46 protein-coding genes and 1 riboswitch (2 of these 47 running past the window's edge) are annotated in these 57,671 nt (G+C 75.9%); of the genes, 22 read left to right on the forward strand and 24 right to left on the reverse strand.

Translation table 11 applies throughout. From position 1 onward, the window contains the following. The 4 genes from IEY94_RS07070 to IEY94_RS07085 form a co-directional block, all read right to left on the reverse strand. A protein-coding gene (locus IEY94_RS07070; RefSeq protein ID WP_189169217.1) for an LON peptidase substrate-binding domain-containing protein crosses the window boundary here: on the reverse strand, positions 1-15 show its beginning. It extends 669 nt beyond the left edge of the window; the window shows 15 of its 684 coding nt (coding positions 1-15); its start codon is at positions 13-15; the stop codon falls past the left edge of the window. Between the two features lie 177 nt (positions 16-192). Then, the gene (locus IEY94_RS07075) at positions 193-1,695 is read right to left on the reverse strand and encodes a glycosyltransferase family 4 protein (RefSeq protein ID WP_229783387.1); all 1,503 of its coding nucleotides are present in this window, start codon (positions 1,693-1,695) and stop codon (positions 193-195) included. A gap of 8 nt (positions 1,696-1,703) precedes the next feature. After that, entirely contained in the window at positions 1,704-3,287 is a 1,584-nt protein-coding gene (locus IEY94_RS07080) for a glycosyltransferase family 4 protein (RefSeq protein WP_229783388.1), read from the reverse strand. Between the two features lie 68 nt (positions 3,288-3,355). Next, complete coding sequence (locus IEY94_RS07085; protein ID WP_189169390.1) at positions 3,356-4,909, reverse strand: glycosyltransferase family 4 protein; 1,554 nt, start codon at positions 4,907-4,909, stop codon at positions 3,356-3,358. A gap of 314 nt (positions 4,910-5,223) precedes the next feature. On the opposite strand from IEY94_RS07085, the gene IEY94_RS07090 reads away from it, so the two are divergent. Beyond that, positions 5,224-7,887, forward strand: coding sequence for a glycosyltransferase family 4 protein (locus tag IEY94_RS07090; protein ID WP_189169218.1), 2,664 nt, complete (start codon positions 5,224-5,226; stop codon positions 7,885-7,887). Here the strand turns inward: IEY94_RS07090 and IEY94_RS07095 are convergent. After that, positions 7,868-9,808, reverse strand: coding sequence for a sensor histidine kinase (locus IEY94_RS07095; protein ID WP_229783420.1), 1,941 nt, complete (start codon positions 9,806-9,808; stop codon positions 7,868-7,870). The two genes, IEY94_RS07090 and IEY94_RS07095, sit on opposite strands and share 20 nt — an antisense overlap. Positions 9,809-10,569: 761 nt before the next feature. Here IEY94_RS07095 and IEY94_RS07100 point away from each other — a divergent pair. Continuing rightward, complete coding sequence (locus tag IEY94_RS07100; protein ID WP_229783389.1) at positions 10,570-11,346, forward strand: DUF4142 domain-containing protein; 777 nt, start codon at positions 10,570-10,572, stop codon at positions 11,344-11,346. Between the two features lie 49 nt (positions 11,347-11,395). Here IEY94_RS07100 and IEY94_RS07105 read toward each other — a convergent pair whose 3' ends face one another. Next, the gene (locus IEY94_RS07105) at positions 11,396-13,897 is read right to left on the reverse strand and encodes a DEAD/DEAH box helicase (protein WP_189169393.1); all 2,502 of its coding nucleotides are present in this window, start codon (positions 13,895-13,897) and stop codon (positions 11,396-11,398) included. A gap of 14 nt (positions 13,898-13,911) precedes the next feature. Then, on the reverse strand, positions 13,912-14,628 hold the full coding sequence (gene trmB / locus IEY94_RS07110; protein ID WP_189169392.1) for a tRNA (guanosine(46)-N7)-methyltransferase TrmB: 717 nt from the start codon (positions 14,626-14,628) through the stop codon (positions 13,912-13,914). A gap of 176 nt (positions 14,629-14,804) precedes the next feature. Between trmB and IEY94_RS07115 the strand changes: the two genes are divergently transcribed. Continuing rightward, positions 14,805-15,932 (forward strand): acyltransferase, encoded by a 1,128-nt coding sequence (locus tag IEY94_RS07115; protein WP_189169220.1) that lies wholly within the window; start codon positions 14,805-14,807, stop codon positions 15,930-15,932. A gap of 468 nt (positions 15,933-16,400) precedes the next feature. On the opposite strand, the gene IEY94_RS07120 is transcribed toward IEY94_RS07115, so the two are convergent. Next, a complete protein-coding gene (locus IEY94_RS07120) occupies positions 16,401-19,469 on the reverse strand; it encodes a S8 family serine peptidase (RefSeq protein WP_189169221.1) in 3,069 nt (1,022 codons plus the stop codon). Between the two features lie 249 nt (positions 19,470-19,718). Then, positions 19,719-19,783: riboswitch (cobalamin riboswitch) on the forward strand. Positions 19,784-19,872: 89 nt separating this feature from the next. Here IEY94_RS07120 and IEY94_RS07125 point away from each other — a divergent pair. The 4 genes from IEY94_RS07125 (at position 19,873) to IEY94_RS07140 (ending at position 25,948) form a co-directional block, all read left to right on the forward strand. After that, positions 19,873-21,936: a VWA domain-containing protein gene (locus tag IEY94_RS07125; protein ID WP_189169222.1), complete on the forward strand. Its 2,064-nt coding sequence runs from the start codon at positions 19,873-19,875 to the stop codon at positions 21,934-21,936. Next, entirely contained in the window at positions 21,936-22,538 is a 603-nt protein-coding gene (gene cobO / locus IEY94_RS07130; RefSeq protein WP_189169223.1) for a cob(I)yrinic acid a,c-diamide adenosyltransferase, read from the forward strand. The genes IEY94_RS07125 and cobO overlap by 1 nt, the downstream gene beginning before the upstream one ends. Next, positions 22,532-23,884 (forward strand): cobyrinic acid a,c-diamide synthase CobB, encoded by a 1,353-nt coding sequence (locus tag IEY94_RS07135; RefSeq protein WP_189169224.1) that lies wholly within the window; start codon positions 22,532-22,534, stop codon positions 23,882-23,884. The genes cobO and IEY94_RS07135 overlap by 7 nt, the downstream gene beginning before the upstream one ends. 147 nt (positions 23,885-24,031) lie before the next feature. Then, positions 24,032-25,948, forward strand: a complete 1,917-nt coding sequence (locus tag IEY94_RS07140; protein WP_189169225.1) for a sensor histidine kinase — start codon at positions 24,032-24,034, stop codon at positions 25,946-25,948. On the opposite strand, the gene IEY94_RS07145 is transcribed toward IEY94_RS07140, so the two are convergent. The 5 genes from IEY94_RS07145 to IEY94_RS07165 all read right to left on the reverse strand — a co-directional run bounded on the left by IEY94_RS07145 (position 25,917) and on the right by IEY94_RS07165 (position 29,499). After that, entirely contained in the window at positions 25,917-26,288 is a 372-nt protein-coding gene (locus IEY94_RS07145) for a response regulator (RefSeq protein WP_189169226.1), read from the reverse strand. The two genes, IEY94_RS07140 and IEY94_RS07145, sit on opposite strands and share 32 nt — an antisense overlap. Before the next feature lie 98 nt (positions 26,289-26,386). Then, positions 26,387-27,127 (reverse strand): LamG-like jellyroll fold domain-containing protein, encoded by a 741-nt coding sequence (locus IEY94_RS07150; protein ID WP_189169227.1) that lies wholly within the window; start codon positions 27,125-27,127, stop codon positions 26,387-26,389. 239 nt (positions 27,128-27,366) lie between these two features. Then, positions 27,367-27,534: a hypothetical protein gene (locus tag IEY94_RS07155; RefSeq protein ID WP_189169228.1), complete on the reverse strand. Its 168-nt coding sequence runs from the start codon at positions 27,532-27,534 to the stop codon at positions 27,367-27,369. Between the two features lie 9 nt (positions 27,535-27,543). Next, the gene (locus IEY94_RS07160; RefSeq protein WP_189169229.1) at positions 27,544-28,092 is read right to left on the reverse strand and encodes a hypothetical protein; all 549 of its coding nucleotides are present in this window, start codon (positions 28,090-28,092) and stop codon (positions 27,544-27,546) included. A 156-nt stretch (positions 28,093-28,248) separates the two neighbouring features. Beyond that, positions 28,249-29,499 (reverse strand): helix-turn-helix domain-containing protein, encoded by a 1,251-nt coding sequence (locus IEY94_RS07165; RefSeq protein ID WP_189169230.1) that lies wholly within the window; start codon positions 29,497-29,499, stop codon positions 28,249-28,251. 236 nt (positions 29,500-29,735) lie between these two features. On the opposite strand from IEY94_RS07165, the gene secA2 reads away from it, so the two are divergent. Both secA2 and IEY94_RS07175 read left to right on the forward strand, forming a co-directional pair. Continuing rightward, positions 29,736-32,021 carry an accessory Sec system translocase SecA2 gene (gene secA2, locus IEY94_RS07170; RefSeq protein ID WP_189169231.1) on the forward strand — a complete coding sequence of 762 codons (2,286 nt, stop codon included), beginning with the start codon at positions 29,736-29,738 and terminating at the stop codon, positions 32,019-32,021. 218 nt (positions 32,022-32,239) lie between these two features. Continuing rightward, the gene (locus IEY94_RS07175) at positions 32,240-32,497 is read left to right on the forward strand and encodes a hypothetical protein (RefSeq protein WP_189169232.1); all 258 of its coding nucleotides are present in this window, start codon (positions 32,240-32,242) and stop codon (positions 32,495-32,497) included. A gap of 70 nt (positions 32,498-32,567) precedes the next feature. Here the strand turns inward: IEY94_RS07175 and IEY94_RS07180 are convergent, their stop codons facing one another. Beyond that, positions 32,568-33,851 (reverse strand): citrate synthase, encoded by a 1,284-nt coding sequence (locus tag IEY94_RS07180; protein ID WP_189169233.1) that lies wholly within the window; start codon positions 33,849-33,851, stop codon positions 32,568-32,570. A gap of 414 nt (positions 33,852-34,265) precedes the next feature. Between IEY94_RS07180 and IEY94_RS07185 the strand changes: the two genes are divergently transcribed. The 3 genes from IEY94_RS07185 to IEY94_RS07195 all read left to right on the forward strand — a co-directional run bounded on the left by IEY94_RS07185 (position 34,266) and on the right by IEY94_RS07195 (position 36,353). Further along, positions 34,266-34,763 (forward strand): protealysin inhibitor emfourin, encoded by a 498-nt coding sequence (locus IEY94_RS07185; protein ID WP_189169234.1) that lies wholly within the window; start codon positions 34,266-34,268, stop codon positions 34,761-34,763. Between the two features lie 152 nt (positions 34,764-34,915). Beyond that, positions 34,916-35,419, forward strand: coding sequence for a CAP domain-containing protein (locus IEY94_RS07190; protein WP_189169235.1), 504 nt, complete (start codon positions 34,916-34,918; stop codon positions 35,417-35,419). Positions 35,420-35,546: 127 nt separating this feature from the next. After that, positions 35,547-36,353, forward strand: a complete 807-nt coding sequence (locus IEY94_RS07195; RefSeq protein ID WP_189169236.1) for a mechanosensitive ion channel family protein — start codon at positions 35,547-35,549, stop codon at positions 36,351-36,353. 55 nt (positions 36,354-36,408) lie between these two features. Here the strand turns inward: IEY94_RS07195 and IEY94_RS24150 are convergent, their stop codons facing one another. The 3 genes from IEY94_RS24150 to IEY94_RS07210 form a co-directional block, all read right to left on the reverse strand. After that, positions 36,409-36,843 (reverse strand): DUF6401 family natural product biosynthesis protein, encoded by a 435-nt coding sequence (locus tag IEY94_RS24150; protein ID WP_306341594.1) that lies wholly within the window; start codon positions 36,841-36,843, stop codon positions 36,409-36,411. Beyond that, positions 36,843-37,082 carry a hypothetical protein gene (locus tag IEY94_RS07205; protein ID WP_189169237.1) on the reverse strand — a complete coding sequence of 80 codons (240 nt, stop codon included), beginning with the start codon at positions 37,080-37,082 and terminating at the stop codon, positions 36,843-36,845. Before IEY94_RS07205 ends, IEY94_RS24150 begins: the two co-directional genes overlap by 1 nt. Before the next feature lie 146 nt (positions 37,083-37,228). Then, positions 37,229-38,470 (reverse strand): hypothetical protein, encoded by a 1,242-nt coding sequence (locus IEY94_RS07210; RefSeq protein WP_189169238.1) that lies wholly within the window; start codon positions 38,468-38,470, stop codon positions 37,229-37,231. A gap of 178 nt (positions 38,471-38,648) precedes the next feature. Here IEY94_RS07210 and IEY94_RS07215 point away from each other — a divergent pair, with 178 nt between their 5' ends. Further along, positions 38,649-39,866, forward strand: coding sequence for a glycosyltransferase (locus IEY94_RS07215; protein ID WP_189169239.1), 1,218 nt, complete (start codon positions 38,649-38,651; stop codon positions 39,864-39,866). Positions 39,867-39,924: 58 nt separating this feature from the next. Here the strand turns inward: IEY94_RS07215 and IEY94_RS07220 are convergent, their stop codons facing one another. Both IEY94_RS07220 and IEY94_RS07225 read right to left on the reverse strand, forming a co-directional pair. After that, on the reverse strand, positions 39,925-40,428 hold the full coding sequence (locus tag IEY94_RS07220; protein WP_189169240.1) for a hypothetical protein: 504 nt from the start codon (positions 40,426-40,428) through the stop codon (positions 39,925-39,927). Between the two features lie 66 nt (positions 40,429-40,494). Further along, positions 40,495-40,809, reverse strand: coding sequence for a GNAT family N-acetyltransferase (locus IEY94_RS07225; RefSeq protein ID WP_189169241.1), 315 nt, complete (start codon positions 40,807-40,809; stop codon positions 40,495-40,497). Positions 40,810-40,833: 24 nt separating this feature from the next. Here IEY94_RS07225 and IEY94_RS07230 point away from each other — a divergent pair, with 24 nt between their 5' ends. Then, a complete protein-coding gene (locus IEY94_RS07230) occupies positions 40,834-41,169 on the forward strand; it encodes an LSm family protein (protein WP_189169242.1) in 336 nt (111 codons plus the stop codon). Positions 41,170-41,175: 6 nt separating this feature from the next. Here IEY94_RS07230 and IEY94_RS07235 read toward each other — a convergent pair whose 3' ends face one another. Continuing rightward, positions 41,176-42,147 carry an aldo/keto reductase gene (locus IEY94_RS07235; protein ID WP_189169243.1) on the reverse strand — a complete coding sequence of 324 codons (972 nt, stop codon included), beginning with the start codon at positions 42,145-42,147 and terminating at the stop codon, positions 41,176-41,178. 100 nt (positions 42,148-42,247) lie between these two features. Between IEY94_RS07235 and IEY94_RS07240 the strand changes: the two genes are divergently transcribed. After that, positions 42,248-43,051: a methyltransferase domain-containing protein gene (locus IEY94_RS07240; protein ID WP_189169244.1), complete on the forward strand. Its 804-nt coding sequence runs from the start codon at positions 42,248-42,250 to the stop codon at positions 43,049-43,051. Beyond that, on the forward strand, positions 43,048-44,067 hold the full coding sequence (locus IEY94_RS07245) for an adenosine deaminase (RefSeq protein ID WP_189169245.1): 1,020 nt from the start codon (positions 43,048-43,050) through the stop codon (positions 44,065-44,067). The genes IEY94_RS07240 and IEY94_RS07245 overlap by 4 nt, the downstream gene beginning before the upstream one ends. 316 nt (positions 44,068-44,383) lie before the next feature. On the opposite strand, the gene IEY94_RS07250 is transcribed toward IEY94_RS07245, so the two are convergent. From IEY94_RS07250 to IEY94_RS07260, 3 genes are all read right to left on the reverse strand, one after another. Beyond that, positions 44,384-46,213: an RICIN domain-containing protein gene (locus IEY94_RS07250; protein ID WP_189169246.1), complete on the reverse strand. Its 1,830-nt coding sequence runs from the start codon at positions 46,211-46,213 to the stop codon at positions 44,384-44,386. A gap of 246 nt (positions 46,214-46,459) precedes the next feature. Then, entirely contained in the window at positions 46,460-47,869 is a 1,410-nt protein-coding gene (locus IEY94_RS07255; protein ID WP_189169247.1) for a sensor histidine kinase, read from the reverse strand. A 20-nt stretch (positions 47,870-47,889) separates the two neighbouring features. Continuing rightward, positions 47,890-48,576, reverse strand: a complete 687-nt coding sequence (locus tag IEY94_RS07260) for a response regulator transcription factor (RefSeq protein WP_189169248.1) — start codon at positions 48,574-48,576, stop codon at positions 47,890-47,892. A 288-nt stretch (positions 48,577-48,864) separates the two neighbouring features. Between IEY94_RS07260 and thrS the strand changes: the two genes are divergently transcribed. The 3 genes from thrS (at position 48,865) to IEY94_RS07275 (ending at position 52,980) form a co-directional block, all read left to right on the forward strand. Next, complete coding sequence (gene thrS, locus IEY94_RS07265; RefSeq protein ID WP_229783390.1) at positions 48,865-50,940, forward strand: threonine--tRNA ligase; 2,076 nt, start codon at positions 48,865-48,867, stop codon at positions 50,938-50,940. Further along, positions 50,937-51,473 carry an HIT family protein gene (locus IEY94_RS07270; protein ID WP_189169250.1) on the forward strand — a complete coding sequence of 179 codons (537 nt, stop codon included), beginning with the start codon at positions 50,937-50,939 and terminating at the stop codon, positions 51,471-51,473. Before thrS ends, IEY94_RS07270 begins: the two co-directional genes overlap by 4 nt. Before the next feature lie 283 nt (positions 51,474-51,756). Then, positions 51,757-52,980, forward strand: coding sequence for an FAD-dependent oxidoreductase (locus IEY94_RS07275; RefSeq protein ID WP_189169251.1), 1,224 nt, complete (start codon positions 51,757-51,759; stop codon positions 52,978-52,980). Positions 52,981-53,091: 111 nt separating this feature from the next. On the opposite strand, the gene IEY94_RS07280 is transcribed toward IEY94_RS07275, so the two are convergent. Beyond that, complete coding sequence (locus tag IEY94_RS07280; RefSeq protein ID WP_189169252.1) at positions 53,092-55,230, reverse strand: elongation factor G-like protein EF-G2; 2,139 nt, start codon at positions 55,228-55,230, stop codon at positions 53,092-53,094. Positions 55,231-55,397: 167 nt separating this feature from the next. Between IEY94_RS07280 and pgsA the strand changes: the two genes are divergently transcribed. The 3 genes in view from pgsA to IEY94_RS07295 are tightly spaced (each overlapping or abutting the next) and all read left to right on the forward strand, a layout consistent with a single transcriptional unit that may run on beyond the window. Beyond that, complete coding sequence (gene pgsA, locus IEY94_RS07285; protein WP_189169253.1) at positions 55,398-56,009, forward strand: phosphatidylinositol phosphate synthase; 612 nt, start codon at positions 55,398-55,400, stop codon at positions 56,007-56,009. Next, entirely contained in the window at positions 56,006-56,887 is an 882-nt protein-coding gene (locus tag IEY94_RS07290) for a phosphatidylinositol mannoside acyltransferase (RefSeq protein WP_189169254.1), read from the forward strand. Before pgsA ends, IEY94_RS07290 begins: the two co-directional genes overlap by 4 nt. Next, positions 56,887-57,671 carry the 5' portion of a glycosyltransferase family 4 protein gene (locus tag IEY94_RS07295; protein WP_189169255.1) on the forward strand. It continues 400 nt past the right edge of the window, so only the first 785 of its 1,185 coding nucleotides appear in the window; the start codon lies at positions 56,887-56,889; its stop codon lies beyond the right edge, outside the window. The genes IEY94_RS07290 and IEY94_RS07295 overlap by 1 nt, the downstream gene beginning before the upstream one ends.

Consider the following 57,671-nt stretch of genomic DNA (forward strand, 5'->3'; position numbering starts at 1 on the left):
CAGGCGCGCACTCATCGGACCACCCTATCCCGCGCCGGCCCCGCCGGGCAGTCCCGCCGTCCGCCCCCGCCGGCCGGCGCCACCCCCACCGTGGGCGCGCCGCGAACCGCCGGAACCGATGTGGACGGGCGGTGCGGAAACGGCAGCGGCGCGCCCCGTACCCGGGACGCGCCGCCATGACCGACCCCGACGCTACGCCGGGCGCTCCAGTAGCCGCGAGTACAGCGCGTCCAGCAGCTTGGCCTGCGCCTCCCAGGTCCAGTGGGACAACAGGTCCGAGTCGTACGCCGCCCGGTACCGCGCCGGGTCGTCGAGCACCGCCCGGACCGCCCGCGCGTAGTCGGCGGTGTCCCGGGCCCGGAACACCTCGCCCTGCCCGGACGAGCGGACCTGCTCGGCCATCGTCCGAACGTCGCTGACCACGATCGGCAGCCGGGCCTGCGAGTACTCGAAGAACTTCGTGATCAGCGCGATCTCGTGGTTCGGGTAGTGATGCAGCGGGATCACGCCGACGTCGGCGCTGCCCAGGAACCGCACCACCTCGTCGTGCCGGACGAACGGGTGCACGTGCAGCCGGTCGGCCACCCCGAGCCGGTCGGCCAGCTCGCGCAACTCGGTGACGTACGCGCTCGTGGGCACGTTCACCACGAACGCGGTGTGCACGTCCGGCAGGTGCGGCATCGCCTCGACCATGGTGCGCAGGCCGCGCTGCTCGGCGGCGCCGCCGCTGTACACGACGAGCGGGGTTGCCGGGTCGAGGCCGCACAGCGTGCGCAGGCCGGGGGTGTCCGCCGCGTCGGCCGTCGCCGGGGCGTTGAGGATCACCGTGGGCCGTTGGGGGAGGTCATGCTCGCGCTGGAGCATCTCGGCGAGCGTGTCCGAGACCGTGACGACGGCGTCGGCGTAGCCGCCGTACTCGCGTTCGTGGTCCATGTTGGCCCGCTTCCAGCGGACGTTGTCCACCCAGGGGCGGATGCCGGGCAGGAACTCGTGCGCGTCCCAGACGAGCTTGACGTCGCGACCCTTGAGCCGGGCGCGCAGCGCCGCCCGGGCGCCGACGCCGAGCATCCGGAAGTCGTGGGCGTGGATGAGGTCGGGCTGCAACCGGTCGATGACCGGGCCGTACGACAGCTCGTAGTTCCACAGCGTGGGGTCGAGCTGCCGCCAGCTCCGCCGTCCCTGCACAGCGCGGGTGACCACGGCGTACCCGCGGTCCAGCGGGCCGGCGTGCCGGCGCGGCGCGCGGGCCTTGGCCAGCAGTTCGCTGCGCAGCCGGACCCAGCGCCGGCTGACCCGGTGGGCGAACTGCTCGCCGCGCAGCCGGGTCGACGGCTCGCGGCCGGCGAGGCCGGCGTCGACCCGGCGCTCGGCCAGGCTGGCCGCCCAGCCGGCAATCCACTCCTTGCGGTACTCCTCGACCCCGTTCGGCGGGTAGGCCAGCGGGTAGCGCAGCCAGGAACGGTGGTACGCCTGCCGGGGCGCGCCGTACGCGCCGGTGTTGCGCAGGATCTGCACCCGGGCCCCGCCGAGCTGCTCGGTGCGCGACCGGGACGCCCGGCCGATCAGGTGCACCTCCCAGCCGGCGTCGGCGGCGGACATCGCGATCTTCTGGACCCGGGAGTCGTTGGTGATGTCCTTGTGGACGAGCATGACGATCCGCCCGCGGGCAGCGGCGGGTTCGGGCGTGGCGGTCACGGGCTTCCTCAGCGGGTCGGGGACGGGTCGGTGCCGGCGAGCGCGGCCGGCGCGGCGGGTGCGCCCGGCTGGGCGGGAGCGCGGACCGCGGACCCCGCCGCGGGTGCGGCGGGTCCGCCGAGGCGGGTGTACAGCGCGTGCAGGCCGCGGACCTCCTCGGCCCACGTCCACCGGTCGAGCAGGCCGGGCGCGGCGAGGGCGCGTCGGTACCGGTCCGGGTCGGCGAGCACGGTGCGGACGGCGCGGGCGAAGTCCTCGGTGTCCTCGGCGGCGAACACCTCGCCCTGCCCGGTGCGCGCGACCATCGTGGCGATCGTGCGCACGTCGCTGGTAACCAGCGGGAGGTGGGCGTGCGAGTACTCGAAGAACTTGGTGTTGAGCGATAGCTCGTGGTTCGGCCAGTGGACGTTGCCGATGAGCCCGACCGAGGCGGTGCGGACGTACTCGACGAGGTACCAGTGCGGCACGTACGGCGTGAGGTGCAGCCGGTCGCCGACGCCCAGCGCGGCCGCCCGGGCGACCAGCTCCCGCGGGTACGGCGCGGCCGGCTTGCCGATCACCAGCGCGAGGTGCACCCCGGGCAGCAGCGGCAGCGCCTCGACGAACGTGTCCAGCCCGCGCTGCGGGGCGGGGCTACCGCTGTACACGAGTAGCGGGGTGTCGGCGGGCAGGCCGCAGGTGCGGCGCAGGTCGCCGTACCGTTCCCGGTCGGCGTCGGTGACGGGGTGATCGAGAGCCGGCACGTTCTGCAGTACGAGGGGGCGCTCGGGCAGCGCGAGGTCGCGTTCGAGCAGGTCGGCGATCGGTTCGGCGACGGTGACGACGGCGTCGGCGTGCCGGACGTACTCGCGCTGGTAGGCCAGGTGCGCGGGCAGCCAGCGGTCGGCGAGCCCGGCGCCGGCCATGCCGGGCAGGTACTCGTGGGCGTCCCAGACCACCCGGACCTCGCGCCCGGCGAGCCGGGCCCGCCGCGCGGCGCGGACGGCGACGCCGAGCATGCGGGTGTCGTTGGCGTGGATGATGTCCGGTGCGAGCGTGTCGATGGTCCGGCCGAGGGCGGTCTCGTACCGCCACAGGTACGGCTCCAGCGTCCGCCACGCGCGGTCGCCGCGGCAGCGCCGGGCCAGCCGGTAGCGGAGCCGGTCGAGCAGGGTGATCCGCTGGTCCGCCGCGTTCTTCGCCGCGGTCTGGCGGCGGCGCAGGCCGGCCCACCGAGCGCGCAGCCAGCCGGCCGGCGGCGGCGGGTGGCCGGCGACGGCGGCGGTGAACTCCCGGTCCGCGGCCCGCAGCGCGGCGCCGTCGGTGGCCCGCCGCGCCGCCATCGGGCTCGGGTGTGCCAGCGGGGTGCGCCAGCCCCGCCGGTACGCGCGCTCGCGCAGCAGCCGGGCGCGGGGGATCCGCAGCAGGCTCACCCGGGCGTCCCCGCAGGACCATCGCTTCGGGCCGTCGGGCGAGACGCCCAGCAGCGTGACCCGCCAGCCGGCCGCGGCGGTCGTGCGGGCGGTCTTCTGGACCCGGGAGTCGCCCTCCACGGCGTTGTCGACGAGCATGACGATGTGGCCCGGTGGCGGGGCCGGTGCGTCCTCGATCATCCTGTGTGGATATGCCTTTCCCGTGTGCTGTGTGGTGGTATGCCCAGTATTGCCCAGAGTGGCGCGGGCTAGTTGGCGACCCCGGGAGCGTGCGCGCCGTCGGCCGGGGTCAGCGGCGCGCGGCGGGCCGGCAGCAGCGGCGCCGGGCCGCGGCCGAGGAGCTGCCGGTACCGCTGGAGCAGCACCTGCACCTCCTCCTCCCACGTCCACCGCACCAGCACGTCGGACTTGTCGTACACCGCCCGGTACCGCGCCGGGTCGGCCAGCACCGCCCGGACCGCCCGGGCCAGGTCCTCGACGTCCTCGGCGGCGAACACCTCGCCCTGCCCGGTGCGCTGGACCATCGCCGCGATGGTGGCGACGTCGCTGGTGACCAGCGGCAGGCGGGCGTGCGAGTACTCGAAGAACTTCGTGTTCAGCGACAGCTCGTGGTTGGGCCAGTGCACGTTGCCGATCAGGCCGACGTCGGCGGTGGCCAGCGACGCGACCACGTACCAGTGCGGGACGTGCGGCAGCAGGTGCACCCGCTTGCGCACGCCCTGCCGGACGGCCTGCTCCATCAGCCGGGCGACGTACCGGTGGCCGGACTGCCCGACGGCGAGCGCCAGGTGCACCCCGGGCAGCAGGCGCAGCGCGCTGACCATCGTGCCGAGGCCGCGCTGGGCGGCCGCCGCGCCGCTGTACACCAGCAGCGGGGTGTCCGGGCCGAGGCCGGCGAGGCCGCGCACGTCGCCGTACCGCTGCCGGTCGGCGGCGGTGACCGGCCGCTCGAACGCCGGGACGTTCTGCAGCACCGCCGGCCGCTCGGTCAGCGCGTGGTCGCGCTGGAGCAGGTCGGCGATCGGCTCCGAGACGGTGACGACGGCGTGGACCTCGGGCAGGTACTCGTCCAGGTAGCGCAGGTGGGCGGGCAGCCAGCGCTTCTCGGCGCCGGCCTGGCGCATGCCGGGCAGGTACTCGTGGGCGTCCCAGAGCAGCTTCACCCCGCGGCCGGCGAGCCGGGCGCGGCGGACCGCGCGGGCGCCGACGCCGAGCATCCGGACGTCGTTGGCGTGGATCAGGTCGGGCGCCAGCTCGTCGATGATCGGGCCGACGGCGACCTCGTACCGCCACAGGTACGGCTCCAGGCGGCGCCACGAGCGGGTGCCGAACCGGCGGTGGGCCAGCCGGTAGCGCAGCTCGTCGAGGCGGCTGATCCGCATGTCCGCGACGGCCTTGGCGGCGGTCTGGGCGCGGCGCAGGTCGACCCAGCGGCGCTGGGCGAGGCGCAGCAGGCCGGTGCCGCGGCGGGCCAGCCAGCGCGGGCCGCGGCCGGCGACGGGCGCGGCGCCGGCGAGGAAGACGCGGTCGGCGTGCCGGAGCGCGGTGCGGCCGGCGTGCCGCTCGGCGTGGGCGTCGCTGGCGTACGCCAGGGGGTGCCGCAGCGAGCGGCGGAAGCTGCGTGGGCGGGGCCGGGGGAGCGGCTCGACCCGGGCGGTGCGGGCGGTGGCGGCGCCGATCGACCAGGTGCGCGGGTCGTCGGTGGTGACGCCGAGCAGGGTCACGTCCCAGCCGGCCGCGGCGGCGCTGCGGGCCGCCTTCTGTACCCGCGAGTCGCGGACCACGTCGTTGTCGACCAGCATGACGATCCGGCCGGGCGGCCGTTCGTCGGCGGGGTGGCCCGGCTGCCGGGGAGTGGTGGGCTCTTGGTCGGTCATCCAGCGCAGCCTAGGGTTTTATGCCTAAATGTCGGAATTGCCGAGCCAACTCCGACGGGTGAATGGCCGGGCGAACCAGTTGATCAAGACCCGCTATTGCCGCGGGACGTATAGGATTCGCCCGGTAATTCGGCTCAAGGCTCTCCTTCGGTGCTTTACAGACATCCCCGAGGCCGCGCCGCCCCGGACGGCCGCGGGTCGTTATGTGTCCGGTGGCTACCCCGATGGAGGTTCCTTTCATGTCCCAGCCCCGCCGTCCACGCCTCGCCGTCGTGGTGGCCAACGGCATCACCGGCGACTCCCGCGTCCAGAAGTCGGCCATCGCCGCCGCCCGGGCCGGCTGGGACGTGGCGCTGCTCGGCGTCGCCACCGACGGCGCCGTGCACCGGTCGATGATGGGCCCGATCCGGGTCTCCCGGGTGGTCGTCCCCGCGTACGTGCGGACCAGCGCCAACGCCCACCCGTGGCGCAGCGCCGTCACCCAGTTCGGCATCGGGCACCGCACCGTCCTGCCGTACTTCGACGCCAACCACCGCGCCGCCGAGCGCCGCGCCACCGCCCGCATCGGCGACCTGCGCAGCACCGCCCGCAACGGCGGGCCGGTCGGCGCGATGGCGGTGCCGGCGCGGATCGCGCTCACCGGCTCGCTGAAGATCCGGCGGGCCGTGCACCAGCTCCGCCGGCGGGCGTTCCTGTGGGAGCAGCGGCAGAAGCGGCGGCCGTCCGGCACCTGGTACCGGGACTGGCCGCAGCTCGTCGACCTGGACAACTCGCTCGGCCCGGCGATCGAGCGGATCCGCCCGGACGTCATCCACGCCAACGACATCACCACCATCGGGGTGGTCGGGCAGGCGGTGTCCCGGATGCGCGCCCGCGGCGAGCAGGTGCGCTGGCTGTACGACGCGCACGAGTTCGTCCCCGGCGTGGACTGGCCGACGCCGCACCAGCGGGCCGCGTACCTGGACCTGGAGGACTCGTTCATCCGCCGGGCCGACACCGTCGTCACCGTCTCGCCGGAGATCGCCGCCCGGATCCGCCAGGTGTACGGCCTGGCCGAGCTGCCCCGGGTCGTCCGCAACACCCCGATCCGCGCGTGCGTCGGGCAGGCCCCCGAGCAGGCCACCGTCCGGGAGATCTGCGGGCTGAACGAGGACGTGCCGCTGCTGGTGTACTCCGGCTGGATCTCCGCCGAGCGCGGGCTCGGCTCGGCCATCGGCGCGCTGACCCACCTGCCCGATTTCCACCTGGCGATCGTGGCCGGGCGCTCGCACCCCGAGCTGGACGGGCTGCTCGTCCAGGCCGAGGACCTGGGGATCGCCGACCGGGTGCACGTGGTGCCGTACGTGGCCCAGCACACCGTCGCCGACTACCTCTCCAGCGCCGACATCGGGCTGATCTGCTCCAAGCGGACGCTGAACTACGAGCTGTCCCTGCCCACCAAGATGGCCGAGTACCTGCACGCCGGCCTGCCGGTGGCGGTCAGCGACGTCAAGGCCAACAGCGCCTTCGTCCGCGAGCGCGGCGTCGGCGAGGTGTTCTCCGCCGGCGACCCGACCAGCCTCGCGACCGCGGTCAAGACGATCATCGGCAACCGGGACGCCTACCGCGCCCGGATCAGCGACGACCTGCTCGACGAGCTGTCCTGGGAGCAGCAGAGCGAGGAGCTGCTGCGGGTGTACCGGGAGCTGTGCCCGGTGCCCGACCCCGAGGCCCGCCCGGAGCTGCCGTGGGGGCTGGAGGAGGGCGCCCGGGTCAGCCGGGTGCGCACCGGCGACGGCAGCGAGGAGGAGTCGGCCGACGAGGACGACGACGAGGCCGAGCTGAGCGCCCCGCCGCCGGTGATCGCGCACTGGCGCAAGATCACCCCGGAGTCGCGGATCCGGCTGGGCCTCGGCCCGGCCAACTACGCCGGGCAGGGCGCGGCGTTCGCCTCCGCGATCTGCCGGCGGCGGCCCGACGTCGGCGCCGAGGTGGTGATGTGGCGGCAGCCGGACTCGTTCGACTACCCGGCCGACGAGTACCTCGACGTCGACACGCTGCCCGACGCCGACCTGCAGGCGCAGCGGATGAAGAGCATCCTCGAGCGGTACACCCACGTGCTCGCAGACGCGTTCCTGCCGGTCTTCGGCCACCTGTACGGCGGGGCGATCGACAAGGAGCTGCCGATCCTGCGCCGGGCCGGGATCAAGACCGCGATCCTCGCCCACGGCAGCGAGATCCGGCACCCGCTGCGGCACATGGAGCGGCACCGCTGGTCGATGTTCCGCGACGCCCCCGCGTGGATGGTGGAGAACCTGACCGGCCGGGTCGAGCAGAACCTCAAGATCGTGGCCAACGGCAAGCTGCCGGTGTACGTGACCACCCCGGACCTGCTCGCCGACGTGCCGACCGCGACCTGGGTGCCGCTGGTCGTCGACGTCGCCGCGTGGGACTCCGACGAGCCGGTCATGCAGCGCACCCGGCCGCTGGTCCTGCACGCGCCGTCGAAGCGGTGGACCAAGGGCACCGACCACATCCTGCCGGTCGTCGAGGACCTGCACCGCAAGGGCCGGATCGAGCTGCGGCTGGCCGAGAACGTCCCGTGGGCGCAGGTCCGCGAGCTGGTCAAGACGTGCGACATCGTGCTGGACCAGTTCACCACCGGCAGCTTCGGCACGTTCGCGGTCGAGGCGATGGCCGCCGGCCGGCCCGTCGTCGGGTACATCACCGACGAGGTGGCCAAGGTCGTCGGCGGGGACCTGCCGATCGTCAGCGCCGGCACCGGCGAGCTGCGCGGGGCGCTGGAGTCGCTGCTGGCCGACCGGGAGGGCACCGCGCGGATCGGGGCGGCGTCGCGGACGTACGCGCACAAGTTCCACGACGGGGCGATGACGGCCCGGATCCTCAGCGACTTCCTGAGCTGAGCGCGCCGCCGGGGCGCGGCAGGAACACCCGGAACGTACTGCCGCGCCCCGGCGCCGAGTCCACCGCCACGTCCCCGCCGTGCGCTCGGACCACCCGGCGCACCAGGGCCAGCCCGAGGCCGGGCCCGCCGGCCCGCCCGGCCGGCTCGCCGACCCGGCCGAACACCTCGAACACCCGCTCCCGGTCCGCCGCGTCGATCCCGACGCCGGTGTCGGTGACGCTCCAGTACGCCCCGGCCGCGTCCGCCCGGGCGGCCACCGTGATCCGGCCGTCGGCCGGGGTGAACCGGATCGCGTTGGCCAGCAGGTTCTCCAGCGCCCGGCGCAGGTGCCGGGCGTCCGCGGTCACCGTGATCGGCGGCAGGTGCACGTCGGTGCGCAGCCGCTTGCGGTCCAGCACCGGGCGCAGCAGGGCCAGCAGCTCGCCGGTGATCCGGTCCAGCCGCAGCGGCGCGACGTCCAGGTCCAGCCGGCCCGCCTCGGCCCGGGACAGGTCCAGCAGCGCGTTGATCAGCCCGAGGAGCTGCCGGCCGCTGTGCAGGATGTGCCGGCTCCACTGCCCGTGCGTGGCCGCCTCGTCCAGGTCGGACACCAGCAGGTCGGCGAAGCCGATGATCGCGTTCAGCGGGGTGCGCAGCTCGTGGCTCATCGCGGCCAGGAACTCGCCCTTGGCCCGGTTCGCCGCCCGCAGCGCCCGCACCGACCCGGCCAGCTCGCTGGCCAGCCGGCGCTGCCCGGCCAGCGCGGCGTCCCGCTCGGCCAGCACCGCGCCGCGCTCGGCGAGCACGCTGGCCTGCGCGGCCAGCCCGGCGAGCAGGTGCAGGTCGTCGTCCCGGAACAGCCCGGCCCAGGTGTGCAGGACGAGCAGCGCGCCGCCGCGCAGCCGCGGCGCGGGCAACGCCATCGCGGTGACGTGCAGTGGCCGGCCCGCCGCCGCGGCCCGCGCGGCCGGGTCCCGCAGCAGCCCGTCCGCCGTACCGGCCGGCAGCCGCCGCGGCTGCGGCCCGGCCAGCAGCGCCGCCACCCGGTCCCGGGGCACCCGCGGCGCCGGACCGGCCACCGGGTCGCCGGCCCGGGCCGCCTCGTGCATCCAGCCGGCGCCGTCCGGGATCAGCACGACCACCACGTCCGCGCGGGCGATGTCGCGGACCAGTTCGGCGTACCGGTGCCAGACCTCGCCCGGCCGCTCGGTGGCCGGCGCGTCCAGCAGCTTGTGCCCGGCGGCCGCCGCGGTCGCCGCCGCCCAGGTGCGCCGGGCCCACGGCGGCGGCAGGAACGCCACCAGGTACGCCACCGACGAGGTCAGCATCAGCGCCAGGAAGGCCAGGGCGATCACCGTGCCGACGCCGTCGGCCGGGGCGAGCCGGTTGAACCCGTCGTCCGGCGCCCGCCCGCTGATCGTCCCGCCGGCCGCCGCGATCGGCAGCAGGGCCAGGCAGCAGGTGCCCAGCGTCGCCGCGCGCAGCCGGGCCCGGGCCGAGCCGCGGCGGTGCCGGGCCGCCCCGGCCAGCAGCCCGGCCGCGGCCAGCTCGCCGCCGAGGAAGACCGCCAGGTACCCCAGCGCGAGCCAGCACGGCAGCGGCCGGGGCGTGAGCAGCAGCGGCCCGGTCAGCGCCAGCGCCCCGGCGGCCGCGGCCCGGGGCAGCCAGCGCGGCACCGGGCGGAGCTGCCCGACCAGCCGCAGCATCAGGTACGGGTCGGCCAGGTACCCGACCAGCAGCAGCGCCCCGAGCAGCGGCGGCGGCTGCCGCCCGGCGAGCAGCAGCAGCTCGGTGACCACGCCGAGCAGGGACGCGGCGAAGGCGAGCGCCACCCAGCCCTGCAGCGGCTCGCGCCGGCGCAGCCAGGTGGCGGCGGCGTGTACGAAGATCACCACTGGGATCAGCACCGCGACCGTGCCCAGCGGCCCGGCCCACCCCATCACTCGCCCACCGCCCGATCAGGACCCCGGACCTCCGCCGGGGCGGCCACCACGGTAGCGGTTCACCCGCGCAGCAGCGAGACCGCGTGCGCGACGGCGCCGGCCAGCCTCGGCTCGGCCGGGTGGCCAGCGGGCGGCCCAGTGGGCCAGCCCGCGGCCGAACTCGGCGACCCGGCCGGGGGCGGGGTGGCGCGCAGCGCCCGGACGGCGTGCCCGACCGGATGAGCCGGTCCCGGTACCCGTCGAGCCCGCCGGGGTACGGTGCCGGCGGCGAGCGCCTCGGCCACCATCGGGGCGTGTGGGACAACCAGCCGGCGCGCTCGGGCCCGCTGCCGGCGAGCCGGTCGAGGGCGGCGTCGAGGGCGTTGTCGGGGGATGCGGTCGTGCGCCGATCGTCCGACCTGAACCGGACTTCACCGCAGCCCGCGGTGTCCGCGGGTTGCCCCGTCGATATCCGCATTCGTCGGACCAGTCATAACCGGCATTCCCGATATCAGCCATGGCGCGCGCGGCGCTACCCGGTGCCCGGGCCGGGTGCCGGCCGCGGCCGTCCGCACCGCCGCCGGCACCCGCCGGACGCCCCACAGCGGCCCACCCGCCGCTGTCGTCCGATCGGCCCCGTTGATCCGAAGCCTGCGCCGGCGCGTACCTCAGTCCGTCACACCCGGGCGTGGTGTCATGAGGAGGTCGGCGTGTTCGCTATCGGTGGTATGTCGAGGTGGGGCAGGCGCCTCACGGGGTTGGCGATCGCCGCTGCCACGATGGTTCTGTTGAGCCCCGGCGTCGGCCGTGCCGAACCCGGCGTGCCGGACCCCCCGAACGAGCTGATCCCCGACCGCGGCGTCGGCGCCATCGCCGCGGCCGACCGCGACTTCGTGGTGAAGGTGCGCCTGGCCGGCCTGTGGGAGATCCCCGCCGGCGGGCTGGCGCAGGACCGGTCGCAGAACGACCGGATCAAGTCCGTCGGGCGCGACATCGCCGACCAGCACCGGGAACTCGACCGCCTGGTCGTCGAGGCGGCCCGCAAGCTCGGGGTCTCCCTGCCCGACGAGCCCAACGCGGACCAGCAGGGCTGGCTCAACGAGATGCGCAACTCGCGGGGTACCCAGTTCGACCAGATCTACATCGACCGGCTGCGGGCGGCGCACGGGAAGATCTTCCCCGCCATCGCGACGATCCGCGCCAGCACCCGCAACGACACGGTGCGCAAGCTCGCCCAGCGCGCGAACCAGTTCGTCATGACCCACATGACGCTGCTGGAGAGCAGCGGAATCGTCAACTTCGCGGCCCTGCCGACCGCGCCGCCGCCGTCCCCCGCGGCCGCCGGCGGCGCCAACGCGGGAGCGCGGGCGGGCGGGGTCGGCAGCACCAGGGTGCGGCCGGCTTCGGTGATCAGTGGTGTTCCGCCGAACGTCAACACCACCCTGCTGATCGTCATGGCGATGGCCGGCGTCGGGCTGGTCGTCCTGGTCGGCAGCCGGATGGTGCGGCGGGGCGCCCGGGTCCGCCGGTATCGGTCGCCGCGGCACAGCGACTGACGGTGGTCGAGTCCCCGGCACCAGTCGGCCGGTGCCGGGGATTCGACCGTCAGTGCGGGCCGACCGCGGTGACCCGCAGGACGGCCGCGCCGGCCGCGTCGGAGGCGGCCAGGTCGACCTCGGCCGAGATCCCCCAGTCGTGGTCCCCGTCGGGGTCGTCGAGGATCTGCCGTACCGTCCAGCGCTGCGCGCCCCGGTCCACCAGCAGCAGGCCCGGCCCGCGGGCTGCCGGGCCGGTGCCGATGTCGGCGTACTCGGCGAAGTACGGCGCCAGCGCCGCCGCCCACGCGTCCGCGCCCCAGCCGTCGGCGGCGTCCAGCTCGCCCAGCTCGTCCCAGCGGCGGCGGGCGGCCAGGTCGACCCGGCGGAACAGCGCGTTGCGGACCAGCACGGTGAACGCCCGGGCGTTGCGGGTGACGCCCGGCGGCTCGGGCGGGGTGACCGGGGCGGTCGGGTCGTCGGTGGGGGAGCGCAGCCGCTCCCACTCGTCGATCAGGCTGGAATCGACCTGCCGGACCAACTCACCCAGCCACTCGATCAGGTCGGCCAGCTCGTCGGTCTTGACCTCGTCGGGGACGGTCTGGCGCAGGGTGCGGTAGGCGTCGGCGAGGTACCGCAGCACCAGCCCCTCGGACCGGGCCAGGCCGTACAGGCTCACGTACTCGCCGAAGGTCATCGCCCGCTCGTACAGGTCGCGGACCACCGACTTCGGCGACAGCTCGTGGTCGGCCACCCACGGGTGCCCGCGCCGGTACATCTCGTACGCGGCGTCCAGCAGCTCGGCGAGCGGCTTCGGGTGGGTGACGTCCTCCAGCAGCTCCATCCGCTGGTCGTACTCGATCCCGTCGGCCTTCATCGCCGCGACCGCCTCGCCGCGGGCCTTGTGCTGCTGCGCGGAGAGGATCTGCCGCGGGTTGTCCAGGATCGACTCGACCACCGACACGACGTCCAGGGCGTACGTGGGGGCGGCGCGGTCGAGCAGCTCCAGCGCGGCCAGGGCCAGCGGGGCGAGCGGCTGGTTGAGAGCGAAGTCGTACTGCAGGTCCAGGGTCAGCCGGACCCGCCGGCCGTCCGGGTCGGGCTCGGCGAGCTGCTCGACGACCCCGCCGGCCAGCAGCGCCCGGTACGCGGCGACGGCCGCCCGGATGTGCCGGCGCTGGGCGGCGGGCTCCTCGTGGTTGTCGGTGAGCAGCTTGCGCATGGCCGCGAACGGGTCGCCGGGGCGGCCGATGACGTTGAGCAGCATCGCGTGCGACACCCGGAACCGGGAGGTCAGCGGCTCGGGGTCGGCGGCCACCAGCCGGTCGTACGTGGGCTGCCCCCAGCCGACCGCCCCCTCCGGCGGCTTCTTCTTGACCACCTTGCGCCGCTTCTTCGGGTCGTCGCCGGCCTTGGCCAGCGCGCGCTCGTTGTCGATGACGTGCTCGGGCGCCTGGACGACGACGGTGCCGATCGTGTCGAAGCCGGCCCGGCCGGCCCGGCCGGCGATCTGGTGGAACTCGCGGGCGTACAGCAGGCGGGTGCGCACGCCGTCGTACTTGGACAGGCCGGTGAACAGCACGGTCCGGATCGGGATGTTGATCCCGACGCCGAGGGTGTCGGTGCCGCAGATGACCTTCATCAGCCCCTGCTGGGCGAGCGTCTCGACCAGCCGCCGGTACTTGGGCAGCATGCCCGCGTGGTGCACGCCGATGCCGCTGCGGACCAGCTTGGACAGGGTCCTCCCGAACCCGGAGGAGAAGCGGAAGTTGCCGATCGCCTCGGCGATCAGGTCCTTCTCGGCCCGGGTGCAGACGTTCATCGACAGCAGCGCCTGGGCGCGTTCGAGGGCGGCGGCCTGGGTGAAGTGCACGACGTACACCGGGGACTGCTTGGTGGACAGCAGCTCCTCGAGCGTCTCGTGCAGCGGCGTGGTGGCGTACGAGAAGATCAGCGGGACCGGCCGCTGGGCCGAGCGGACGACGGCGGTGGTGCGGCCGGTGCGCCGGGTCAGGTCGGTCTCGAACCGGGCCATGTCGCCGAGCGTCGCCGACATGAGGACGAACTGCGCCCGGGGGAGTTCCAGCAGCGGGACCTGCCAGGCCCAGCCGCGGTCGGGCTCGGCGTAGAAGTGGAACTCGTCCATGACGACCTGGCCGCAGTCGGCCTTCGCGCCGTCGCGCAGGGCGATGTTGGCGAGGATCTCGGCGGTGCAGCAGATGACGTCGGCGTCGGGGTTGACGCTGGCGTCGCCGGTGAGCATGCCGACGTGGTGCGCGCCGAAGACGTCGCACAGGGCGAAGAACTTCTCGCTGACCAGGGCCTTGATCGGGGCGGTGTAGAAGGTGCGGACGCGCTGGGCGAGCGCGTGGAAGTGGGCCCCGGTGGCGACCAGGCTCTTGCCGGAGCCGGTGGGGGTGCTGAGGATGACGTTCGACCCGGAGACGATCTCCATCAGGGCCTCGTCCTGGTGCGGGTAGAGCGGCAGGCCCTGCTCGCCGGCCCAGGAGGCGAACGCGTCGTACACGGCGTCGGCGTCCGGCGGCGACCCGTCGGGGCCGTCCGGGGGCAGCCGGTCGAACAGCGTCACGCCGCCCCCGCCCGGTCGGCCGCGGGTTCGCCGTGCTGCCCGGCCCCGCGGCGGCGCAGGATCAGGTCGCGGACGGTCCGGCCGGCGTGCAGGCCGCGGCGCTCGAACTTGGTCACCGGGCGGTGCTCCGGGCGGGGGGCCCAGCCGCCGTACGGGTTGACCAGCTCGGGGTCGGCGGTCAGCGCGGCCAGCGCCGCGTCGGCGTAGTCGGCCCAGTCGGTCGCCATGTGAAGGGTGCCGCCGGGGCGCAGCCGGGAGCGCAGCAGCGGCACGTGCGCCGGCTGGACGAGCCGCCGCCGGTGGTGCCGGGACTTGGGCCACGGGTCGGGGAAGTACAGGTGGATGGCGTCGAGGCTGTCCGGCGGGAGCTGGTGGCGCAGCAGGTCGAGGGCGTCGCCGCGGGCCACCCGCACGTTGGTCAGCCCGACATCGACGACGAGCCGCAGCAGGTTGCCGATGCCGGGTACGTGCACGTCGGTGGCGAGGTAGTCGCGGTCGCGGTCGGCGCTGGCCATCGCGGCGGTGGCCGTACCCATGCCGAAGCCGATCTCCAGGACCAGCGGGGCGGTGCGGCCGAACAGCGCGGCCGGGTCCAGCGGTGGGGCTGGGGCCTCGGCGACGTCCACGCCGTACGCGGGCCAGTGGTCGGCCACGGCGGCGGCGTTGGTCTCGCTCAGCCGCCCGCGCATGGTGAACGTCCGCACCCTGGCCATCCGCCGCTCGCGCACGCGCGCTCCTCCCGTCGCCGCCGTCCGGCCGCCCGTCGCCGCGGTCCGACCGCGCCCCGCCACTGTAGTTGCCGCGCCCGGGTGCCCCGCTCGTGGGCTTTCGCCCGACCCGCCACCGCCGCCGCCGCGACTTTGGTCGTGAATCGTGCGTTATGGAAAATATGTCCGTATCTGTGGAGACCCGGCCCGGTGACGCGACCGTACGGATCCCGCACCCCGCCGGGGCGCGGCCGGCGGCCGCCACCCGGCTGTACGGGCTCGACCTGCTGCGCGTCGTCGCCATCTGCGGCGTCGTCGCCATCCACGTGATCGGCATGGTGCTCGGCCACGACGACCTGCGCGGCACCGTGACCTGGTGGGGCGCCGCGGTGCTGGACATCGGCTTCATCTGGGCCGTACCGGTCTTCGTGATGATCAGCGGGGCGCTGGTGCTGCACCCGCGCGGCCACGCCGCCGGGCCCGGCACCTTCTACCGCAAGCGGTTCCTGCGCATCCTGCCCGCGCTCGTCGTCTGGCACCTGGTGTACCTGGTCGGGGTCCGGATGCTGTGGCGCGGCGAGGACCTCGGCTTCGAGCGGATCGCCCGGCTGGTGCTCGACGCGAAGGTGTTCACCGCGCTGTACTTCCTCTGGCTCATCGCCGGGCTGTACCTGGTCGCGCCCGTGCTCGCGGCGTTCCTGCGCGACGGCGGGCCGCGCCGGGCCGGGCGGACCGCGGCGATCGCGCTGTGCTGGACGCTCGGCGTGACCGTCCTGGTCGGCGCGTACCAGGTGCTCGGCTCGCCCCGGCCGCAGACGTACGGCGCGTGGACGATGTGGTGGCCGTACGTCGGGTACTTCGTCGCCGGCTGGGCGCTGCACGCGGTCGTGCTGTCCCGGCGGGCGCTCGCCGCCGTGGGCCTCGGCACGGCGGCGCTGGTGCTCGCGCTGGTGTACCAGTGGGGGGTGCGCCCGCGGCACGGCACGCTCCAGGTGCTGCTGCCGGTCAACTACCTCGGCCCGACCGTGGCGCTGGCGGCGATCGGGGTGTTCCTGCTCGCGGTGAACCTCGGCAACCGGTGGCGGCCGGGGCCGGCGGCCGGGCGGCGGCTGGCCCGGCTGGCGGATGCGACGTTCGGGGTGTTCCTGGTGCACCTGCTGGTGTACGAGGTGATCAAGGCGGCGGTGCCGGCGATGGCCGAGGCGCGGTCGCTGCCGGTGATGCTGGGCGCGTACGGGCTGGTGCTCGCGGCGTCGTTCGCGATCTCGCTGGGGGCGGCCCGGGTGCCGTACCTGCGGACGATCTTCTGATCGTCCGGCCGAGCGCCGCGGCCGGCGGTGCCCGGCGCGCCGCGCCGGGCGGCACCGGCGGTGGGGCGGGCGCGGGCGGCACCGGCGGTGGGCGGGCGCGGGCGGCGACGGCGGTGGGGCTGGCGGCGACGGCGGTCCGGGGCGCGGCTGCGGTGCCCCGGCGGGGCACCGCAGCTCGGCGGGACGGCGTGGGCCGGGTGGGGCCCCACCGAAGGGCGGTCCCGCCGATAATCGGTGCGTCCGGCTGGGGTGGCCGGCCGGTGGGGCCGGTTTGCCGGCGCGCCGATGTACCCCCGTTGACGAGGACCGCCGTCAATGGTGAGTCAAGCCTGGCCGGAGTTAACGGTGTTCGCTGTCAGGTATCCGACAGTTCTTTGGTCAACCTTTCGGTGGCCTTACGGTCGGTATACGGCCGCTCGCGATCACGTAACGCTGTGTGCGCTATGACCGTGCGTGCGGGTTGCCGGGTCAGGTGACGGTCAGCGCCCGGACCGGGCTCGTCCCGCCCGCGTACGCGGTGTCGCCCGGCACGTACACCCGGTACGTGTGCGTGCCGCGGGTCGCCGGGCGCAGCGCGAACGCGTACCCGCTGGCCGCCGTCAGCCGCCGCTCGGTGACGTTGCGCCAGGTGCCCGCCACCAACTGCTGGAGCCGCACCGGCCGCCCGGCGTGCGCCGGCGCGACCCGGCCGGCGAGGGTCGTCCCCGACCCCAGCGCGACCGCCGGCCGGCTCAGCGCCGCCGACACCGCCACCGCGACCTCGACGCCGCGCGAGCCGGCGGCCGGCAGGACGGCGGTCCCGCCCGCGACGGTGCCGGCGTACCGGATCCGGTAGGTGCCGCGCGCCGGCGGGGCGGCCCGGTACGCCACCCGGCCCGCGGCGTCGGTGCGCAGCGCCGCGACCGCGGTGGCCGCGCCGGTCGCCGCGCGGACGAACTCCAGCGTCACCGGGGCGTCGGCCAGCGGCAGCGCGCCCGCCCGGCGCAGGCTGCCGCGCAGCGTGGTCCGGCCGCCGTACGGCAGCGCCGCCGGCGTCGCGGCCAGCGCCGCGTCGGCCCGGTGCACCCGGCGCACCGCCGGGGCGGAGTACCGGCCCGCGGTGTCGATCGCGAAGATCGCGAAGCTGTGCGCCGGGCCGGTCAGGCCGCCCAGCGTCACGCCGGTGGGGCTGCCCGCGTTCGGGTCGGCGCTGTCGTAGGCCAGCGTGCCCCGGCCGGGGGTCAGCGGCGCGGCGGTGCCGGCGGCGTACCGGACCACCACCCGGTCCAGGTCGCCGATCGCCGGGTTGGCCCAGGTGAGCGCGGCGGTCGCCGTGCCGGCGCTGGTCGACGCGGCCAGCGTCACCGCCGACACCGGCACCGTGCCGACCCGGAACGTGCTGGTCGCGGCGCCGGTGTAGACCGCGCCGGCGCTGTCGCGCACCGCGCCGATCTCGATCCGGTACGGCACGTGCGGGGTCAGCGGCGCGGCCGGCGCGATCGTCGCGGTCCGGTCGGCGGCGGCGTACGTGACGGTCCGCGGGATCAGCGCGCCGGTGCGCGCGTCGACCAGCCGGACCGTCGTGCCGGTCACGCTCGCGGCCCGCATGGCCCGGTGGAAGACCACCCGCGGGCGGACACCGGGCGCCTGCGCCACCGCGTACGGCGCCGGGCTGACCTCGCGCGCCCACAGCGCGGCGCCGGCGTTCGGCGTCGCGCCGGCGGCCGGGGTGCTCGCGGCGAGCGTGTACGCGCGGGTGTCCCGGGCGCCGTTGAAGCTGCGCACCGCCACGTACAGCGCGGTGGTGCCCGCGGGCGCGGTCAGGCTGACCGCCTCGGCGGCGCCGACGTCGAACGGGTCGTCCACGGCGGCGAGCAGCCGCAGCCGCTGGTCGTACACCAGCAGGACGGCGTCCATGTTGCCGGCGGCGCTCGGGGAGTAGCCGGGCGGGGTGAGCTTGAGCCGGACCCGGCTGCCGGCGGCGACCGGGCGGCGGTACCAGTCGACGTCGCCCTCGATGCCGATCGTGCCGTGCACGCTCGCGCCGGCGAAGGCGGTGGGCCGGCCGGGGAAGCCGTCGGTGTCGTCCACCATGTCCGGCTGCGGCAGCTCCGCGGCGGGCGCGGCGCCGACCGCGGCGGCGGCGTCGACCAGGCCGTACCCGTAGTACGGGTCGAAGCCGCGCGGCCCGGCGTCGCGGGCGGTCGAGACCAGCCGGTCGAACGCCTCGTCGGCGCCGAGGCCGTCGACCGAGCGGGCCAGCGCGGCCACGCCGGCGACCAGCGGGGCGGAGAACGAGGTGCCGCTCCACGACTCGTACTGGTCGCCGGGGAACGTGGACTCCACCCGGAAGCCGGGGGCGGCCACGTCCACCCAGTCGCCCGAGGTGGAGAAGTCGGTCAGCCGGCCGGCGGCGTCGGTCGCCGCGACGGCGAGCACGCTGGGGAAGGCGGCCGGGTACTCGGTGATCGGGGCGCCGCTGTTGCCGGCCGCCGCGACGACGGTGACGCCGTGGCTGCGGGCGTACGTCATGGCGTCCTCCAGCGCCCCCGGCTCGGTGCCGCCCAGCGACAGGTTGACCACCGTGGCGCCGTGGTCGACGGCCCAGCGCACGCCCTCGATCACGTCGTCGTCGGTGGCGGTCAGGCTGGTCGGGTCCTGCGGGTCCGGGCCGAAGACGCGGATCGGCATGATCATCGCGCCGCTGGTCACGCCCGCGACGCCGACGCCGTTGTTCGTGGCCGCGCCGATGATCCCGGCGACCATCGTGCCGTGCCCGCCGCCGTCCAGGCTGACGCTGTTGTCGGTTGTCGGGCCGTGGCAGCCGGGGGTCGCGCCGACGGTGTTGCAGCCGGCGACCAGCCGGCCGGCCAGGTCCTCGTGGGTGCCGTCGACGCCGGTGTCGACGACCGCGATGATCTGGTCGGCGGCGGCCGCCTCGGTGTCCCAGGCGGTCGGCAGGCGCAGTACGCCGAGGTTGCCGGCCTGGTACGCGGCGTACCGGGCGTCGTTCGGCACGAACCGCAGCGCGCGCCGGTAGTTGAGCGCGGCGCCGGCCACGGCCGGGTCGCGTCGCAGCCGGGCGACCAGCGCGGCGGGGTCGCCGGCGGCGTGCACCCGGGTCAGGCCGGAGCCGCCGACCGCGGCGCCGAGCCGGGCGCCGCCGGCGACGACGGCGGCCCGCCGGGCGGCGGTGCCGGTACCGGCACGGAAGCGGACGAGGGCGGAGTCGCTGTCGTACGCCGCGGTGGCCCGGGCCCGGCGCGGGTGCGCGCGGGTCCCGCGGGTCGGCGCGGCGGCCGCGCTGCGCGCGGCGTTCGTCGCGGCCTGCGCGGTGTTCGTCGCGGCGGCGGCGCGTGCGGTGTCGGGCGGGGTCGCTGCGGCGTCCCCGGCCGGGGCGCTCCCGGCCGCGGTTTCCCCGGCCGGGGCGCTCCCGGCGGCCATCGCGGCGGCCGGCGGCCGGTCGGCGGGCAGGGCGGGGACAGCCGCGCCGGCCAGGCCGGCGAGCAGGAGCGGGAGGGCGGCGAGCAGGGCCGCGCGGCGACGGGTGTGGGACACGAACCTCTCCAGGTGGTGAGGGCTGCCGGAGAGCCATCCGTCCCACGTATTCGGCGGGTCCGCCCCGTCCAGCGCGAACTGCGTCGACATTACCGGCAAGTCAGCACCAAACGTACGACAGAAAAACGTCCGAAACCGGCTTTTCGACCCGATTACTCCGTATCGCAGGCCGCCGGGCTTGCCCCGCCGGGCCGGCGTGTTTGACGGGCTGTGCGGACCCGGGCGAGCATGGCCGTCAGCGCACGCGGCGGAACCCGGTGGGAGTCCGGGGCGGTCCCGCCACTGTGACCGCGCGCCGCGCGGGAGTCAGGAACGCCGGTGCGCGGCGTACCCACCCACCGGATCGCGGGCGTGGACACCCGCGGAAGGGACCGACGCGCATGCCCTCGCGCCTGATCCGCCCATGACCCCGTACCCGTTCTCCGCCGTCGTCGGCCTGGCCGACCTTCGGCTGGCCCTGCTCCTGACGGCGGTCTCGCCGGTCATCGGCGGGGTGCTCGTGCGGGGCGAGAAGGGGACCGCCAAGTCGACGATCGTCCGGGCCGTGGCCGCGCTGCTGCCGCCCGTGGACGTCGTCGGCGGCTGCCGGTTCGCCTGCGACCCCGCCGCCCCGGACGCCGCCTGCCCGGACGGGCCGCACGACGCCGCCGCGCCGGGCCGGCACCGCCCCGCCGCGCTGGTCGAGCTGCCGGTCGGCGCCACCGAGGACCGGGTCACCGGCACGCTGGACCTGCAGCGGGTGCTCAGCGACGGCGTCAAGGCGTACGAGCCGGGCCTGCTGGCCGCCGCGCACCGCGGCGTGCTGTACGTCGACGAGGTCAACCTCCTCCCCGACCACCTGGTCGACCTGCTGCTGGACGCCGCGGCGATGGGCCGCGCCCACGTCGAGCGCGACGGCGTCTCGGTCAAGCACGCCGCCCGGTTCCTGCTCGTCGGCACGATGAACCCCGAGGAGGGCGAGCCCCGGCCGCAGCTCGTCGACCGGTTCGGGCTGGTCGTCCCCGTCGCCGCGCCCGGCGAGGTGGGCCCGCGGGCCGAGGTGGTCCGGCGCCGGCTGGCGTACGAGGCGGACCCGGCCGGCTTCGCCGCCCGCTGGGCCGGCGCCGACGCCGACCTGGCCGGCCGCATCGCCGCCGCCCGCGCCCGGCTGCCCGCCGTCGCGCTGCCGGACCGCGAGCTGGACCGGATCGCCGCGATCTGCCTGGCGTACGGGGTGGACGGGCTGCGCGCCGACATCGTCGTCGCCCGCGCGGCGGTGGCGCTCGCGGCCTGGCACGGGCACCCGGCGGTGACGGTCGCCGACGTGCGCGCGGCGGCCCGGCTGGCGCTGCCGCACCGGCGCCGGCGCGACCCGCTGGACCCGCCCGGTACGGACGAGACCAAGCTGGACGAGGTCCTCGACGCCCACGCCCCGGAGGACGACCGCGACGACGACCCGACCGCGGGCGGCGACGCCGACGGCCCGGACGGCGGCCCCGACGCCCCCGGCCCCGACGGTGGCCCCGGCGGATCCGGCCCGGACGGCGACGCCGACGGCCCCGGCCCGGACGCCGGTCCCGGCGGGAGCGGCCCGGCCGGGGGCGGCGACCCCGCCGCCGGCCCGCCGCCCGGCCGGCCCGCCGGCCCGGACGCCAGCGGGCCCGACGCCCCCGGCCCCGACAGCGCCGCGGACGCCGCCGCCGCACCCGACGGTCCCGGCCGGCCCGGCGCCGCCCCGGTCGCGCCCGGCGCCGCGTACCGCCCGCGGACCCTGCGCGCCGCCCACCGCGGCGCCGCCGGCCACGCCGGCCGCCGCTCCCCGGCGTACGCCCGCCGCGGCCGGGTCGTCGGCGCCCGCCGGCCCACCGGCCGCCCCGCCGGCCTGCACCTGCCGGCCAGCCTGCGCGCGGCCGCCGTCCGCGGCGGCGACCGGGTCACCGCCGCCGACCTGCGCGAGGCGATCCACGTGGGCCGGGAGGCCAACCTGGTGCTGTTCGTCGTGGACGCGTCCGGCTCGATGGCCGCCCGGCACCGGATGACCGTGGTCAAGACCGCGGTGCTGTCCCTGCTGCGCGACGCCTACCAGCGGCGGGACCGGATCGGCATGATCACCTTCCGCGGCGCCGCCGCCGACGTGGTGCTGCCGCCGACGTCCAGCCACGAGGTCGGCGTGCAGCGGCTCGCCGCGCTGCGCACCGGCGGGCGCACCCCGCTGGCGGCCGGCCTGCGCGCCGCCGCCGGGACGCTGGCCACCGAGCGCCGCCGCGACCCGCGCCGCCGGCCGCTGCTGGTCGTCGTCACCGACGGCCGCAGCACCAGCGGCCCCGACCCGGCCGCGGCGGCCGGCGCGCTGGCCGGCGTCGCCGCGGTCGTGGTCGACTGCGAGTCCGGCCCGATCCGGCTCGGCCTGGCCCGCCGGCTGGCCGGAACGCTGGCCGCCGAGTGCGTACCGCTGGACGCGCTCGCCGCCGGCGCGGGGGTGGCCTGATGCCGCAGGGGCAGCCGGAGCGCGTACCCGACGACGGGCTGACCACGCGCCAGCGGCGGCGGCAGCCGCTGCTCGCCGTGCACACCGGCCCGGGCAAGGGCAAGTCCACCGCCGCGTTCGGGATGGCGCTGCGCGCCTGGGCGCAGGGCTGGCCGGTGGCGGTGTACCAGTTCGTCAAGAGCCCGCGGTGGAAGGTCGGCGAGGAGACGGCGCTGCGGACGCTCGGCGACTCGGGCACCGGCGGCACGGTCGCCTGGCACAAGATGGGCGCCGGCTGGTCCTGGATCCAGCGCCCCGGCACCGAGCGCGACCACGCCGCCGAGGCCGCCGAGGGCTGGGCCCAGATCAAGCGCGACCTGGCCGCCGAGGCGCACCGGTTCTACGTGCTCGACGAGTTCACCTACGTGGTCACCCGCGGCTGGGTCGACGCCGCCGACGTGGTCGACACGCTCGCCGCCCGGCCGGGCAGCCAGCACGTCGTGATCACCGGCCGCGGCGCCCACCCCGACCTGGTCGCGGCCGCCGACCTGGTCACCGAGATGACCAAGGTCAGGCACCCGATGGACGCCGGCCGCAAGGGCCAGCCCGGGATCGAGTGGTGACCGTACCGCGGCTCGTCCTGGCCGCCCCCGGCTCCGGCCACGGCAAGACGACGGTCGCCACCGGGCTGCTCGCGGCGTTCGCCGCGCGCGGCACGAAGGTCGCCCCGTTCAAGGTCGGCCCCGACTACATCGACCCCGGGTACCACGCGCTCGCCGCCGGCCGCCCCGGCCGCAACCTCGACCCGGTGCTGGTCGGCGAGGAGCTGATCGGCCCGCTGTTCGCCCACGGCGCGGCCGGCGCGGAGCTGGCGGTGGTCGAGGGCGTGATGGGCCTGTACGACGGCCGGGTCGGCGCCGGCGACCACGGCTCCACCGCCCGGGTCGCGGCGCTGCTCGACGCCCCGGTGGTGCTGGTCGTGGACGCCTCGGCGCAGGGCCGCTCGGTGGCCGCGCTGATCCACGGCTTCCGCTCGTACGGCAGCTTCCGGTTCGGCGGGGTGATCCTCAACCGGGTCGGCACGGACCGGCACGAGCGGCTGCTCCGCGACGCCTGCGCCGAGGTCGGCGCCCCGGTCCTCGGCGTACTCCGCCGGCACCCGGACGTCGCCGCGCCGTCCCGCCACCTCGGCCTGGTCCCCGCGGTGGAGCGGCGCGGCGAGGCGCTGGCCTCGGTCGCCGCGCTCGCCGCCCTGGTCGCCGCCGGCGTGGACCTCGACGCCGTCGCCGCGCTCGCCGGCACCGCGCCGCCGCTGCCGGCCCGGCCGTGGGCGCCGGGCCCGCCGGTCACGGCCGCCCGCCCGGTCGTCGCGGTCGCGGGCGGCCCGGCGTTCAGCTTCGGGTACGCCGAGACCGTCGAGCTGCTCGCCGCCGCCGGCGCCGAGGTGGCCACCGTGGACCCGCTGCGCGACGAGCGGCTGCCCGCCGGGACGGCCGCGCTGGTCGTCGGCGGCGGCTTCCCCGAGGTGTACGCCGACGGCCTGTCCGCCAACGCCCCGCTGCGCGCCGCGGTCGCCGACCTGGCCGCCCGCGGCGCCCCGGTGGTGGCCGAGTGCGCCGGCCTGCTCTGGCTCTGCCGGACGCTCGACGGCGCCCCGATGTGCGGTGTGCTGCCGGCCGACGCGGCGATGACCCCGACCCTGACCCTGGGGTACCGGGACGCGGTCGCCCCGGCCGACAGCGTGCTCGCCGCGGCCGGCAGCCGGGTGACCGGCCACGAGTTCCACCGGACCGCCGTCACGCCGGCGGCGGGCGCCGCGCCGGCCTGGGCCTGGCGAGACGACGCCGGGGGAGCGCGGCGGGAGGGCTTCGCCGCGGGCGGCGTGCACGCCTCGTACCTGCACCTGCACTGGGCGGGCGCCCCGGCGCTGCCGGCCCGCCTGGTCGCCGCCGCGGCCGCCGGCCGCTGACGCGCCGGCCCGCGGGGCCGGCGCCGGTACCCGTTCGGGTCGCCGCCCGTCAGCCCCGGCGGCCCGGCCAGTACCCTGGGGGTCCGTCGGGTGCTGCTGGGCGCCGCGGCGGGGCGGGGAGCGCCGCCGGATGATGGTGAGTGGGCCGTGGGTGTTGCCGGTGTCGTCGCCTGGGGGACCGCGGCGGTCAACGTGGGCATGCTCGCCTACGCCGTCGCCACCTGGCTGCGCCACCGGGACCCGCTGCGCGGCCTGCTCGTCCTGCTGTACGTCACCGGCGTGGTCATCGTCGCCGTCGAGGCGTACGTCCGGCTGACCGGCTCGCCGGCCTGGCACGGCGTCGGCGCCGCCGCCGCGGTGTACCTGTTCCACCCCGTCGTCACACTGCTGCTGGCCGGCTCGCTGCACCGGGTCCGGCGCCGGCTGACCGTCGGCGTGCTGGCCGGCGCCGCGCTGCTCGCGGTACCGGTGGCGCTGATCCCCAAGCCGGTGTTCCCGCCGCTGGGCCTGCTGTACATGCTGTTCTTCGGCGCCGTCCAGGCCGCGGCGGCGCGGATGTTCGCCCGCGAGGCCCGGCGCCGGCACGGCGGCTCGGCGGTCCGGCTGCGCAGCGCGGCGCTGGCCGCCTGGGCGCTGGTCCTGGTGCTGCTCGTGGCGCTGGCCGGCAACCTCACCGACATGACCCGGTCGCCGAGCAACGACCTGGTGGCGATCCGGCCGGGCGGGACGCTGTTCGTGCTCGCCGACCACCTGCTGCTGGCGGCGTCCGCCCTCGGGTACCTGCTCGCCTTCGCCCCGCCGCGCTGGCTGCGCGAGGCGTGGGCGGCCCGGGCGCTGCGCACGGTCAACCGCCGGCTGCTGGACGCCCCGCCGACCGAGACGCCGGCCGAGGTCTGGCGCCGGTACGCCGACGTGGTCCGCGACGTGACCAGCGCCGACGCCGTCGAGGTGGTGCTGCTCGACCCGTCCGGCGGGCTCACCCGCCCGGCCGCCGCGCCGCCGGACGACCCGCCGGCCGGCCCCGGCCGGGCCGCCCTGGCCGCGCTGCTGGCCGTCGGCCAGCCGATCGACCTCGGCCGCGCGGCCGGCCGGGCCGGGCCGCTGGCCGTCCACTACGCCGCCGCCCGGGGGAGCGGGCTGCTGACCGCCGTACCGATCAGCGCGCCCCGGCTGCGCGGCGGGGCGCTGATCGTGCTGCACCGGCGGCAGAGCCTGTTCGCGGCGGCGGACCTGTCCTGGCTCGCCGAGCTGGCCGGGCAGGCGGCGGTGCTGGCCGAGCGGGGCGCGGTGGTGCTGCGCACGCAGCGGCTGGCCGACGAGCTGGCCGCGTCCGTCCGCGAGCTGACCAAGGCCAGCCGGGCCAAGTCCGACTTCCTGGCCGCGGTCAGCCACGAGCTGCGCACGCCGCTGCACGCGATCATCGGCTTCAGCGACCTGCTCCGCGACGACCGGATGGGCAACGCCGTGCACGCCGAGTGGGTGGAGCACATCCAGCGCGGCGGGTTCCACCTGCTCGCGCTGATCAACGACCTGCTGGACCTGGCCAAGGTGGAGTCCGGCCGGGTGGACCTGGACCGCGCCCCGGTCCGGCTGGACACCGCCGTCGGGGACCTGCTGGCCGCGCTGCGGCCGATGATCGACCGGGGCGGCCTGGCGCTGCGCCGCACGCTGCCGCCGGTGACGGCGTCGGTGGACCCGCTGCGGTTCCGGCAGATCGTGGAGAACCTGGTCGCGAACGCCATCGCGTTCACCGACCCCGGCGGCACCCTGACCGTGACCCTCGGGGTGGCCGGGCGGACGGTGTCGGTCGCGGTCGCGGACACCGGCGTGGGCATCGCCGCCGAGGACCAGCACCTGGTGTTCGAGCCGTTCCGCCAGGTCCGGACGGCGGACAAGCGCGGCGGCACCGGCCTGGGCCTGGCGCTGTGCCGCCGGCTGGCCCGGGCGCACGGCGGCGACCTGACGCTCCAGTCGGCGATCGGCCTCGGTACGACGGTGACCCTGACCCTGCCCGACGCGCTGGCCGAGCCGGCTACCGGGCCGACTCCTCCAGCAGACCCGTGAGGCACTGGAGCAGGTCGCTGCCGGTGAACGGCTTGCGCAGGATCGTGTTGGTGGGCAGCGCGTCGAACGGGTGCGCGCCGCGCGGCAGCGCCCCGCTGACGACCATGACCGCGACGCCGTCCAGCAGGCCCTCGGCGGCGGCCGCGGCGCACATCTGGGAGCCGGTCAGCACCGGCATGTCGAGGTCGGTGACGAGCACGTCCGGCCGCCGCTCGCGCAGCGCGGCCAGGCCGGCGCCGCCGTCGGGTACCGCGACGACCTCGTGGCCCGCCCGTTCCAGCACCCGGATGATGACCGGCCGGAGGTCGTCGTCGTCCTCGGCGACGATGATGAGCGCCATGGCTGTTCTCTCCGCATCGGTTCGGCCCGGCAGTTCGGGGCGGACGGCGACGGGTCCGGCGCCAGCGGTGCCGGACCCGTTCCCGTGGGTGGGGGCGGTCAGCCGCCGATGACGACGAACGCGTCGTCGATGCCGCCGCCGAAGCGGTCGGTGCGGTCGGTCAGGTTGCGGGCGCCGAGGCGCAGCGGGAGGTCGTTGGCCACCGACACGGTAACCGGCACCTGCGCGGAGCCCCGGGCGACGCCGTCGACGAAGACGTACAGCATCGTCCCGGCGCGCAGACACGTGACCTGGTGCCACTGGCCGTCGACGACGGGGACGGTGGCCCGGGCCAGGTACCGCTCGGCCGGGTTCTGGCCGACGATCACGCAGTTGGGCTTGCCCCGGGCGCCGACCTGCAGCTTGTACTGGCTGCCGTGCGGGTTCACGCCCTTCTGCATGACGTTGGCGCCGGTGCCGACCGTGCCGCCGGTACCGATGACCTTGGCGCCGAAGCGCAGCCGCTGGGTACCGGGGTTGAGGCTCGGGTGGTCCGGCGTCTCGAGCATCGCCCGCGGGCAGGCGGTCACCCGCGGGACGCAGCGCGCCGGGAACAGCAGCGCCGGCGAGTCCGAGCCCGGGATGAACCGGACGGCGCCGCCGTCGGCGGTGCGGATGCGCATCGTGCGGCCGTGGTTGGACACGTCCGCGACCATGCCGTTGTTCGGTACGACCGTGTTGAAGGCGTAGAAGGCGACGACGGTCTCCGTCGCCTGTACCGGGGGAGGCGCTGCGGCGGCCGGGGTGCCCGCGGCGGCGAGCGTCAGGCCGGCCGCGAGCAGCGCGGAAGCGATCTTCATAGCGCAATGATACGTTTAGTCAGATTTAAACCCTTTACTTATTTATGTGACTTTCTGGGAATTTCCTGAACGAGTGTCACACCGGGGCCGGCCGCGCGGGGCGGGCCGGCGACGTCACCCGGTCCGGGTGTGTCGCCGACCGGCACCCGGACGCGCCGGCCGCGGATGCTCCCGGCGGGCCCCCGGGGTACCGGGACCCCGCCGGCCGGTTCAGGGGGTCGGGTGGCGCTCGACGCGCCTCACCGGGATTGTTTGGGGGGCTTGGGGGTTTCGGAAGGGCTCGCGGGCACCGTGGTGGTGCCCAGGTCCTCGGTGGTCGCCGGGACCAGGAACAGCGCGGCGACGGCGACCGCGACCGCCACTGCCGCCACGCCGATACCCGATCCGATCAGTACCTTCTTCCGCACGGGATCTCCTTATGCGAGTGAGCAGCTGTCGTCGCTCCCCGGCTCGAACACGTTGGTGAGGTACACCCGCAGACACGGATAGCTGTCGGGCAGGAATCTCGCCTCGAACCAATGCTTCGCCCAACCCCGCGACGTCCCGACCACCCCCGCGTCGAACTCGGGATTGCCCCGATAGGTGTAGCCGGGCGTATGGGTCTCCCCGCCCGTGCCGGAATCGGTCACGAAGGTGTTGTGCCACCCCCGCTTCTTGTCGTAGCACCAATGGATCTCTGTCCAGTAGGTACCGAGGGCATTGCCGCCTGCGGCCTTCAGGGCTTTCTTCGCCCGCGAGTATTCACAGCCGCGCGGGGCCGGCCGGGTTTCGACGCCGACCAGCTCGACATGATCGGGAACGTAGCCGGCGTCGAACGCGATGCGCTCGGCGGGAGCGAGTGCGGCCAGCGCGGCACCGGGGTCGGGGGCGGTGAATACCCGGTGGATGACGGCAATCGGACCGGGATCGGCCGGGGCAGCGGGAACGGGCACCAATGCCAGCCCGGCGTTCATGCGAACGAACACGAACGATCCTCCCCGTTGGATTGTGCGCGAGTGACCCTACCGCGGCGGCGGCGCGGCTCCGTAGGAGCGGAATCGACGTACGGCAATGACCTCGACCGTGGTCGGCCCCGATCCGCCCGCCACCGCACGACGGAGAACGATATGGTGTTCGACCGATCACGAGAGGTAGCGTTTCTCCCCCTCGGGCGTCGACAGCCCGACCAGGACGGCGATCTCCGCGGCGACCCGGGCGCAGCCGCGGGCGCCGAGCAACTCCATCCCGATCAGGCGGGCGAACGGGTTGTACCGGGTCGACTCCGGGGATGCGGCGGCGGCATTCCGCAGCGCGGCCAGCGTGCCCTCGTGGTCGCCGCGGAGCCGGTGGGCGCGGGCGACGTTCACGAAGTGATGGGCCAGCCGGGGACGCGACGGCACCGCCGGATGGCGGGCCACCCGCTCGGCGGTCCGCAGTGCGCTGCCGATCCGCCGCAGGTCGACGTCGACCCCGACGAGCTGCACCGCGATGTCCGCCGGGCCGAAGCTGGTGGGGGAGTGGAAGTAGGCGGCCGGGAGCCCGCGGGCCGCCGCCTCGGCGATGTCCGGGTGCCGCATGGCGCGGCCGGCCTCGCCAGCCCTGGCGGCCAGCGCGGCCCGCTCGGATTGCAGCGCGCCGTACAGCGCCAGCAGGTCGAGCGGGCCGTCCGGGACGTGCGGCGCGATCTCGCCCAGCGTGCTGTCCAGCAGCGCCCGGGCGGTATCCCAGTCGCCCGACTCCTTGTGTGCGATCGAGGCCCAGCGCGTACCCGTCGCCAGGGCCACCGGGTCGCCGCTGGCGTGCCCGGCCGTCAGGACGCGGTCGGCGGCCCGCCACACCACGTCGGCCCCACCCGACTGGTTGGCGGCGAAGTTCTGCGCCAGGCCGCAGGCGCCCACGAGCAGGACCTGCGCGGCGCGCCGCTCCGCCCTCGTCTCCTGCGCCTCGACGGTGGCCATCGCGACGGGTACCAGACGCGCGGCGAGAGGGCCGATCGCCGTGCGGTGGTGGAGCGCGGTGTCCCGTACCCGCCAGGCCCGGGCCAGCTCCGCCCGGAGCAGCGGGAGCGGCATGGGCTCGATGCCGCGGGGCGGCCGGTTGAGGGCGTCCCGTACCCGATCCCGGGCGGGGATCGCCGGTCCGGCGAGGTTGGCGGCCTGCCGCTGGTCGGCGTCCAGCAGCTCCGTCACGGGGATGCCCAGCGCCTTGGCGATCAGGTTCAGCATGCCCAGCCGCGGCGGATGGATCCTGCCCACCTCGACGCTCTTGACCCACTCGGCCGACCGGCCCACGAGGCCGGCGAGTACGGGGCGCGTCATGCCCCGCCGGGTGCGGTACACCCGGATGCGCTGACCCGTGGTGAGCGTGGGCAGGCGCAGTGGGTCGTGCGTCATGGTGCGAGGGTAGGGCCGCGGGCGGCCGGCGGGCCAATACCACCGCTCCCCGACGGGCGCGAATATCGGTCGATCGGGGTCGATGTGTCGGTGGGCGGCCCGGGGTCGGCTGCACCGAGTGTCCGTCATGACGGCTTCGTGATCATCCGGCAGCTTCCTCCGGGTCAGCTTCGGCCGCGGGTGAAGCTAGACTGCTCCACGTCAGCGGGTCGCCGGCGTAGGAATAGGTATTTCTGATGGGTGTGTCGCAACTGATCCGAAGCAAGGTCCGGCGGATGCTCCAGCGCCCCGGCACCACGGTGGAGCTCTCGCCGATGCGCGAGCACCTGCCGGCGATCGAGGCCCTCGAGGCCGAGCTGGGCGAGCTGGACGACGCCGCGCTGACCGAGCGCGCCGGTGCCGCCCTCGACCTGGTGGAGATCTGCGCCGTCGGGCGCGAGGCCGCGCAGCGGGCCATCGGCGAGCGGCCGTACGACGTGCAGCTCCTCGGCGCCATGGCGCTGCTCGGCGGCCGGGTCGCCGAGATGGCCACCGGCGAGGGCAAGACGCTGACGGCGGCCATCGCGGCGTTCGGGCACGTCCGCAAGGGCAACGGCCCGGTGCACATCCTGACCGTCAACGACTACCTCGCCCGCCGCGACGCGGAGTGGATGAAGTCGATCTACGACCTGCTCGGCCTCACCGTCGGCTGGGTCACCGAGGCGTGCACCCCCGACGAGCGCCGGACCGCGTACGCCGCCGACGTCACCTACGTCTCGGTCTCCGAGGCCGGCTTCGACTTCCTCCGCGACCAGCTCGTCACCGACGTGGCCGACCGGGTCCAGACCGAGCGGCGGACCGCGATCGTGGACGAGGCCGACTCGATCCTCATCGACGAGGCCCGGGTGCCGCTGATCCTCGCCGGCGCCGTCCAGGACGACCAGGACCCGGTGCACTCCGCCGCCGAGCTGGTCCGGGGCCTGCGCCGCGGCCTGCACTTCACCGTCGCCGACGATGGCCGCAGCGTCGCCCTGACCGACAAGGGCCTCGCCGCGCTGGAGGAGGAGATGGGCGGCGTCGACCTGTACGACGACACGCACGTCGCCGAGCTGACCGCGATCAACCTGGCCCTGCACGCCCGTGCCCTGCTCAAGCGCGACGTCGACTACCTGGTCCGGGACGGCCGGGTCGAGCTGATCGACGAGTTCCGCGGCCGGGTCGCCCAGCGCCGCCGCTGGCCGGACGGCCTGCAGGCCGCCGTCGAGGCCAAGGAGGGCCTGGCCGCCACCGCCGAGGGCGAGGTGCTGGGCACGATCACCGTGCAGGCGTTCGTGGCGCTGTACGAGCACCTGTGCGGCATGACCGCGACCGCCGTGCTCGTCGGCGACCAGCTCCGCGAGTTCTTCAAGCTGGAGGTCGCGGTCGTCGAGCCCAACACGCCGAACATCCGCGAGGACCAGCCCGACCGCCTCTACGCCACCCGGGCCGAGAAGGACGAGTACCTGGTCGCCGAGATCACCGAGCAGCACGCGACCGGCCGGCCGGTGCTCATCGGCACGCTCGACGTGAAGGAGTCGGAGCGGCTGGCCAAGGCGCTCGCCGACGCCGGCATCGACTGCGTGGTGCTGAACGCGAAGAACGACGCCGAGGAGGCGGCGATCATCGCCGAGGCCGGCAAGTACGGCGCGGTCACGGTCTCCACCCAGATGGCCGGGCGCGGCGTCGACATCCGGCTGGGCGGCAGCGACGCCGCCGACCGGGACCGGGTCGCCGAGCTGGGCGGCCTGTTCGTCATCGGCGGCGGCCGCAACGACAGCCGGCGCATCGACGACCAGCTCCGCGGCCGGGCCGGGCGGCAGGGCGACCCCGGCGGCTCGGTGTTCTTCGTGAGCCTCGAGGACGAGCTGATCGTCAAGCACGCCGCGGACGTCATCCCGCCGTCGCCGGAGATGCAGTCCGACGGCCTGGTCACCGACGAGCGGGCGATCTACGCCGTGGAGCACGCCCAGCGCGTCGCCGAGGGTGTCAACTTCGAGATCCACCGCAACACCTGGCGGTACAGCGTCGTGGTCGAGCAGCAGCGCCGGGCCCTGGCCGAGCGGCGCGAGCGGCTGCTGACCAGCGAGGTCGCGGCGGTCATGCTGACCGAGAAGTTCCCGGAGAAGGTCGCCGACATCGACCCCGAGGTGCTGTCGGCGGCGGGCCGGTCGATCGCCCTGTACCACCTGGACCGGCTGTGGACCGAGCACCTGGCCGAGCTGACCGAGATCCGCGAGGGCGTGCACCTGCGGGCGCTGGGCCGGCTGGACCCGCTGGACGAGTTCCACCGGTCGGCGGTCCCGGCGTTCACCAAGCTCGTCCCCGAGGTCGAGGAGCGGACCACGGCGACCTTCGCCGACCTGGACCTCTCCGACGGCTGGGAGCCGGACCAGGCCGAGCTGGTGCGGCCGAGCGCGACCTGGACGTACCTGGTGCACGACAACCCGTTCGGCTCCGAGCTGGACCGGCTGATCTCCGCCGTCGCCCGCCGGCTCGGCCGCTGACGCCCGCACGGCACCGCGCCGGCCGGGCGCGACCCGCGGTTCACGCGCGGGTCGCGCCCGGTCGCCGTCGGGGTCCCGGCGGCCGGCGGTTGAACGCGCGTCCGTCGGGTCGCTGCTGTCGGCCATTCGGTCGGCCGCGGTGCAGTCGGGTTGCGACGGCGTTGCACCGGCCCGCGGAGGGTTTACCGATGGGCATCGGTTTTCTTACCGTCACAGGTATGAATGATCAGGCCAACCGAGTGGCCGAGATCCGCTTCGAGTCCGGGGTGGGTTCGGCTGTGCAGCGGCACCTCGCGGTACGGATCGAGCGCGTCGTGGGCATGATGCTGCCCTCGCACGCGGGTCAATCCGTGGAGCAGATCACGGCGGACATGCAGGTCAAGCTGCGTGGCCTGGGCGTGAACATCTCCGCGCGCCAACTGGAGGGCTACGCCCGGGTGATCTCCAACCTCCCCCCGATCGCCACCGCCTCCTGACCGCCGCCGGATGCGGGTCCGCCCGCCGTCGTGGTGACCGGCGGGCGGGGACGCGTGGTGCGGCGGTGGGTCAGCGCTTCTCCAGCGGGAGGAACTCCCGCTCCGCGGCGCCGGTGTAGATCTGGCGCGGACGGCCGATCTTGGTGGCCGGGTCGCTGATCATCTCGCGCCACTGGGCGATCCAGCCGGGCAGCCGGCCCAGGGCGAACAGCACCGTGAACATCTGCGCCGGGAAGCCCATCGCCTTGTAGATGAGGCCGGTGTAGAAGTCGACGTTCGGGTACAGCTTGCGGCTGACGAAGAAGTCGTCGGCGAGCGCGACCTCCTCCAGCCGCATGGCGATGTCCAGCAGCGGGTCGTTGCCGCTGGTCCGGCCGAGGACCTCCTGCGCCGCCTGCTTGATGATCGTCGCCCGCGGGTCGTAGTTCTTGTACACCCGGTGGCCGAAGCCCATCAGCCGGATGCCGTCCTCCTTGTTCTTGACCCGGTCGACGAACGCGTCGACGCTGTCGCCGCTCTCGTGGATCTTGTGCAGCATCTCCAGGACGGCCTGGTTGGCACCGCCGTGCAGCGGCCCGAACAGCGCGTTCACCCCGGCCGAGACCGAGGCGAACAGGTTGGCGTGCGAGGAGCCGACCAGCCGGACGGTGGAGGTCGAACAGTTCTGCTCGTGGTCGGCGTGCAGGATCAGGAGCATGTCCAGCGCCTTGGCGAAGACCGGGTCGATCTCGTACTCGGCCGCCGGCACGCCGAAGGTCATCCGGAGGAAGTTCTCCACGTACCCGAGGCGGTTGTCCGGGTACAGCAGCGGCTGGCCGATCGACTGCTTGTGCGCGTACGCGGCGATCGTCGGCACCTTGGCCAGCAGCCGGACGGTCGACATCTCGACCTGCTCGGGGTCGAACGGGTCGAGGCTGTCCTGGTAGAAGGTGGACAGCGCGCTGACCGCCGAGGAGAGCACGGCCATCGGGTGCGCGTCGCGCGGGAAGCCGTCGAAGAAGCGGCGCATCTCCTCGTGCAGCAGCGTGTGCACGCGGATGCGGTTGGTGAACTCGTCGAGCTGCGTCTGGTTCGGCAGCTCGCCGTAGATCAGCAGGTACGAGACCTCGAGGAAGCTGGCCTCGGCGGCGAGCTGGTCGATCGGGTACCCGCGGTAGCGCAGGATGCCGGCGTCGCCGTCGATGTACGTGATCGCCGAGGTGCACGACGCCGTGTTCACGAAGCCCTGGTCCAGGGTGACGTGCCCGGTCGCCGAGAGCAGCTTGCCGATCTCCAGGCCGGGCGGGCCCTCGACCGCCGGCCGGACCTCCAGCGGCAGTTGCCCGCCCGGGTGCTCAAGCGTGAAATTGGTCATTACGCTCCCCGCCGTCCGTTCTTGGTCTCTGAAGGGCCTGTGCTCACCGTAACCACGGCCGGTGGGGTCCCGACGTGGAGACGCCCGGAAGCGCCCCGGCTCGGCTGCTCCCGGCGTCCGCTCAAGGTCGCGGCGAGCGTACGTTACACCGCCGGGTTTCCGCCGGACAGACCAATGGTGCCCGCATGGGGTGCTGATGTGACGGTCGCCACGATTGGCGGCATCGGGGCGGCCGGGGCGGGGCGGCGCCGCCGGGGTTCGGTGACACGCACGTGGCGGAGGGTAACTGCGATCGGGGGCGAACCGCGCGCCGCCGCCGTGCGTCTATCGGTGGAGGTGACTAGGTTCGGGTACGGCATGCGGTGGCGGGCGGTGCGCCCGGCCGCGGCGATCCGGCGAGTGGAAGGCAGGACGATGCGAGTGCTCAGCGCGGCGTTGACCGCGATGGTCGGGCTGGCGATGCTGGCGGGCTGCGACGACAACGGGGGTACGGCCGGCGGCCGGCCCACCGAGACGCCCGGCACGACCGCCCCGACGTCCCCCGGCTCCCCGAGCGCGCCGCTGCCCACGGGCGAGCGGCTGATCGAGTACCAGCGCACCGGCGGGCTCGCCGGGGTGGACGACCGGTTCACGGTGCTGGACAGCGGCCGGTACCAGCTCGCGGTCCGCAACAGCCCCACCCGCACGGGCGAGCTGAAGCCCGAGGAGGTGGCCGAGCTGCGCCGGGTGATCAAGACGGCCCGGCTCGGCGCCCACAGCCAGCCCAGCGCCACGGGCGGGGTGGCCGACGGCTTCCACTACACGCTGACGGTCGGCGGGCGCAGCCTGCGGGTGACCGACGGCAGCATCCCCGAGGACGTGGAGCCGGTGGTCTCGGCCCTGACGGCACTGGTGAGCCAGTACAGCCAGTAACGACCGGCCGGCCGGGCCGCCGGTAACCCCCCTGCTACCGAGGGCCACCATGCCGGCACTCGGGCACCTCAGCGGATCGCCGATGGGAATGGCGCCACCGCCGCAGCGGACTTCACCGCAGCGGCTCGCCAGCTCTCAAGGGGGAACCGCGGGTGACCGCTCTTCGCCGCATCATCGTGCCCGTCCTGCTCGCCATCGTCGGCGCCGGTCTGCTGACCGCGCCCGCTTCGCCCGCCGCCGCGGTCACCGTCGCCGCCGCCCGGGCCGCGAAGGCCAAGACCGAGCGGGCGAGCGCGCTGCGTTACCTGAACGCGTACCGGGTCCGCAGCGGCTGCCGCCCCGTCCGGGCGCTGAACACGCTGAACCTGGCCGCGCAGCGGCACGCGGCGGACATGGCGACCCGCGGCTACTTCAACCACGTGAGCCCCCGCACCGGCACGTTCGTCCAGCGGGCCCGCCGGGCCGGCTACCGCGCCCCGATGAGCGAGAACATCGCCTGGGGCCAGCCGAACGGCCGCTCGGCCTTCCTGGCCTGGCGCAACAGCCCGCCGCACCGCCGCAACATGGTCAACTGCGCGGCCCGGTCGGTCGGCACCGGCATGGCGTACTCGCGCACCGGCACCCCGTACTGGGTGCAGGTCTTCGGCCGGGTCTGACCCCCGGCGCACCAGCCACCGAGCGCGGCCACCGTATTCACGGTGGCCGCGCTTGTTGTTACGGGACGTGTGAATGTCCACACCGCGGGTAACTCTGGCGCCAGAGGCCGAGGTGAAGGAGGTTCACATGGGTGACATCAGCGCCGCCATGACCGATATGTGGCGTTCAGTGGCGAACATCGCCCCGAAGGCCATCATGTTCGTGGTCATCCTGGCGGCCGGCTGGATCGTGGCGAGCGTGCTCCGCCGCCTGCTCGACGCCGGGCTGGAGCGGATCGGCTTCGACCGGCTGGTCGCGCGCGGCGCGATCGGGCGGGCGATGCAGCGGAGCCGGTACGACGCCAGCGACGTCCTCGCCCGGCTCGCCTACTACACCGTGCTGCTGTTCACCCTCCAGCTCGCGTTCGGCGTCTTCGGCGCCAATCCGGTCAGCGCGCTCATCAACGACGTCGTGGCCTGGCTGCCGCGGGCGTTCGTGGCGATCGTCATCGTGCTGGTCGCCGGGGCGATCGCCAGCGGCGCCGGCGACCTGATCCAGGGCTCGCTCGGCGGGCTCTCCTCGGGCCGGCTGCTCGGCGGCATCGCCCGGGTGGCGATCCTGGCCATGGGCGTCATCGCCGCGCTGAACCAGGTCGGCATCGCCGTCACGGTCACCAACTCCGTCATGATCGCCGCCCTGGCGACGATCTCCGGCATCGCCATCGTGGGCATCGGCGGCGGGCTGATCAAGCCGATGTCCCAGCGCTGGGACGGCTGGCTCCAGCGGGCCGAGGACGAGTCGCGGGCGATGATGGAGCAGGGCCGCGGGTACCGCAGCGCCCGGGACGACCTGGACCGGCGCCTGGCGGACCGCTCCGGGGCCACCGCGGCCGCGCCGGCGGCCGCCGGCGACGGGGCCGGCGTGATCCACGAGAGCGGCAGCGCCGGCCGCTGACACGCGACGAGGGCGGGACCCCGGTGGGGGTCCCGCCCTCGTGCTGCGTCGTGGCTCAGGCCAGCGCGGTGTGCAGCGCGCACACGGCCAGCAGCCGGGTGCAGACCCAGTCGGCCCGGGTCCAGTCCACCGGCCCCTCCGGCACCCGCCAGCCGTGGCCGGCGGCGGACTCGCGCAGGCCGCGGGCGTAGCCGGCCAGGGCGGAGGCGGTCAGCGGCACGGTGTCGCCGGCCAGGCTGTCCCGGACGGCGGCGGCGTGCTGGTCGATCGCGGCACCGAGGCCGGGCGCGATCTCGGCCGCGGCGAGGCCGCGGTGGCCGATGGTGTCCATGAGGTCGGTGAGGGCGGTGCGCGCCGTGCGCGTGGCGGCCCGGCCGCCGAACACCCCGAGCAGCCCGCTGACCAGCCGGGACACGCCGCTGGCGCGCTCGGCCGCCGCGTCCGGCTGCGGCTCGGCCGGGCGGGTCGCCTCGTCGCCGTGGGCCGACATCAGGACGTCTCCTTCGCGGTACGGGCGGCCTCGTCGGCGGCCATCCGCCGGGCGGCGCGCCCGGCCTCGTCGTCGGCCAGCAGGACGACGGCGAGCAGGCCCGCGACGCAGATGCTGAGCAGCCACGAGGCGTCCGGCAGCAGGCGCGCGACGACGGGGGCGTGCAGCGACAGCAGCACGAAGCCCACCCACGCCCAGCGGCGCTGGCGGGTGCTCAGGAAGCGTGCGTCAGTTGGCATGCCCAGTAGTCTGGCGGCCCCGGGGGTGTCCGCCCCGTGCCGAACGGGTGCGGCTGGGTAGCGGCCGCCGCCCGCCGCACCGGGCCGGTCCGGGCGGGATGGACCGGTCCGGGCGGGATGGACCGGTCCGGGCGGGACGGATCGGGTCAGGCCGGGACGGCCGCCAGGTCGGCGGTGTGCCAGGTGTACTGCCGGCCCGGCTCGCCGAGCGCCCACCACAGCATCGTGCCCTGCGACTCCACCACCGCCGCCCCGCGGGCCACCTCGATGACCTGCTTGGTCTTGATGTCGTACAGCCGCAGCGTGATCGTCCCGGTCATCGGGTCCTCGGGGATGCTGAACGGCTCGAACCGCCCGGCGACGGCCACGTCGTTCATCACCGTGCCGACCGGGCCGGCCATCCGCTCCCGCCCGGTGCCGTCCGGGCGCATGACGTCGACCCGGCTGAGCCCGTTCGGCCCGGACACGCCCACCCGGCACCAGGCCGGCGTGCACTTGATCGACTCGGTGGGGGTGGTGCTGACCGTGCGCTCGGTGCGCTTCTTGCTGTCGTAGATCCTCGCCGGTACCGAGATCGCCGACTCGGCCGACGTCAGGTACGGCCAGGTGGACAGCGACAGCAGCGTCGGCACCTTCTGCCGGGTCACCTTCCCGCCGCCGAGCGGGACCGAGCGCAGCTCGGCCGGGATGTACTTGATGTTGCCGCCGGTCAGCCAGTGCACCTTGCCCTCGGCGACCACCAGGTCGTACGCGCTCTTGCGGAACGTCGCGTTCCCGGTGTCCGTGGTGATCACGCTCGGCTTGCCCGTGGCCAGGTCGATCCGCCAGATCGTCGTGACGAACGAGCCCTTCTCGCTGTACGACTCGGCGAACACGACCGTACCGGGGTCGGCGACGGTGAAGCCGTTGAAGATCGGGTCGATCGCGGCGGGGATGCGGCGGACCTCGGTGGCGGCGCCGTCGGCCCGGCGCAGCATGATCCGGTGCGTCTCGCCGTCCGGGGTGCGGGCCATGCCGACGGCGAGGTCGGCGTTCACGAACAGCCGCGGGGTGAACGTGGCGTTGTCGTCGAGGTTGCCGGCGAACGGCGCCGAGACCCGCACGCCCGGCCACGCCTTCGCGATCGGGATCGACCCGTCCGCCGGGCCGGCCGGCGCCGGCGGTGCCGCCTTGTCGGTGGGGTGCAGCAGCAGGACACCCGCGGCGAGCACCGCCGCGGCGACCCCGCCGGCCCCGACCAGCGTGCGGGCGGGCAGGGCCCGCAGCCGCGCCAGGGGGCCGCCGGGGGCGGTCTGCGGGGCGTCGCCGGTACGGCCGGGGCGGCGCGATCGGGCGGTGCGCTGCCGGGGGATCCGGTCGGTGGTCTCGGACGGTCGCTGCTGTGCCACGTCGGCACTCTAGTGGACCGCAACGTATTCCGACACATCTATATGGCCTCGTCCCGGGGCCCGGCCCGGCCGGCGCGACCGCCCCGATGGCCGACGCGGGCGGGCGCCCGGTGCCGTACCCGGGCGACGCGGATGGGCGGTTCATGTTTATTTCCGGCCGCCCGGGGCAGTCGGGGGAGTGCCGTGCATCGCGATCGTCAGCAGCAACATCAGCGCCGGGGACGTGCTCGACCCGCGGCCCGGCCGGCGCGCGGGCGACGCGGCGCGGCTGCGTGAGCTGGGCACCGCGCTGGCGGGATTGCAGCACGACGTGCGGCTCTACGCCGTCCGCGACGACCCGGCGCTGCCGGAGGGCCGGCGGCTCGGCGGCGGGCTGGCCTTCCGCACCGTCGAGACCGGTGACGGCGCCGCGCCGGAGGCCGGCGCGGCGGGCTGGCTGGCGACCCACTGGGCGCTGGGGGACTGGGCGCCGGACGTCGTGCACGCCCTCGGCTGGCGGGCGGGCCGGGCCAGCATCAGCGCCGCCCGGGACCGCGGCGCCGCGGTGATCCAGGCGTTCGGCGGCGCCGTCGCCGCCGACGCGGAGCGGGCCCGGATCAGCCGGGCGCTCGGCCGGCTCGCCGACCGGGTCGTCGTCGGCAGCGGCGCCGAGCTGGAGACGCTGGTCCGCTGGGGTGTGCCGCGTGGCCGGATCAGCCACGTGCCGCCCGGCGTGGACCCCGTCCGGTTCCATCCGTCCGGGCCGGTCGCGCCGCGCAGCGTCGACGTCCCGCGGCTGCTGGTGGTCGGCCGGCCGGCGCCGCAGCACGGGCACGCCGACCTGGCCGCCGCGCTGCGGCTGGTGCCGGGCGCGGAGTGCGTGGCGCTGGGCGCCGAGGCCGACGACGCCGCCTGGCTGGCCGGGGTCGCCGCGGCGGCGGGCGTCGCGGACCGGTTCGTCGCCGTACCGCCGGTGCCGCCGGCCGACCTGCCGGCCTGGTACCGCTCCGCCGACGTCGTCGTCTGCCCCGCCCGCACCCCGACCCGGCACGCGCCGGTGCTGGAGGCGATGGCCTCGGGCGTGCCGATCGTGGCGACCGCAGTGGGCGGGCTCGTCGACGCGGTGGTGGACGGGCTGACCGGCGACCTGGTCGCGGCGGGCTCGCCGCGGGCGCTGGGCGCGGCGATCCGCCGGATGCTGCGCGACGACGTGCGCCGCATGTCGTACGCCACCGCCGCGCTGGACCGGGCCCGGCACTGCTACTCGTGGACCCGCTGCGCCACCCAGCTCGCGGGCGTCTACACCGCCGCCCTGCCCGCCGCCGCGGCGCCGGACGACCGGATCCCGGCGGCGCCGGACGCCGACCGGGCCGCCGCGGCGCTGCCGGAACCCGACCGCGCCCCGGTGGACGCCTGACGACACCGGCGCGGCCGGCCGGACCGAGAGCCCGACCGGGACACGCGGACCGGCTGGGTCAGTCGGCGCAGACCGCCGCCAGCTCGTCCCGGAACCGCCGCTCGGCGTCGGTCACCCGCTCGCCGCCGACGCCCAGCACGCCGCCGCTGCGGACCGCGCCGATCACCGCGTCCGCTACCGAGACCAGCCAGTGCGTGTACGCCCCGCGCTCGCCCTCGTCCACCCGGTCGGCCAGCAGCGCGCGGGCGACCCGGGCCCGGTCGATGGTGTCCCTGGCGGCCAGCTCCGGGTCCGGCGGCGTGATCGTCAGCGGGTCCTCGCCCGCCTCCGGGTCGCCGACCCGGCCGAGCAGGGCGACGGCGATCGCCGTGACCAGCGGGCTCGGTGACTCGCGCCCGGCCGAGATCACCTCGTGGCCGGCGGCGCTCTCCGCGCGCGAGCGGCGGGCGCTGTCGGGCTCGATCGCCGCGGCGGCGGTCACCACCGCCTCCGGCAGGCCGACGAGCAGGCTCCACTCCCCGTCGGAGAAGCCCCACTGATCGCGTGCACCGTTGTCCGTCATGCCCTCCACCCTCGCACGGGCCCGCTCGGGCCGCCCGGCGGGCGGGGGCGGACCACCCGACCGGCGTCAGTCGCCGGCGGGGCCGCTCCACTGTGCCCGGTCGCCCGCGACCAGGTCGGCGTACCGCGGCTCCAGGCGCAGCACGTGGTCGACGAAGGGGCAGACCGGCACGATCCGCCGGCCGCTGTCCCGGACGGCGTCCAGCGCCCGGGTCACCAGCACCGTGGCGATGCCGCCGCCCCGGCGCGCGGGGTCCACGCCGGTGTGGGTGAGGGCCAGCACGTCGCCGCGGACCTGATAGTCCAGCACCCCGACCCGCTCGGCGCCGTCGTGCGCGACGAAGCGCTGCCGGTCCGGCTCCTCGGTGACCGTAATGTCCATGACAGTGCACGTTACTCTGGCCGCATGAATTCCCGTACCGGCAGGCGGCGTCCCGCCCTCGTCCTGGCCGCCCTGGCCCTGTCCGTCGGCGCGCTCGCCGGCTGCGGCGGCAACAACTCCGACACGAGCTGCGACCTGAACTCGTGCACGGTCACCTTCAACGGGGTGAACGCGAGCGCCAGCATCCTCGGCGTCGAGGCGCGGGTGGTCAGCGTGCAGGGCGACCAGGTGACCATCCAGGTCGCCGGCCAGCAGGCCAACCTCAGGGTCGGCCAGCAGGCGGTGGACGTCGGCGGCTTCCAGGCCACGCTGCAGAGCGCCGACGCCGACCGCATCGTGGTCCGGATCGCCCGCCCCTGACCCGGCTCACCAGCGGTGGTGGACCTGCGGCCGGACCAGCTCGTCGTACACCTCGGCGATCCGCGCCTGCGCGTCGATGTGCAGCGGCCGCAGGTCGGCCGCGGCGGCGTTGGCGCGCGCCTGCGCGGGTGTCCGGGCGCCGGGGATGACGGCGGTGACGCCCGGCTGGTCGACGATCCAGCGCAGCGCGAACTGCGCCATCGCCACCCCCGGCGGGACGACCGACTCCAGCGCCCGCACCGCGGCCAGGCCGATGTGGTAGTCGAGGCCGGCGAACGTCTCGCCGTCGACGTCCTCCCGGCGCCCCGCGCACCGGTGGTCGTCGGCGGCGAACGGGGTGTCCTCCCGGTACGCCCCGCACAGCAGCCCGCTGGCCAGCGGCACCCGGGCGAGCACCGCCACGCCGGCCTCCTGCGCCGCGGGCAGCACGCACTCGATCGCCTTGGGGCGCAGCGGGTTCAGCACCACCTCGATGCTGGCCACGCCGGGCCGGGCGATGGCCGACAGGCCCTCGGCGCAGCTCCGCACGCTGACGCCGTACCCGCTGATCCGCTTCTCGTCGATGAGGATGTCGAGCGCGTCGAACACCTCGTCGGACAGGTACACCTCCGGCGGCGGGCAGTGCAGGTGCACGAGGTCGAGCACCTCGACGCCGAGGTTGGCCCGGGAGCGGTCGGTCCAGGCCCGGAAGCTGTCCAGGTGGTACGCCGACAGCGGCTCGCCGCCGCCCATCTTGGTGGCGATGACCACGTTGGCGAGCGGGTGGTCCGCGAGGTACCGGCCGATCAGCCGCTCGCAGTGCCCCGCGCCGTACGTGTCGGCGGTGTCGATCAGCGTGACGCCGGCGTCGACGGCCGCGGTGATCGTGGCGACGGCCCGGTCGTCGTCGACCGGCCCCCAGTCGCCACCGTGCTGCGAGGTGCCGATGCCGATCACGCTGACGTCGGTGGCCATCCGGGGTATCGCGCGCTTCTCCACGCCCGCAGCGTAACGGCTACAGGTTGCAGCGCGACGATAACTCTGGGTGACCATCGCGAGGAAGTAATGTAAGACGTACGTACGGTTTCAGGAGCCGCCCATGTGGGACCCCACGCTCTACCTCCAGTTCGCCGACCAGCGCTCGCGCCCGTTCGCCGAACTCCTCGCCCGGCTGCCGCTCACCGACCCCCGGCGGATCGTCGACCTCGGCGCCGGCCCCGGCCACCTCACCGCCGAGCTGGCCCGCCGCTGGCCCGGTGCCGCGGTCAGCGGCGTCGACGCCGACCCCGCGATGGTCGCCCGGGCCCGGGCCGACCACCCCGGCCTGGCCTTCGACCCCGGCGACGTGCGCACCTGGGAACCGCCCGCCGACCTCGACCTGCTCGTCTGCCACGCCGTCCTCCAGTGGGTGCCCGGCCACGAGGAGCTGCTCGCCCGCTGGGCCCGCACGCTGCCGGCCGGCTGCTGGCTCGCCGTCCAGGTGCCCGGCAGCCACGACGCCCCCGCGCACGTCGCGGTGCGCGCGGTCGCCGCGCTGCCGCGCTGGCGGGAGCGGCTCGCCGCCGTCGCCGTCCGCCGCCCGGTCGCCGACCCGCTGGCGTACGCCCGGCTGCTGCACGCCGCCGGCGCCGCCGCCGACGCGTGGGAGACGACGTACGTGCACGTCCTGCCCGCCCCGGCCGACGCGCCGCACCCGGTGCTGACCTGGTTGGAGGGCACCGGCCTGCGCCCGGTCCGGGCCGCGCTCACCGACGACGCGGACTGGGCGGCGTACCGGGCCGCGCTCGGCGAGCGGCTGGCCGCCGCGTACCCGGTCGAGGGCGGCGTGGTCCACTATCCGTTCCGCCGCGTCTTCATCGCCGCTCGCGTCGGCGGCGCCGCCACAGTGGAGGAGACCCCGTGACCGACCTCGCCGCGTTCATCGCCGGGCTGCCCAAGGCCGAGCTGCACGTCCACCACGTCGGCTCGGCCTCGCCCCGGATCGTCGCCGAGCTGGCCGCCCGGCACGAGGGCAGCACCCGGGTACCGGCCGACCCGGCGCTGCTCGCCGACTACTTCGCGTTCCGCGACTTCGCCCACTTCGTCCAGGTGTACCTGAGCGTCGTCGACCTGATCCGCGACGCCGAGGACGTGCGCACCCTCACCTACGAGGTCGCCCGCGACCTCGCCGCGCAGCGGGTCCGGTACGCCGAACTCACCCTCACCCCCTTCTCGCACGCGCACCGGGGCATCCCGGCGGCCGAGTACTGCGCCGCCGTCGAGGACGCCCGCCGGGCCGCCGAGGCCGAGCTGGGGCTGGTCCTGCGCTGGTGCTTCGACATCCCGGGCGGGCTCGAGGCGGAGGCGCCGCAGGCGACCCTGGACATCGCGCTGGACCACCGGCCGGACGGGCTGATCAGCTTCGGGCTGGGCGGGCCGGAGGTGCCGCGGCCGCAGTTCGCGCCGTACTTCGACCGGGCCCGGGCCGAGGGGCTGCGCTCGGTACCGCACGCGGGCGAGACGAGCGGCCCGCAGTCCATCCGGGACGCCCTGGACCACCTGGGCGCCGAGCGGATCGGGCACGGGATCGACTGCGTGAAGGACGAGGAGCTGCTGGCGATCCTGCGGGATCGGCAGATCCCGTTGGAGGTCTGCCCGACGTCCAACGTGCGGACCCGGGCGGTGCCGGAGCTGGCGGCGCACCCGCTGCCGCGGATGGTCGAGGCGGGGCTGTTCGTCACGATCAACTCCGACGACCCGCCGATGTTCGGTACGACGCTGAACCGGGAGTACGGGATCGCGGCCGACCTGCTCGGGCTCGACGCGGCGGGGGTGACGGCGCTGGCGGGGAACGCGGTTCGCGCCTCGTTCCTGCCGGAGCCGGCGAAGCGTCTGCTGCTCGCCGAGCAGGCGGCTCACCTGGCGGCGCTCACGTCCTGAGGGACGGCGCTGCCGCGGCTGCTGTGGGCGCGGCGTGGGCGCGAGGGTGGGGTGGGCGCGGGAGGGGGCGGGTGCCCCGACAGGGGCGGTCAGGCTTGATCCCCTGCCGGGCACCCGCCCCCTCCCGCTTCACGCCGTGGCGCGCGTGCGGGTGGTCGGGCGTAGGGCTCTCGACCGGGAACTTGCGGTGCCGGCGATGTGCTGGCGCTGACGGGCGTGGTTGCAGCGTCGGGGTCCGCGCGTTGTCCAGCCGGTGGTCCGGGTGCTCCGGGTGGGGTGGCTCGGTGTCCGGGCTCGGGTGCTGAGGGGGCGGTGGTCAGGCGGGGGGTGTGGGGAGCCAGCGTTGGCTGCGGAAGTCGCGGTCTTCCTGGAGGGTCAGGAGGCGGGCGTCGCCGAAGCGGGCGCTGGCGATGCCCAGCACCAGGGGGGCCGCCGCCGACGTGACCGCCACGCCCGAGGGGGTGCGGCGCAGGCGCCACTGCTGGGCGCGCTCGCCGGCGCAGGGCGCGGTGACCAGGACCGCCCCCGCGACGGCGCCACCGCGGGGGGTCAGGCACCGGCCGTCGGCGGCGACGAGCTGGACGGCCGTGCCGGCGGCGGGGCGCAGTTTCCAGGTCTGGGCAGCCAGGGTCTCGGCTCCGCCGAGCAGGACCGGGCCGCCCGGGCGGCCGGCGGCCAGTTCGGCCGCGCCGCCGGTCAGCGCGTCGACCAGGCCGGTGGCGCCGGTCGCCGGCGGGGCGGGGGCCGGCGGGACGCGCAGGGCCAGCGGGTCGGTGTGCGGGCGCAGGGTGCTGCCGCGCTCGGGAACCCAGACGCGGACGTCGTACTCGCGGTCGGCGCGCAGGCCGACCAGGCGGACCGCGGTGGCGGTCGTCGCGGCGATGGCCTTGCCGTCCACCAGGACCGTGTAGCGCACGCCGCGCGGGCCGGCGGGCCAGCTCAGGGTCGTGCCGGTGGGGCCGGTGTCGGCGGCGCGCACCGCGCGGCCCAGCGACGCCGTGGGGGTGGCGGTCGGCTCCGGCGCCGGGGTCCGCGGGCGGGCCGCCGCGCCCGCGGAGCCGGTGGGGGCCGGGCCCGGCGGCGGGGACGGCAGGGTCGGGGCGGGGGTCGGGCGCGGCGTGCTCGCCGGGCCCGCCGGTATCGGGGCGGCGCCGGCGGCGGCGTCGCGGACGACGAACGCGCTGCCGGCCACGTCGCCGGCCGCGCCCGTCGCGGTCAGGACGGCGGTGAGCTGGCGGGCCGCGACCGGGGCGCCCCAGCAGCCGGCGTCCACCCGGCCGTACGCCGGGCCGCGCTTGTCCGCGTCCGCCGCGGCGGTGGCGATGCTGCAGTACGTGTGCGCGTCGGCGAACAGCAGGTACTTGCGGTCGGTGCGGTCGTAGCCGGCGGCGCGCAGCGCGGCCACGGTCCGGGTGAACGTGCGCAGGGCGCCGGCCGGCAGCGCGACCTCGCGCACGTCCAGCCGGCAGTCGCCGGTGGTCACGAAGCGGACCGGGCCGCTGTCGGCGGCCTCCCGGACCCGGCTCTGCGCGGCCAGCCCCCACGCCCGGAACGACTCCCGGTACCGGGCGAACCGGCTGCTGCCCTCGTACGCGTACAGCACCTGCACCCGGCGGCCGGCGCGCCCGTCGTCGCGGCAGGCCAGCCCGTCGCGCAGGCCGAACGCGCCATCACTGGCCAGGCCCGGCGCGGCGTCGTCGGGGGCGAGCGCGCCGACCTCGGCGAGCAGCTCGCGGGCCCGCGGCGGGGGCGCGTCGTCGCGGGCCGGCAGGGCCGGCACCGGCGCGGCCGGGCGGATCGGCGGGACCGTCCCGGCGGGGTCGACGCCCGGCGGCGCGGGGTCGGGGCCGGCGGTGCACGTCCGGCGGTCGGTGACCTCGTAGCCGCCGACGCACGGGGCGCGCTCGCCGGCCGGGGTCAGCTCGCGGTACACCAGGCCCAGTCGGGGGTTGTCCGGCGGCGCGGCGCCGACCGGCCGCGGCGGCGCGGTCCGCACGCCGAGCAGGTCGGGGGCGACGGCGAGGGTGACGGCGAAGCCCAGGACGGTGCCGATGACCACCAGCCGGCCGTGGTGCCGGCGGCGGCGGGCCCGCCGGACCGGGCGGCGGGGACGGACCGACGGTGGCGCCACCTGCCGAACGGGCACGACGACCGGACCTCCCCGACTCCGAAGGGTGTGCGCGCGGCGGGGCGGGTGCTGTGGGGGCTGCCTCGCCCCACCGCGCGCGGAGGCTCATTCCGGACCGGCAATCTGGGGGATGCACTGCGGGCCTGCGTCCGGAAGGAACCGGATGGGATTGAACCGAACATTAGTCAGCCCGTCCGGCGACCGGAACACTCTTAACCCTGGCCTAAGGAAATCTTGCGCCGGGCGCATGGTGGCGCGGCCGGGTCAGCCCCGCCGCTGCCGCGCCCACAGGGTGCCGCCGGGCTCGCCGGCCAGCCGCCCGACCAGGCCGAACCGGTTCGGCACCGGGGCCGCCGCCTCGGCGTCGCGGAACAGCATCACCACGCTCGCCCCGCCGAGCCGGGCCCGGTCCACACTGACCGAACCGGCCGCCGCGAGCGTCGCCCGGCGGGCGATGTCCAGGCCCAGCCCGGTCGAGCCGGTGTCGCTGGCGCCGCGGCGCAGCGCCCGGTCCGGGTCGGCGATGCCGGGGCCGCCGTCGTCCACCCGGACGGCCACGTACCCGTCCCGGCGGGACACCGCGACCTCGAACGGCGTGCCCTGCGCGGTGTACCGGAACACGTTGCCCAGCACGGCGTCCAGCGCCGCGACCAGCTCGGTCCGGGACACCCGCACCGGCGCCGGCCGCTGCGTGCCCTGCACCGCGCACGGGCGCTCCTGGTCGCCGGCGACCGCGGACCAGAACGTCATCCGGTCCCGCACCACCTCGCTGGCGTCGCAGAACTGGTCGTCCCGGCGCGGCTCGTCGGCGACCACCTGCCGGGTGGTCCGGATCAGGACGTCGATCTCCTGCTCCAGCGTCGCCACCGCCTGCCGGATCCGGCGCAGCGTGCGCCGCCGGTCGGCCTCCTCCTCGGTGCCGAGGAACAGCTCGCCGGTGTCCAGCGAGTTGCCCACCGGCTCGTCGCCGACCAGGGTGTCCGCGTCCAGCCGCAGCACGGTCAGCGGGGTGCGCAGCCGGTGCGACAGGTCGGCCACCAGCTCGCGCTCGTTGGTCCGGGACTGGGCCAGCCGGTCCGCCATCCGGTTGAACGCCCCGCACGCCTCCGCCAGCTCGCGCGGCCCGGTCGGGGCCACCCGGGCGGCCAGGTTCCCGTCGCCGATGGCCAGCGCGGCCGCGCGTAGCGCGCGGGTCGGCCGGGTCACCCGGCGGGCGAGCAGGTCGCCGGCGTACACGTACCCGCCGAGCAGCGCGAGCACGGCCAGCCCGATCAGCCAGTCCCGCGGCCCGCCCGCGGCCAGCCGGTCGGCCGGTACGAACGCCTCGACCACCGCGGTCCGCTCGCCGACCCGGACGGGCAGCAGGTGCACCGCGCCGTCGGTCACGTCCACGACCAGCGGGTCCTCGCCGCCGGCCGCCCGCTCCAACAGCTCGCCGGTGGCCCGGGCGCCCTCGACCGCCCGGTCGTCGTACCGGTGCAGCCACACGCCGTCACCGGCGCGCAGCAGCGCGTCGGTGATCGCGGCGTCCGACGTGGTGGCCCGCAGCGCCCCGGCGACCCCGGCGGCCCGCGCGCCGGCGTCGCCCAGCGCGGACGTGCGCACGCCGTGGTCGACGAGCAGCACCACCGGGACGACGGTGGCCAGCGCCGTGACCGCGCCGAGGGCCAGCATGGCCGCGGCGACGGTCAGCCTCAGGCCGGCGCCACCAACCGAAAGCCCACCCCCCGCACGGTGTGCAGGAACCGGGGCTTGGCCGCGGACTCGCCCAGTTTCCGGCGGAGCCAGTACAGGTGGACGTCGATCGTCTGGTCCTCGCCGAGTGACGGCTGGCGCCATACTTCCTCCAGCAACTCCCGCCGCGACACCACCTGGCCGGGGCGGGCGGCCAGGTACGCGAGCAGGTCGAACTCCTTGCGGGTGAGTTGAAGCGGCTCCCCGTCGAGCGCGGCCAGCCGCTGGCCGACGTCCACGTGCAGCGGCCCGATGCGGTGGCTGGTGGGGGACTGCCGGGTGGTCCGCCCGGCGCGGCGCAGGACGGACGTGATCCGCGCCTCCAGGTGCGCCGCCGTGAACGGCTTGACCATGTAGTCGTCGGCGCCGGCCCGCAGCAGCCGCACGATGGCCTGCTCGTCGTCGCGGGCGGTGGCGATGATGATCGGTACGTCGGTGACCCCGCGCAGCATCCGCAGCGCGTCGGAGCCGTCCAGGTCGGGCAGGCCCAGGTCGAGGACGACCAGGTCCGGCGCCCCGCCCGCGACGCGCCGCAGCGCCTCCAGCGCGGTGCCGACGGCGTGCACGGCGTGGCCGCGGTCGGTCAACGACCGCTGCATCGCGCCGCGCACGACGTGATCGTCCTCGACGAGAAGTAGCGAGGCCATGCAAGCACCGTAGTGCCTCGACGGCCCCGTGCAGACCCCCCGATGAGCCGGAACCCGGGACCCGCTCGTGGTGAATGGGTGCGAATGTGTCGATCTTCGGTCGGCCGGGCGGCGCGCCTCGCCGATCCGCCCGGCCGGGGTGCGGCCCGGATCGCCCCGACCCGCCCGGCGCCGGTACTCGTGCGACCGCGGCCGGGGCGGCCGATAGCATCGGGGGGCGGTGCACGCCCTCGTGCGCCGGCCGCGCCGGCGGACCGGCCGGCGTCCGTCGCACACCGAGGAGTCGTCGTGTCCCCAGCCGCGCAGCCGACCGTACCGCCCGCCGACGCACCCGTCGTCGTGCCGGCCGGTACGACCGGCGCCGACGCGGTCGCCGCGGCGGGCCTGCCCCTGCACGGCGCCCGCGCCGTCGTGGTCGTCCGGGACACCGACGGCACCCTGCGCGACCTCGACTGGACCCCGGAGGCCGACGCCACCGTCACCCCGGTCCGGATCGACGAGCCGGCCGGGCTGGACGTGCTGCGCCACTCCACCGCGCACGTGCTCGCCCAGGCCGTGCAGGACCTGTTCGGCGAGGCCCGGCTGGGCATCGGCCCGCCGATCCGGGACGGCTTCTACTACGACTTCGACGTGCCCACCCCGTTCACCCCCGAGGACCTGCGCCGGCTGGAGAAGCGGATGCAGGAGATCATCAAGGCGGGGCAGCGGTTCCGCCGGCGCCGGTTCGACTCGCTGGAGGCGGCCCGGGCCGAGCTGGCGGACGAGCCGTACAAGCTCGAACTGGTCGACCTCAAGGGCGACGTCGACGACGCCGAGGTGATGGAGGTCGGCGGCGGCGAGCTGACCATCTACGACAACCTGGACGCCAAGTCCGGCGAGCGCTGCTGGGGCGACCTGTGCCGCGGCCCGCACCTGCCGTCGACCAAGCTGATCGGGGCGTTCGCGCTGACCCGCAGCGCCGCCGCCTACTGGCGGGGGAGCGAGAAGAACCCGCAGCTCCAGCGCGTGTACGGCACCGCCTGGCCGACCCGGGACGCGCTCAAGGCGTACCAGCAGCTCCTCGCCGAGGCCGCCCGGCGCGACCACCGCAAGCTGGGCAGCGACCTCGACCTGTTCTCCTTCCCCGACGAGATCGGCTCCGGCCTGCCGGTGTTCCACCCCAAGGGCGGGGTGATCCGGCGGGAGCTGGAGAACTACTCGCGGGAGGCGCACGAGCGCGCCGGGTACTCGTTCGTCAACACCCCGCACGTCACCAAGGGCAGCCTGTTCGAGGCGTCCGGCCACCTCCAGTGGTACGCCGACGGCATGTACCCGCCCATGGAGGTCGAGGGCGCCGAGTACTACCTCAAGCCGATGAACTGCCCGTTCCACAGCCTGATCTTCCGGTCCCGCGGGCGGTCGTACCGGGAGCTGCCGCTGCGGCTGTTCGAGTTCGGCACCGTGTACCGGTACGAGAAGTCCGGGGTCGTGCACGGCCTCACCCGGGTGCGCGGGCTGACCATGGACGACGCCCACCTGTACTGCACCCCCGAGCAGCTCCGCGACGAGCTGGCCGGCACCCTGCGCTTCATCCTCGACCTGCTGGCCGCGTACGGCCTGGACGACTTCTACCTCGAACTGTCCACCAAGGACCCGGAGAAGTACGTCGGCGACGACGCCCAGTGGGAGATCGCCACCGACACGCTGCGCGAGGTCGCCGAGGCGTCCGGCCTGGAGCTGGTCCCCGACCCGGGCGGCGCGGCGTTCTACGGGCCGAAGATCTCCGTCCAGGCCCGCGACGCGATCGGCCGGACCTGGCAGATGTCGACCGTCCAGCTCGACTTCAACACCCCCGAGCGGCTGGACCTGGAGTACCAGGCCGCCGACGGCACCCGGCAGCGGCCGATCATGATCCACCGGGCGCTGTTCGGCTCCATCGAGCGGTTCTTCGGCATCCTCACCGAGCACTACGCCGGCGCCTTCCCGGCCTGGCTGGCGCCGGTGCAGGTGGTGGGCATCCCGATCCGGGACGACCACGCGCCGTACCTGGCCGAGTTCGCCGCCCGCCTGCGCGAGCAGGGCATCCGGGCCGAGGTGGACACCGGCGACGACCGGATGCAGAAGAAGATCCGGACCGCCCAGCAGCAGAAGATCCCGTTCATGGCGATCGCGGGCGAGGAGGACGTCGCCGCCGGGACCGTGTCGTTCCGGTACCGGGACGGCTCCCAGCGCAACGGCGTCCCGCTCGACGACGCGGTCGCCCACGTCGTCGAGGTGGTCCGCTCCCGGGTCAACACCGGCCCGGCGGCCCCAGCCGATCCCGTACCGGCCGAGCCCGAACCGGCCGGGTCCGCCGCCGGGGCGAGCGGCGCCGGTGTGGCATGACCACCGGTGAGCCCGACGGCCTGGACCGGCTCTGGACGCCGCACCGGATGGCGTACCTGAAGGGGCAGAACCGCCCGGCCGACGCCGGCGAGGGGCCCGGCTGCCCGTTCTGCCGCGCGCCGGACGAGGCCAAGGACGAGTCGCTGGTGATCGCCCGCGGCGCGCACGTGTTCGCGGTGCTGAACCTGTACCCGTACAACCCCGGCCACCTGCTCGTCTGCCCGTACCGGCACGTCGCCGACTACACCGACCTGACCGACCCGGAGACCGACGAGCTGTCCCGGTTCACGGCGACCGCGATGCGGGTGGTGCGGTCGGTCAGCCGGGCGCACGGGTTCAACCTGGGGATGAACCAGGGGAGCGTGGCGGGGGCGGGGATCGCCGCGCACCTGCACCAGCACGTGGTGCCGCGGTGGGGCGGGGATGCCAACTTCATGCCGATCGTGGGCCGGACGAAGGTGCTGCCGCAGCTCCTCACCGACACCCGCGACCTGCTCGCCGCCGCCTGGCCCCCCGGCCCCGGCCCGGCCTGAGCCGCCGGGCGCCCGCCCGGATCCGACATCGCCACGCCCCGCCATCGCCGCGGGCGCGCGCTGTCGGCAGGTAACCCATCTTCCTAGGATGCCTTACGGGGTGTGCTGTCGATCATCGGAAACGGGCACAGTGGAGCGCCGGCGCGTGACGGGTGTCGCGCAATCGGCCGGCGGCGGGGGATGAATCCGGGTGGCGGCGCGGGTTAGGCTGCCGGTATTCATCACGCGTTGAACTCCGGCGCGGTGTCGGCGTGCGGCGCGTACCCCGGCGAGGACGGTGGCGATGAGCGAGCGGACGACATGTGTGGTGGCCGGCGGCGGGCCGGCCGGGATGGTGCTGGGGCTGCTGCTCGCCCGGGCCGGGGTCGAGGTCACCGTGCTGGAGAAGCACGCCGACTTCCTCCGCGACTTCCGCGGCGACACGGTGCACCCCTCCACCCTGACCCTGCTGGACGAGCTGGGACTCGGCGAGCGGTTCGCCGCGCTGCCGCAGAGCCACGTGCGGGAGGTGGGGTTCCCGCTGAGCGGCGGCGGGCTGGTGCGGGTGGCCGACCTGAGCCGGCTGAACGTGCCGCACCCGTACATCGCGATGGTCCCGCAGTGGGACCTGCTCAACCTGCTGGCCTCGGCCGGGCGGGCGGAGCCGGCGTTCACGCTGCGGATGGAGACCGAGGTGACCGGCCTGCTGCGCAGCCCCGGCCGGGTGCACGGGGTGGCGTACCGGACGGCGGACGGGCGCACCGGCGAGCTGCGCGCCGACCTGGTGGTCGGCTGCGACGGGCGTTGGTCGACCGTGCGCCGGGAGGCCGGGCTGGTGCCGGAGGAGTACCCGGTGCCGATCGACGCCTGGTGGTTCCGGCTGCCCCGGCACGCCCGCGACGACGGGTCCGGGCTCGCGCCGGCCGCCGCTCCGGGGCGGTTCGCGGTGGCGATCCCGCGGCCCGACTACTTCCAGATCGCGTACGTCGCCCGCAAGGGGACGGACGCCGAGCTGCGGGCGCGCGGGGTGGCCGCGTTCCGCTCCGACGTGGCCGAGCTGTACCCGTGGCTGGCCGACCGGGTGGACGAGCTGAAGTCCATGGACGACGTCAAGCACCTCGACGTCCGGCTCAACCGGCTGCCGCGCTGGCACGCCGAGGGGGTGCTGTGCATCGGCGACGCCGCGCACGCGATGTCCCCGGTCGGCGGCGTCGGCATCAACCTGGCCGTGCAGGACGCGGTGGCGGCGGCGACGCTGCTGGCCGGGCCGCTGCGCCGGGGTACGGCCACCGGCGCCGAGCTGGCCCGGGTGCGCGAGCGGCGGCTCCTGCCGACGGTGCTGGTGCAGCGGCTCCAGCGGCTGATGCACCGGGCGTTCGTCGTGCCGATCCTGGACGGCCGCCGGGCCGGGCCGCCGGCGCCGGTGCTGGGGCTGGTGCGGCGGGTGCCGCAGCTCTCGGTGGTGCCGGCGTACCTGATCGGGGTGGGCTTCCGCCCGGAGCACGCCCCGGACTTCGCCCGCCGCTGACCCGCTCCGCCGCCGCCCGACCCCGGCATCGCCGCCGGGCCCGCGCGGCGGCGATGCCGGGCCCGCGCCGGTCGGTACGACGTCCGCCACCGTACGCGCGGCGGCGGGCGGTCAGCGGGTGGCGGTGACCGGGGCCGGCGCGGGCTCGTACCGGGCGAACGCCCGGCTGAACGACCCCGCGCCGGAGGTCATCGCGCGCAGCTCGACCGCGTACCGCAGCAGCTCCCGCGCCGGCACCTCCGCCCGGACGACCGCCAGGTCCGGGCGGGCCGGGTCGACGTCGGTGCCGAGCACCTGGCCGCGGCGGCCGGACAGGTCGCCCATGACCGCGCCGAGCAGCGCCTCCGGCACCCGGATCGTGACCGCGTCGACCGGCTCCAGCAGGGTGATCCCGCCCTCGGCCGCCGCCGTCCGCAGGGCCAGCGCGGCGGCGGCGCGGAACGCGGCGTCGGAGGAGTCGACGCTGTGCGCCCGCCCGTCGACCAGGGTCACCTGGACGTCGACGACCGGATGGCCGGCGATGCCGGCGGCGAGCTTGTCCCGGACGCCGCGCTCGACCGCGGGCACGTACGCGTGCGGTACTGCGCCGCCGACGATCTTGTCCACGAAGCTGACCCCGGTACCCCGCGGCTGCGGCTCGACCAGCAGGTCCACGACCGCGAACTGGCCGTGCCCGCCGGTCTGCTTGACGTGCCGGCCGTGCCCGCGGGCGGGGTGCTCGAACGTCTCCCGCAGCGGTACGACGACCGGCTCGGTCTCGACCGCGACCCCGCCGGCGCGCAGCCGGTGCAGCGCGACGTCGGCGTGCGCCTCGCCGGTGCACCACAGCACGAGCTGGCCGGTGTCGGCGGCGCGCTCCAGCCGCATGGTCGGGTCGCCGACGATGAGCCGGGCGAGGTTGCGGGCCAGCGCGTCCTCGTCGGTCCGCTTGCCGGCCCGGACGGCGACCGGCAGCAGCGGCTCGGGCAGCTCCCACGGCGCGACCAGCAGCGGGTCGGACCGGTCGGCGATCGTGTCGCCGGTGCGGGCGCTGCCGGACCGGGCGATCGCGCACAGGTCGCCGGCGATGCCGGCGGGGATCTCGCGCAGGTGCGGGCCGAGCGGCGCGTACACGTGGGCGACCCGCTCGTCGTCGTCGTGCCCGGCACCGGGTCCGCCGTTACTGTGCCCGCCGTCGCCGCGCCCGGCCGGGGCGTGGCCGGCGACGTGCACGGCGCGGTCCGGGCGCAGCGTGCCGGAGAAGACGCGGACCAGCGACACCCGCCCCAGGTACGGGTCGACGGTGCTCTTGACCACCTCAGCCGCGAGCGGCCCGGCGGGGTCGCAGGTCAGCGGCCGGGGCGTGCCGTCGGGCGCCGCCGCCGGCGGCAGCGCGTGCTCCAGCGGCGACGGGAAGCCGCTGGCCAGCAGGTCGAGCAGCCCGTCCAGGCCGACGCCGGTGGCGGCGCAGGCGGGGACGACCGGGTGGAAGTGGCCGCGGGCCACGGCCCGTTCGAGGTCGGCGGTGACCACGGCGGGGTCGACCGGCTCGCCGGCGAGGTACCGGTCCATCAGGCCCTCGTCCTCGCTCTGCGCGATGATCGCCTCGAGCAACTGCGCCCGCGCCTCCGCGGCGGCGGCCCGCTCGGCGGCGGTGGCCGGCCGGGTGTCGGCGCCCGCCCGGACGGCGTCGGTGACGAGCTGGTGCACGCCGCCGTCGGGCAGCAGCACGGACAGCGGCAGGACGTCGCCGGCGCCGTCCTCGCCGCCGAACACCCGCTGGCACAGCGCCACGGTCTCGTCCGGGTCGGCGCGCGGGTGGTCCAGCCGGGTGACGGCGATGGCCCGCGGCATCCCGACGGCGGCGCACTCCTGCCACAGCGTCGCGGTGGCGATGTCCACGCCGGTGTCGGCGGAGACGACGAACAGCGCCCCGTCGGCGGCGCGCAGGCCGGCGCGCAGCTCGCCGACGAAGTCGGCGTAGCCGGGGGTGTCCAGCAGGTTGATCTTGATGTCGCCGTGCCGGAGCGGGGCGCAGGACAGCGTCGTGGACCGGCCCTGCGCGATGGCGGCGGGGTCGCTGTCGCCGATCGTGGTGCCGGCCGCGACGTCACCCATGCGGGTGATCGCGCCGGCCCGGTACAGCAGCGCCTCGACGAGTGTGGTCTTGCCGGCGCCGCTGTGCCCGACGACGGCCACGTTGCGGATGGCGGCCGGCGCGGCGACCGTCGGCGGCGGTCCGGCCACCCGGTCCGCACCCTTGTTCGCCATCGGCGCACCTCCTCGCGGGCTCGGCGGCCCCTCGCCCGAGTGTGCCGCACGTACCGGGCTTTTCGGGCGGCTGTCGGCCAGTCCGGGGGAAACCGGGGCGGGACCACCCGGCCGCGACCCCTCCGGTCGCGCGGCGCCGGGCGGGGCGCGGATAGGGTGGGACCGCCATGGCGAAGATCTTCAGTGAGTCCGCGCGCGTGGGCACCGCCCGGCTCGTCGAGCCCGCCGCGCGGGGGCTCCTGCGCGCCGGCCTGACCCCCAACGCCGTCACGGTGATCGGCACGGTCGGCGTGCTCGCCGGGTCGTACCTCGGCGCCCGCGGCTGGCTGCTCGCCGCGGCCGGCATCGTGACGTTCTTCGCGCTCACCGACGTCCTCGACGGGACGATGGCCCGGCTGCACGGCGGCGCCACCCGGTTCGGCGCGCTGCTGGACTCCAGCCTCGACCGGGTCGCCGACGGCGCGATCTTCGGCGCGGTCGCCTACTGGGCGTACACCGAGGGGGCCGGCGGCACGCTCGCCGCCGCGCTGGTCTGCCTGGCCGGCGGCCAGGTCGTCTCGTACGTCAAGGCCCGGGCCGAGGGCCTCGGCTTCCGCTGCGACGTCGGCCTGGCCGAGCGGTTCGAGCGGCTGATCCTCGTCGGCGTCGGCGCCGTGCTGACCGACGGGTTCGGGCTGCCGTGGGGGATGGCGGTGGCGCTCGGCGTGCTCGGCGCGCTCACGGTGGTCACCATCGGCCAGCGCATCCGGTACGTGGCGCTGCAGGCCCGCCGGGCATGAGCGGCCGGCTGACCACGCTCGGGTACACCGCCGCCTGGCGCCTGGTCCGGGCGCTGCCGCAGCCGGTGGCCGCCGCGGCCTTCCGTGCCGGCGCCGACCTGGCCGCCGGCCGCGGCGGGGCCGGGGTCGCCCGGCTGCGCGGCAACCTGCGCCGGGTGGTCGGCCCGGCCGTGCCCGAGCCCGCGCTGGACCACCTGGTCCGGGCCGCCATGCGCTCGTACGCCCGGTACTACCTCGAGGCGTTCCGGCTGCCCGCGCTGTCCCGCGCGCGCATCCGGGACGGCTTCCGGCTGGCCGGCGCCGACCTGCTCGCCGCCGACGTGGCCGCCGGCCGGGGCGCGATCCTCGCCCTGCCGCACGCCGGCAACTGGGACGCCGCCGGGGCGTGGGTGGCCGCGAACGGCTGGCCGATCGTCACGGTCGTCGAGCGGCTGGAGCCGGCCGCCCTGTACGAGCGGTTCCTCGCCTTCCGCCGCGGCCTCGGCATGGAGATCGTCCCGCTGACCGGCGGCCCGCCGCCGCTGCGCGAGCTGGTCCGCAAGCTGCGCGCCGGGTACCTGGTGCCGCTGCTGGCCGACCGGGACCTCGGCAGCACCGGCGTGCCGGTCCGGTTCTTCGGCGCGCAGGCCCGGATGCCCGGCGGCCCGGCGGCGCTGGCCGTGCTCACCGGGGCGCCGCTGTACACGGTCGACATGTGGTACGACGCCGAGGGCCCGCGCGGCCGGCTGACCGGCCCGCTGCCGGTGCCCGCCACGGGCAGCCGGGACGAGCGGGTGCGCGCGCTCACCCAGGGGATCGCCGACCGGTTCGCCGCCGGCATCGCCGCCCACCCCGCCGACTGGCACATGCTCCAGCGCGTGTGGCCGGGGGAGGCGTGATGCGGATCGGCCTGGTCTGCCCGTACTCGTTCGACGTCCCCGGCGGGGTGCAGGGCCACATCCGGGACCTGGCCGAGACGCTGCGCGGCCTCGGCCACGGGGTCAGCGTGCTGGCCCCGGCGCACGACGACGCCGCGCTGCCGCCGTACGCGGTCAGCGCCGGCCGGGCCGTCCCCGTGCCGTACAACGGGTCGGTGGCCCGGCTGGCCTTCGGGCCGCTGTCGGCCGCCCGGGTCCGGCGCTGGCTGGCCGCGGGGGAGTTCGACGTGCTGCACGTGCACGAGCCGCTCACGCCCAGCCTGTCCCTGCTCGCGGTGCTCGGCTCCCGCTGCCCGGTCGTGGCCACCTTCCACACCGCGATGACCCGGTCCCGGGCGATGGCGGCCGCGCAGAACGTCCTGCAGCTCGTGCTGGAGCGGATCACCGCCCGGATTGCCGTCAGCGCGCTCGCCCGCCGGGTCCAGGTCGAGCACCTGGACGGCGGCGCGGTCGAGATCCCCAACGGCGTCGCGGTCGCCGCCTTCCGCGACGCCGAGCCGCTGCCCGGCTGGCCCGGCCCGGTCGGCCCCGGCAGCGGCGGCACGGTCGGCTTCCTGGGCCGGTACGACGAGCCGCGCAAGGGCTTCCCGATCCTGCTGCGCGCCTTCGCGGGCCTGGCCGCCGACCGGCCCGGCGCGCGCCTGCTGGTGGCCGGGCGGGGCGACGCCGACGCGGCCCTGGCCGGCGTACCGGCCGGGCTGCGCGACCGGGTCACGTTCCTCGGGATGGTCCCCGACGCCACCAG

Source organism: Pilimelia anulata, from assembly GCF_014647895.1.
Classification (GTDB): Bacteria; Actinomycetota; Actinomycetes; order Mycobacteriales; family Micromonosporaceae; genus Pilimelia; species Pilimelia anulata.

Coding starts and splice junctions, on each gene's coding strand:
- IEY94_RS07080 (WP_229783388.1), bottom strand. CDS start 3,287: ATGATCGAGGACGCACCGGCCCCGCCACCGGGCCACATCGTCATGCTC.
- IEY94_RS07085 (WP_189169390.1), bottom strand. CDS start 4,909: ATGCTGGTCGACAACGACGTGGTCCGCGACTCGCGGGTACAGAAGGCG.
- IEY94_RS07090 (WP_189169218.1), top strand. CDS start 5,224: ATGTCCCAGCCCCGCCGTCCACGCCTCGCCGTCGTGGTGGCCAACGGC.
- IEY94_RS07095 (WP_229783420.1), bottom strand. CDS start 9,808: ATGGGGTGGGCCGGGCCGCTGGGCACGGTCGCGGTGCTGATCCCAGTG.
- IEY94_RS07100 (WP_229783389.1), top strand. CDS start 10,570: ATGGTTCTGTTGAGCCCCGGCGTCGGCCGTGCCGAACCCGGCGTGCCG.
- trmB (WP_189169392.1), bottom strand. CDS start 14,628: ATGGCCAGGGTGCGGACGTTCACCATGCGCGGGCGGCTGAGCGAGACC.
- IEY94_RS07115 (WP_189169220.1), top strand. CDS start 14,805: ATGTCCGTATCTGTGGAGACCCGGCCCGGTGACGCGACCGTACGGATC.
- IEY94_RS07125 (WP_189169222.1), top strand. CDS start 19,873: ATGACCCCGTACCCGTTCTCCGCCGTCGTCGGCCTGGCCGACCTTCGG.
- cobO (WP_189169223.1), top strand. CDS start 21,936: ATGCCGCAGGGGCAGCCGGAGCGCGTACCCGACGACGGGCTGACCACG.
- IEY94_RS07145 (WP_189169226.1), bottom strand. CDS start 26,288: ATGGCGCTCATCATCGTCGCCGAGGACGACGACGACCTCCGGCCGGTC.
- IEY94_RS07150 (WP_189169227.1), bottom strand. CDS start 27,127: ATGAAGATCGCTTCCGCGCTGCTCGCGGCCGGCCTGACGCTCGCCGCC.
- IEY94_RS07165 (WP_189169230.1), bottom strand. CDS start 29,499: ATGACGCACGACCCACTGCGCCTGCCCACGCTCACCACGGGTCAGCGC.
- secA2 (WP_189169231.1), top strand. CDS start 29,736: ATGGGTGTGTCGCAACTGATCCGAAGCAAGGTCCGGCGGATGCTCCAG.
- IEY94_RS07175 (WP_189169232.1), top strand. CDS start 32,240: ATGAATGATCAGGCCAACCGAGTGGCCGAGATCCGCTTCGAGTCCGGG.
- IEY94_RS07180 (WP_189169233.1), bottom strand. CDS start 33,851: ATGACCAATTTCACGCTTGAGCACCCGGGCGGGCAACTGCCGCTGGAG.
- IEY94_RS07185 (WP_189169234.1), top strand. CDS start 34,266: ATGCGAGTGCTCAGCGCGGCGTTGACCGCGATGGTCGGGCTGGCGATG.
- IEY94_RS07195 (WP_189169236.1), top strand. CDS start 35,547: ATGGGTGACATCAGCGCCGCCATGACCGATATGTGGCGTTCAGTGGCG.
- IEY94_RS24150 (WP_306341594.1), bottom strand. CDS start 36,843: ATGTCGGCCCACGGCGACGAGGCGACCCGCCCGGCCGAGCCGCAGCCG.
- IEY94_RS07205 (WP_189169237.1), bottom strand. CDS start 37,082: ATGCCAACTGACGCACGCTTCCTGAGCACCCGCCAGCGCCGCTGGGCG.
- IEY94_RS07220 (WP_189169240.1), bottom strand. CDS start 40,428: ATGACGGACAACGGTGCACGCGATCAGTGGGGCTTCTCCGACGGGGAG.
- IEY94_RS07225 (WP_189169241.1), bottom strand. CDS start 40,809: ATGGACATTACGGTCACCGAGGAGCCGGACCGGCAGCGCTTCGTCGCG.
- IEY94_RS07230 (WP_189169242.1), top strand. CDS start 40,834: ATGAATTCCCGTACCGGCAGGCGGCGTCCCGCCCTCGTCCTGGCCGCC.
- IEY94_RS07240 (WP_189169244.1), top strand. CDS start 42,248: ATGTGGGACCCCACGCTCTACCTCCAGTTCGCCGACCAGCGCTCGCGC.
- IEY94_RS07255 (WP_189169247.1), bottom strand. CDS start 47,869: ATGCTGGCCCTCGGCGCGGTCACGGCGCTGGCCACCGTCGTCCCGGTG.
- IEY94_RS07260 (WP_189169248.1), bottom strand. CDS start 48,576: ATGGCCTCGCTACTTCTCGTCGAGGACGATCACGTCGTGCGCGGCGCG.
- IEY94_RS07270 (WP_189169250.1), top strand. CDS start 50,937: ATGACCACCGGTGAGCCCGACGGCCTGGACCGGCTCTGGACGCCGCAC.
- IEY94_RS07275 (WP_189169251.1), top strand. CDS start 51,757: ATGAGCGAGCGGACGACATGTGTGGTGGCCGGCGGCGGGCCGGCCGGG.
- IEY94_RS07280 (WP_189169252.1), bottom strand. CDS start 55,230: ATGGCGAACAAGGGTGCGGACCGGGTGGCCGGACCGCCGCCGACGGTC.
- pgsA (WP_189169253.1), top strand. CDS start 55,398: ATGGCGAAGATCTTCAGTGAGTCCGCGCGCGTGGGCACCGCCCGGCTC.
- IEY94_RS07290 (WP_189169254.1), top strand. CDS start 56,006: ATGAGCGGCCGGCTGACCACGCTCGGGTACACCGCCGCCTGGCGCCTG.